Annotated in this window: 47 protein-coding genes and 4 tRNA genes (2 of these 51 cut by a window edge); 28 read left to right on the top strand and 23 right to left on the bottom strand. The window is 71.2% G+C overall.

Annotation, left to right across the window (positions count from 1 at the left end; translation table 11 throughout):
- The 3 genes from JR064_RS00490 to JR064_RS00500 form a co-directional block, all read left to right on the top strand.
- Positions 1-61: the 3' end of an FKBP-type peptidyl-prolyl cis-trans isomerase gene (locus tag JR064_RS00490; protein ID WP_179564123.1), read on the top strand. Its footprint begins 383 nt before the window's first position; the window shows 61 of its 444 coding nt (coding positions 384-444); its start codon lies off the left edge, out of view; it ends in the stop codon at positions 59-61.
- A 13-nt stretch (positions 62-74) separates the two neighbouring features.
- On the top strand, positions 75-1,334 hold the full coding sequence (locus JR064_RS00495; RefSeq protein WP_206228458.1) for a TIGR03862 family flavoprotein: 1,260 nt from the start codon (positions 75-77) through the stop codon (positions 1,332-1,334).
- 119 nt (positions 1,335-1,453) lie between these two features.
- A complete protein-coding gene (locus JR064_RS00500) occupies positions 1,454-2,905 on the top strand; it encodes a serine hydrolase domain-containing protein (protein ID WP_206228459.1) in 1,452 nt (483 codons plus the stop codon).
- 147 nt (positions 2,906-3,052) lie between these two features.
- Here the strand turns inward: JR064_RS00500 and JR064_RS00505 are convergent, their stop codons facing one another.
- The 4 genes from JR064_RS00505 to JR064_RS00520 form a co-directional block, all read right to left on the bottom strand.
- Positions 3,053-5,239: a sensor domain-containing diguanylate cyclase gene (locus tag JR064_RS00505; RefSeq protein ID WP_206228460.1), complete on the bottom strand. Its 2,187-nt coding sequence runs from the start codon at positions 5,237-5,239 to the stop codon at positions 3,053-3,055.
- Between the two features lie 223 nt (positions 5,240-5,462).
- On the bottom strand, positions 5,463-5,990 hold the full coding sequence (locus tag JR064_RS00510) for a GNAT family N-acetyltransferase (RefSeq protein WP_206228461.1): 528 nt from the start codon (positions 5,988-5,990) through the stop codon (positions 5,463-5,465).
- A complete protein-coding gene (locus tag JR064_RS00515; RefSeq protein WP_206228462.1) occupies positions 5,987-7,612 on the bottom strand; it encodes an FMN-binding glutamate synthase family protein in 1,626 nt (541 codons plus the stop codon). Before JR064_RS00515 ends, JR064_RS00510 begins: the two co-directional genes overlap by 4 nt.
- A gap of 126 nt (positions 7,613-7,738) precedes the next feature.
- Positions 7,739-9,031, bottom strand: coding sequence for a nucleotide sugar dehydrogenase (locus JR064_RS00520; protein ID WP_206228463.1), 1,293 nt, complete (start codon positions 9,029-9,031; stop codon positions 7,739-7,741).
- 315 nt (positions 9,032-9,346) lie between these two features.
- Between JR064_RS00520 and JR064_RS00525 the strand changes: the two genes are divergently transcribed.
- Positions 9,347-9,670, top strand: a complete 324-nt coding sequence (locus JR064_RS00525; protein ID WP_179564115.1) for a transposase — start codon at positions 9,347-9,349, stop codon at positions 9,668-9,670.
- Positions 9,671-9,686: 16 nt separating this feature from the next.
- Positions 9,687-9,863, top strand: coding sequence for a hypothetical protein (locus JR064_RS00530; RefSeq protein ID WP_206228464.1), 177 nt, complete (start codon positions 9,687-9,689; stop codon positions 9,861-9,863).
- A 134-nt stretch (positions 9,864-9,997) separates the two neighbouring features.
- Here JR064_RS00530 and JR064_RS00535 read toward each other — a convergent pair whose 3' ends face one another.
- Entirely contained in the window at positions 9,998-10,978 is a 981-nt protein-coding gene (locus tag JR064_RS00535; RefSeq protein WP_179564111.1) for a LacI family DNA-binding transcriptional regulator, read from the bottom strand.
- Positions 10,979-11,136: 158 nt separating this feature from the next.
- On the opposite strand from JR064_RS00535, the gene ptsP reads away from it, so the two are divergent.
- The 4 genes from ptsP to JR064_RS00555 all read left to right on the top strand — a co-directional run bounded on the left by ptsP (position 11,137) and on the right by JR064_RS00555 (position 17,789).
- Complete coding sequence (gene ptsP / locus JR064_RS00540) at positions 11,137-13,656, top strand: phosphoenolpyruvate--protein phosphotransferase (protein ID WP_206228465.1); 2,520 nt, start codon at positions 11,137-11,139, stop codon at positions 13,654-13,656.
- A complete protein-coding gene (locus JR064_RS00545; RefSeq protein WP_206228466.1) occupies positions 13,653-14,606 on the top strand; it encodes a 1-phosphofructokinase family hexose kinase in 954 nt (317 codons plus the stop codon). The genes ptsP and JR064_RS00545 overlap by 4 nt, the downstream gene beginning before the upstream one ends.
- Positions 14,607-14,703: 97 nt before the next feature.
- Complete coding sequence (locus JR064_RS00550) at positions 14,704-16,431, top strand: PTS fructose transporter subunit IIC (protein WP_206228467.1); 1,728 nt, start codon at positions 14,704-14,706, stop codon at positions 16,429-16,431.
- A 92-nt stretch (positions 16,432-16,523) separates the two neighbouring features.
- The gene (locus JR064_RS00555; RefSeq protein WP_206228468.1) at positions 16,524-17,789 is read left to right on the top strand and encodes a carbohydrate porin; all 1,266 of its coding nucleotides are present in this window, start codon (positions 16,524-16,526) and stop codon (positions 17,787-17,789) included.
- Positions 17,790-18,386: 597 nt separating this feature from the next.
- On the opposite strand, the gene JR064_RS00560 is transcribed toward JR064_RS00555, so the two are convergent.
- Entirely contained in the window at positions 18,387-19,052 is a 666-nt protein-coding gene (locus JR064_RS00560) for a hypothetical protein (RefSeq protein ID WP_206228469.1), read from the bottom strand.
- A gap of 285 nt (positions 19,053-19,337) precedes the next feature.
- On the opposite strand from JR064_RS00560, the gene JR064_RS00565 reads away from it, so the two are divergent.
- The 10 genes from JR064_RS00565 (at position 19,338) to JR064_RS00610 (ending at position 28,581) form a co-directional block, all read left to right on the top strand.
- Positions 19,338-20,051 (top strand): response regulator, encoded by a 714-nt coding sequence (locus tag JR064_RS00565; RefSeq protein WP_179564099.1) that lies wholly within the window; start codon positions 19,338-19,340, stop codon positions 20,049-20,051.
- An 8-nt stretch (positions 20,052-20,059) separates the two neighbouring features.
- On the top strand, positions 20,060-21,478 hold the full coding sequence (locus JR064_RS00570; protein ID WP_179564097.1) for a sensor histidine kinase N-terminal domain-containing protein: 1,419 nt from the start codon (positions 20,060-20,062) through the stop codon (positions 21,476-21,478).
- Entirely contained in the window at positions 21,475-22,929 is a 1,455-nt protein-coding gene (locus JR064_RS00575) for an efflux transporter outer membrane subunit (RefSeq protein ID WP_206228470.1), read from the top strand. Before JR064_RS00570 ends, JR064_RS00575 begins: the two co-directional genes overlap by 4 nt.
- Positions 22,929-24,062 carry an ABC transporter permease gene (locus JR064_RS00580; protein ID WP_206228471.1) on the top strand — a complete coding sequence of 378 codons (1,134 nt, stop codon included), beginning with the start codon at positions 22,929-22,931 and terminating at the stop codon, positions 24,060-24,062. The genes JR064_RS00575 and JR064_RS00580 overlap by 1 nt, the downstream gene beginning before the upstream one ends.
- Positions 24,059-24,832 (top strand): ABC transporter ATP-binding protein, encoded by a 774-nt coding sequence (locus tag JR064_RS00585; protein ID WP_206228472.1) that lies wholly within the window; start codon positions 24,059-24,061, stop codon positions 24,830-24,832. Before JR064_RS00580 ends, JR064_RS00585 begins: the two co-directional genes overlap by 4 nt.
- Entirely contained in the window at positions 24,829-25,734 is a 906-nt protein-coding gene (locus tag JR064_RS00590; protein ID WP_206228473.1) for an efflux RND transporter periplasmic adaptor subunit, read from the top strand. Before JR064_RS00585 ends, JR064_RS00590 begins: the two co-directional genes overlap by 4 nt.
- Positions 25,735-25,801: 67 nt before the next feature.
- Positions 25,802-26,629: an alpha/beta hydrolase gene (locus tag JR064_RS00595; protein WP_191826468.1), complete on the top strand. Its 828-nt coding sequence runs from the start codon at positions 25,802-25,804 to the stop codon at positions 26,627-26,629.
- The gene (locus tag JR064_RS00600) at positions 26,629-26,991 is read left to right on the top strand and encodes an EamA family transporter (protein ID WP_009593961.1); all 363 of its coding nucleotides are present in this window, start codon (positions 26,629-26,631) and stop codon (positions 26,989-26,991) included. The genes JR064_RS00595 and JR064_RS00600 overlap by 1 nt, the downstream gene beginning before the upstream one ends.
- Positions 26,988-27,386: a DMT family transporter gene (locus JR064_RS00605; RefSeq protein ID WP_179564085.1), complete on the top strand. Its 399-nt coding sequence runs from the start codon at positions 26,988-26,990 to the stop codon at positions 27,384-27,386. Before JR064_RS00600 ends, JR064_RS00605 begins: the two co-directional genes overlap by 4 nt.
- Positions 27,376-28,581: a DegT/DnrJ/EryC1/StrS family aminotransferase gene (locus JR064_RS00610; protein ID WP_191826467.1), complete on the top strand. Its 1,206-nt coding sequence runs from the start codon at positions 27,376-27,378 to the stop codon at positions 28,579-28,581. Before JR064_RS00605 ends, JR064_RS00610 begins: the two co-directional genes overlap by 11 nt.
- A 109-nt stretch (positions 28,582-28,690) precedes the next feature.
- Here JR064_RS00610 and JR064_RS00615 read toward each other — a convergent pair whose 3' ends face one another.
- Complete coding sequence (locus tag JR064_RS00615) at positions 28,691-29,572, bottom strand: arginase family protein (RefSeq protein WP_206228474.1); 882 nt, start codon at positions 29,570-29,572, stop codon at positions 28,691-28,693.
- Position 29,573: 1 nt separating this feature from the next.
- Entirely contained in the window at positions 29,574-30,644 is a 1,071-nt protein-coding gene (locus tag JR064_RS00620; RefSeq protein ID WP_206228475.1) for a GNAT family N-acetyltransferase, read from the bottom strand.
- 113 nt (positions 30,645-30,757) lie between these two features.
- On the opposite strand from JR064_RS00620, the gene JR064_RS00625 reads away from it, so the two are divergent.
- Together JR064_RS00625 and JR064_RS00630 are read left to right on the top strand one after the other, a co-directional pair.
- Entirely contained in the window at positions 30,758-31,030 is a 273-nt protein-coding gene (locus JR064_RS00625) for an acyl carrier protein (protein ID WP_191826464.1), read from the top strand.
- 6 nt (positions 31,031-31,036) lie between these two features.
- Positions 31,037-32,272, top strand: a complete 1,236-nt coding sequence (locus JR064_RS00630; RefSeq protein WP_206228476.1) for a beta-ketoacyl-[acyl-carrier-protein] synthase family protein — start codon at positions 31,037-31,039, stop codon at positions 32,270-32,272.
- Positions 32,273-32,333: 61 nt separating this feature from the next.
- Here the strand turns inward: JR064_RS00630 and JR064_RS00635 are convergent, their stop codons facing one another.
- Both JR064_RS00635 and JR064_RS00640 read right to left on the bottom strand, forming a co-directional pair.
- A complete protein-coding gene (locus JR064_RS00635) occupies positions 32,334-33,689 on the bottom strand; it encodes an aspartate aminotransferase family protein (protein WP_206228713.1) in 1,356 nt (451 codons plus the stop codon).
- A gap of 167 nt (positions 33,690-33,856) precedes the next feature.
- On the bottom strand, positions 33,857-34,549 hold the full coding sequence (locus tag JR064_RS00640) for an MtnX-like HAD-IB family phosphatase (protein WP_179564071.1): 693 nt from the start codon (positions 34,547-34,549) through the stop codon (positions 33,857-33,859).
- A 286-nt stretch (positions 34,550-34,835) separates the two neighbouring features.
- Between JR064_RS00640 and JR064_RS00645 the strand changes: the two genes are divergently transcribed.
- The 3 genes from JR064_RS00645 (at position 34,836) to JR064_RS00655 (ending at position 40,487) form a co-directional block, all read left to right on the top strand.
- On the top strand, positions 34,836-35,825 hold the full coding sequence (locus tag JR064_RS00645; protein ID WP_191826462.1) for a LysR family transcriptional regulator: 990 nt from the start codon (positions 34,836-34,838) through the stop codon (positions 35,823-35,825).
- A gap of 305 nt (positions 35,826-36,130) precedes the next feature.
- Positions 36,131-38,299 carry a TonB-dependent siderophore receptor gene (locus tag JR064_RS00650; protein WP_206228477.1) on the top strand — a complete coding sequence of 723 codons (2,169 nt, stop codon included), beginning with the start codon at positions 36,131-36,133 and terminating at the stop codon, positions 38,297-38,299.
- Positions 38,300-38,402: 103 nt separating this feature from the next.
- On the top strand, positions 38,403-40,487 hold the full coding sequence (locus JR064_RS00655; protein WP_206228478.1) for a S9 family peptidase: 2,085 nt from the start codon (positions 38,403-38,405) through the stop codon (positions 40,485-40,487).
- 164 nt (positions 40,488-40,651) lie between these two features.
- Here JR064_RS00655 and JR064_RS00660 read toward each other — a convergent pair.
- From JR064_RS00660 to JR064_RS00670, 3 genes are all read right to left on the bottom strand, one after another.
- Positions 40,652-40,738, bottom strand: a tRNA-Leu gene (locus tag JR064_RS00660).
- Positions 40,739-40,894: 156 nt separating this feature from the next.
- On the bottom strand, positions 40,895-42,301 hold the full coding sequence (gene hemN / locus JR064_RS00665; protein ID WP_206228479.1) for an oxygen-independent coproporphyrinogen III oxidase: 1,407 nt from the start codon (positions 42,299-42,301) through the stop codon (positions 40,895-40,897).
- Positions 42,302-42,372: 71 nt separating this feature from the next.
- Positions 42,373-42,807 carry a group III truncated hemoglobin gene (locus tag JR064_RS00670; RefSeq protein WP_191826458.1) on the bottom strand — a complete coding sequence of 145 codons (435 nt, stop codon included), beginning with the start codon at positions 42,805-42,807 and terminating at the stop codon, positions 42,373-42,375.
- 227 nt (positions 42,808-43,034) lie between these two features.
- Between JR064_RS00670 and JR064_RS00675 the strand changes: the two genes are divergently transcribed.
- Both JR064_RS00675 and JR064_RS00680 read left to right on the top strand, forming a co-directional pair.
- On the top strand, positions 43,035-43,349 hold the full coding sequence (locus JR064_RS00675) for a hypothetical protein (protein ID WP_206228480.1): 315 nt from the start codon (positions 43,035-43,037) through the stop codon (positions 43,347-43,349).
- A complete protein-coding gene (locus JR064_RS00680; RefSeq protein ID WP_338123848.1) occupies positions 43,346-44,491 on the top strand; it encodes a 4Fe-4S dicluster domain-containing protein in 1,146 nt (381 codons plus the stop codon). Before JR064_RS00675 ends, JR064_RS00680 begins: the two co-directional genes overlap by 4 nt.
- Before the next feature lie 161 nt (positions 44,492-44,652).
- Here JR064_RS00680 and JR064_RS00685 read toward each other — a convergent pair.
- A tRNA-Cys gene (locus JR064_RS00685) sits at positions 44,653-44,726 on the bottom strand.
- 80 nt (positions 44,727-44,806) lie between these two features.
- A tRNA-Gly gene (locus JR064_RS00690) sits at positions 44,807-44,882 on the bottom strand.
- 314 nt (positions 44,883-45,196) lie between these two features.
- On the opposite strand from JR064_RS00690, the gene JR064_RS00695 reads away from it, so the two are divergent.
- A complete protein-coding gene (locus JR064_RS00695; RefSeq protein WP_206228481.1) occupies positions 45,197-46,450 on the top strand; it encodes a hypothetical protein in 1,254 nt (417 codons plus the stop codon).
- 136 nt (positions 46,451-46,586) lie between these two features.
- On the opposite strand, the gene JR064_RS00700 is transcribed toward JR064_RS00695, so the two are convergent.
- From JR064_RS00700 to kdsB, 8 genes are all read right to left on the bottom strand, one after another.
- Entirely contained in the window at positions 46,587-48,119 is a 1,533-nt protein-coding gene (locus JR064_RS00700) for a hypothetical protein (RefSeq protein WP_206228482.1), read from the bottom strand.
- Between the two features lie 42 nt (positions 48,120-48,161).
- A complete protein-coding gene (locus JR064_RS00705) occupies positions 48,162-48,986 on the bottom strand; it encodes a glycoside hydrolase family 18 protein (protein WP_206228483.1) in 825 nt (274 codons plus the stop codon).
- 598 nt (positions 48,987-49,584) lie between these two features.
- A tRNA-Gly gene (locus JR064_RS00710) sits at positions 49,585-49,660 on the bottom strand.
- Positions 49,661-49,696: 36 nt separating this feature from the next.
- Positions 49,697-50,332: a CDP-diacylglycerol--glycerol-3-phosphate 3-phosphatidyltransferase gene (gene pgsA / locus JR064_RS00715; RefSeq protein WP_003472804.1), complete on the bottom strand. Its 636-nt coding sequence runs from the start codon at positions 50,330-50,332 to the stop codon at positions 49,697-49,699.
- 9 nt (positions 50,333-50,341) lie between these two features.
- The gene (gene uvrC / locus JR064_RS00720) at positions 50,342-52,201 is read right to left on the bottom strand and encodes an excinuclease ABC subunit UvrC (protein WP_206228484.1); all 1,860 of its coding nucleotides are present in this window, start codon (positions 52,199-52,201) and stop codon (positions 50,342-50,344) included.
- Positions 52,198-53,619, bottom strand: a complete 1,422-nt coding sequence (locus JR064_RS00725; protein ID WP_206228485.1) for a hypothetical protein — start codon at positions 53,617-53,619, stop codon at positions 52,198-52,200. Before JR064_RS00725 ends, uvrC begins: the two co-directional genes overlap by 4 nt.
- Entirely contained in the window at positions 53,616-54,104 is a 489-nt protein-coding gene (locus JR064_RS00730) for a low molecular weight protein-tyrosine-phosphatase (protein WP_206228486.1), read from the bottom strand. The genes JR064_RS00725 and JR064_RS00730 overlap by 4 nt, the downstream gene beginning before the upstream one ends.
- Positions 54,101-54,886, bottom strand: coding sequence for a 3-deoxy-manno-octulosonate cytidylyltransferase (kdsB, locus tag JR064_RS00735; RefSeq protein ID WP_206228487.1), 786 nt, complete (start codon positions 54,884-54,886; stop codon positions 54,101-54,103). Before kdsB ends, JR064_RS00730 begins: the two co-directional genes overlap by 4 nt.
- 213 nt (positions 54,887-55,099) lie before the next feature.
- Here kdsB and JR064_RS00740 point away from each other — a divergent pair, with 213 nt between their 5' ends.
- On the top strand, positions 55,100-56,822 hold the 5' portion of the coding sequence (locus JR064_RS00740) for a TonB-dependent siderophore receptor (RefSeq protein WP_241092783.1). Its footprint extends 482 nt past the window's final position; only the first 1,723 of its 2,205 coding nucleotides appear in the window; the start codon lies at positions 55,100-55,102; its stop codon lies off the right edge, out of view.

A 56,822-nucleotide genomic window follows, 5' to 3' on the forward strand; every position in this document is an offset into this window, starting at 1 on the left:
GATTCCGCCGAACGCCTCGCTGGTGTTCGAGGTGGAACTGCTCGACGTCAAGCCGCGTTGAGCCGCTGCCACCGATGTCCGCCAGCAAGCTCGCCGCCGCCGTGCGCGGCCGCATCGCCATCGTCGGCGGCGGCCCCGCCGGGCTGATCGCCGCCGAGACCGCACGCGCGGCCGGTGCCGAGGTCGACGTGTACGAGGGCAAGGGCTCGGTCGGGCGCAAGTTCCTGATCGCCGGCAAGGGCGGGCTCAACCTGACCCACTCCGATCCGTTCGCGCTGTTCGTGTCGCGCTACCGGGAGCGTGCCGCGCAGGTCGGCGAATGGCTGGCCGACTTCGACGCAGACGCGCTGCGCGCCTGGGCGCAGGCGCAGGGCGTGGAAACCTACGTCGGCAGTTCCGGCCGCGTGTTCCCGCTGGACCGCAAGGCCGCGCCGCTGCTGCGCGGCTGGGTGCGGCGGCTGAAGGACGCCGGAGTGCGCTTCCACGTGCAGCATCGCTGGCTGGGCTGGGACAGCGCCGGCGCGCTGCGCTTCGCCGGCGCCGACGGCGAGCGTCTGGTGCATGCCGATGCCTGCGTGCTGGCACTGGGCGGCGGCAGCTGGCCGCAGCTCGGCTCCGACGGCGCCTGGCAGGACACGCTGCGCGCGCGCGGCGTCGACCTCGCGCCGCTGCGGCCGGCCAACTGCGGCTTCGATATCGACTGGAGCGCGCATTTCCGCGAACGCCACGCCGGCGCGCCGCTGAAACCGGTGATCGCGCACTGGCGCGATGCGCAGGGATGCGAACACGCGCTGCAGGGCGAATGCGTGGTCGGCGAGCACGGCATCGAAGGCAGCCTGGTCTATGCGCTGTCGGCGGAGCTGCGCGAGGCCATCGCCGCGCACGGCGCGACCACGCTGTGGCTGGACCTGGCGCCGGGGCGCGAGCTGGCGCGGCTGCAGGCCGAACTGGGCAAGCCGCGCGGCGGGCGCAGCTTCGGCGAGCACCTGCGGCGCCAGGCCGGCATCGACGGGGTCAAGGCGGCGCTGCTGTTCGAGATCCTGGGCAAGCAGGCCGGCGACGATCCGGCGCGTGCGGCGGCCACGCTGAAACGGCTGCCGCTGACCCTGCTGCGCCCGCGTCCGTTGGCCGAGGCGATCAGCAGCGCCGGCGGCGTGCGCCTGGAAGCGCTGGACCCGGCACTGATGCTGCATGCCCTGCCCGGCACCTTCTGCGCCGGCGAAATGCTCGACTGGGAAGCGCCGACCGGCGGCTACTTGCTCAGCGCCTGCTTCGCCAGCGGCCTGCGCGCCGGGCGTGGCGCGGTGGCCTGGCTGCAACGGACGACGGGCTGAGCGGCATCGGCCGCAAGGGGCGCCGGAACGGCCAATGACCTTCGGGCCTGTCGGCCATGCCGCGGCGTGGCATATCCATGCGCTGGCCGCCGCAACGGCGCCATCGACCCGGAGCACGCATGCGCCTGTTGACCCTTCTCGCACTCGGTGTGGTGAGCTGCAACATCGCCGGCGCCGCGCCGCCGGCGTCCTCCGCGCAGATGCGGCGGGTGGAAACCGGCCTGTTGCCGGCCGTCGTGGTGCAGGACCAGGCCACCACGACACTGTCGCTGCGCGAGCAGATGGACGCCTTGCACGTGCCGGGCGTGTCGATCGCGGTGATCCACGGCGGCCGCGTCGACTGGGCCAAGGGGTACGGCGTCACCGCCGCCGACGGCGCCCCGGTCGACGCCAGGACCCTGTTCCAGGCCGGCTCGGTGAGCAAGCCGGTCGCGGCGATGGCGGCCCTGAAGCTGGTCCAGGACAAGCGCCTGGCGCTGGATGCGCCGGTCAATGCGCTGCTGAAGACCTGGAAGCTGCCCGACTCCGTCTACACCCGCGATCACCCGGTCACGCTGCGGCAACTGCTGTCGCACAGCGCCGGCACCAGCGTGCACGGCTTCGACGGCTATGCCCAGGGCGCGGCGGTCCCGACCCTGCAGCAGGTGCTCGACGGCCAGGCGCCGGCCAACTCGGCGCCGGTGGTGGTGGATGCGCCGGTCGGCGAACGCTACCGCTATTCGGGAGGCGGCTATACGGTCATGCAGCAGTTGCTGATCGACGTCGGCGGCAAGCCGTTCCCCGACCTGCTCCGCGACAGCGTGCTGGCGCCGCTGCGCATGGAGGCCAGCGGCTATACGCAACCCTTGCCGGCGGCCGTGCTGGCCAAGGCGGCGCAACCGCACGACGCCATGGGCCAGCCCATCGCAGGCGGCGCGCATGTCTATCCGGAACTGGCCGCCGCAGGGCTGTGGAGCAATGCCGAGGACCTGGCGCGCTATGCGCTGGAGCTGTGCGCGGCCAGCGCCGGACATGGCCGCGTGCTGTCCGCGGCCAGCGTGCGCGGCATGCTGACCCCGGTGCGCGGCGACTACGGGCTGGGACTGCAGATCGGCGGGCATGGCGCGCGCCGCTACGCCTATCACGATGGTTCCAATGCCGGCTACAAGGCCACCCTGGTCGTCTATCCCGACCGCTGCGACGGCGCGGTGGTGCTGAGCAACGGCGACCAGGGCTACCAGTTGGGCCTGGAAATCGTCCGCGCCGTCGCCGCAGCCTACGACTGGCCCGACTTCCGGCCGATCCAGCGCCAGGCCGCCAGCGTGGACATCGCCGTGCTGCGCCGCTTCGTCGGCAGCTTCGCCATTCCCGAGCTGGGCACGTTCGACATCCGCGAAGGGGCTGGCGGCCTGCAGGTCGAACTGCGCAAGGATCAGGCCTACCCGCTGATTCCCTCGTCGGAGCATGCGTTCTTCCTCAGCGCGCAGGACATCGTGATCCGCTTCGACGCCGGCCAGGCCGACCTGGGCACGATCGACGCCGGAAGCTTTCATGCGCCGTTCCGCCGGGTGCCGGCCGACAGCGCACGCTGAGGCGCGCGAATGCGACGGGAAGTCCCGCGCCGTGCTCGGGCGCGTCCGCGGCAGGCAGGCACGAAGACCGACAAGCGCGCGAACAATGGCGGCCCCCCCGCGCGCCGATCGGGTCGCCGTGCCCCGCCCCCATCGTGCCGCCGCGGATCAGAGGTCGGCGATCTGCACGCGCCGCTGCGGATCGCGCTTGGCGCTGTACATGGCCTCGTCGGCACGCTGGATCAGCAGGACCGGGTCGAATTCCGGGCCGGTCTGCAGCGCGATGCCGATGCTGGGCTGCAACGGCAGGCGCTGCCCGTCGACCACGCAACCGTCGCGCGCGGCGGCCAGCACCCGCGCCGCCGCCGCGTGCGCTTCGCTGCGGGCGTCGGCCAACTGGTCCAGCAGCACCACGAACTCGTCGCCGCCCAGGCGCGCGATGAAGTCCTCCTCGCGCAGGCAGGTCTTGAGCAGTCGCGCGAAATGCACCAGCACCGCGTCGCCGGCGTGATGGCCGAACCGGTCGTTGACCGTCTTGAAATCGTTGAGGTCCAGGAACATCACCGCCACCTGGTCGGCACCGCGGCGGCCGGGCTGGGCCAGGGTCCGGCGCAGGGTCTCGTTCCACGCCATGCGGTTCGGCAGCCCGGTCAGTTCGTCGCGCAGCGCGCGCGCTTCCATCAGCCGCGCCAGTCGCGTCTGCCCGGTGATGTCGCTGATCATGATGTGGAAGCCGGGGCGCGGCGGCGCCATGGAGTCGTCGGGCACGTAGCTGGAGTGCATGACCCGCAGTTCGCCGGCCGCGTCGCGCAATTCCGTATCGAAGTGCTGCGCCTCGCCGTCCAGCACCCGCTGCAGATGCGGCCGGATCCTGTCCATGTGCTCGGCATCCAGCAGCTCCGGCATGCGCCGGCCGACGATCGCCGCCGGCGCCAGCGCGAACCAGTCCGCATAGGGCTTGTTGACGAACTGATAGCACAATTGGCTGTCGACGTAGGCGATCAGGGTCGGCGCGTTGTCGGCGATGGTGCGCAGCTGCGATTCGCTCTGGCGCAGGCGCGCCTCGGCCAGGTGCTGCTCGGTGACGTCCTGGATCTGCGCCACGAAATGCAGCGGCCGCTCGTGTTCGTCGCGCACCAGCGATACCGCCTGGCGCGTCCACAGCGTGGCGCCGTCGCGGCGCAGGTAGCGCTTGTCGAGGTGGTAGCCGCTGCGTTGCCCGGCCACCAGTTCGGCCGCCAGCGCCAGGTCCGGGGCGACATCCTGCGGATGGCTGAGCTGGCGGAAATCCAGCGCCAGCAGCGCGTCGCGATCGTAGCCGAGCATCGCGCACAGGGCGTCGTTGACCTCGAGCCAGCCGCCTTGCAGCGACACCAGCGCCATGCCGTGCGCCGCCGCCGAGAACGCGCCGGAGAAGCGCTGTCCGGCCAGCAGCGCGGCACGCGTGGCCTGGCGCTCGACGGTGACGTCGCGCATCACGCAGACCGCACCCAGCGCGTGGCCGTCGGCGTCGTGCAGCCGCTCGGCGCTGCACAGCACGCTGCGCGGCGGCTGTCCGGCGGCGGCGACGACGATTTCCGCATCGCGCACCGATTCGCCGCGCCAGGCGCGGAACAGCGGGATCCGTTCGCGCTCGAGCAGGCGCTGGCCGTCCGCGTCGAACAGATCGAAATACTGCGCCCACTGCGCCGGCGGCAACGCACGCGGATCGGTGCCGTGCCAGGCGCGCGCGACCCGGTTGAACTGGGAGAGCGTGCCGTCGGCGGAACACGACACGACCGCGTCGGGCACCGTTTCCAGCAGCAGGCTCAGCATCTGCGCCTGGGTCTGGGCGATGCGCGCGTCACGGCGCGCCTCCAGCTGCATCGTCACCTGCGCGGCCAGGCGCCGCAGCCCCTCGCGCTGTGCCGTGCCCAGCTGCCGCGGCATGGTGTCGATCACGCCCAGGCTGCCGTAGAGATGGCCGCCGCTGCCGCGCAGCGGCATGCCCGCATAAAAACGGATATGCGGCGCCCCCTGCACCAGCGGGTTGCCGGCGAAGCGCGGATCCTGCAGCGCATCCGGCACCTCCAGCAGTTGCGGCGACAGCAGCGCATGCGCGCAGAACGCCAACTCGCGCGGCGTCTCTGAAACGTTCAGGCCGCGGCTGGCCTTGAACCACTGGCGGTGTTCGTCGATCAGCGTGACCAAGGCGATCGGCACATCGCACAGTTGGCTGGCCAGCCAGATCAGGTCGTCGAACACCGGCTCCGGTGGCGTGTCCAGCATGCCCAGTTCGGCCACCGCGCGCAGCCGCTCCAGTTCGTCGGCGGGCAACGGCGCGGGAATGAAGCCGAGGGGCGGTCGCTGGGGCATGCGCGGCAAGCGGGATGGGGAGCCGGTCACGATAACTGGCCGCGGGCGACGATGGCAGTCGCACGATCGCGGTTGGCGACGTGCACCACGCATTCGGCGCGCAGCGCGGGTGTCGCGGCAGGTGGCGTGCTGCGGCGCAAGTAGTGCCTGCGCAGCGGGGTCGCCGGGGCGTCACGCCCCCGGCCGGCCGCCGCGCAGCTCCAGGCAGCCGCCGCAGGCGCTGCTAGACGGCGGCTTGCGGCGTGCCTGCCTGCGCCTGTGCGGGGTGCTTTTCCATGTACACGCAGGCCAGCGCGATGCCGCTGGGATGCGCATAGCTGCCCTGCTGCAGCGCCGCGTAGCCCTGGGCCCGATAGAACGCGACCGCGTTGAGTGCGGCGGCCAGGTGGATGCGCGCGCCGGGCACCAGTTTGGCTTCGAGCGCCTGCAGCAGGCGTCGCCCCAGTCCGCCGCCGCGCACGTCGGGATCGACGAACAGACCGTCGATCTCGCTGTCGGCCAGATCGGCCACGCCGAAGCCGAGCAGGCGACCGCCGGCGTCCTCGGCGAGCACCGCGCCGCCGCTGGCGATCAGCTGCGGATACGTCGCCGGTGCCGGTGCCGACGCCCAGGCCGCGATGACCTCGGGCGGATAGTGCGTGCTGCACACCTGGCGCACGCAGCGGGTGCGCAGCGCCCACATCGCGGCGATGTCGGCGTGCCGCGCCGCGCGCAAGGCGACGGCGTCCGACGGAGGCGCGGCGGCACTCATCGCGACTTGCTGTCGCGCAGGCTGCGGATCCGCGCCGGCGGCTGGAACGAATCGCTGCGCGCATCGGCCCAGTACTCCTGGAACACCGCGTGGTCGGGCACGCCGTCGCGCAGCAGTTCGCCCGGGTCCAGATAGCGGTACAGCGAGGCCAGCGAACGGATCTCGACCTGCGAGATGCGCCGCAGGATGTGCTCCGGCCCCAGTTGCGACGGATCCGCCAGGCCGGCGGCGCTGAGCAGTTCGCGCAGCGCGCGCAGGGTGTTGGCGTGGTAGTGCTCCACCCGCACCGCCTTGTCGGTGGGATCCAGGTGCTTCCAGCGGCGCTGGTCCTGGGTGGCGATGCCGGTCGGGCAGCGGTCGCTGTGGCAGCTCAGCGACTGGATGCAGCCCAGCGCGAACATGAAGCCGCGCCCGGCGTTGCACCAGTCCGCGCCCAGCGCCAGGGTGCGCGCGATGTCGAACGCGCTGGTGATCTTGCCGGCCGCGCCGAGCTTGATCCGGTCGCGGATGTCCAGCCCGACCAGGGTGTTGTGCACCAGCAGCAGCGCCTCGTGCATCGGCACGCCGACATGGTCGATGAACTCGGCCGGCGCCGCGCCGGTGCCGCCCTCGGCGCCGTCGATGACGATGAAATCCGGGTACAGCCCGCTTTCCTGCATCGCCTTGGCGATCGCGAACCACTCCCACGGATGCCCGATCGCCAGCTTGAAGCCGCTCGGCTTGCCGCCGGACAACTCACGCAGCCGGGCCACGAATTGCAGCAGCTGCAGCGGCGTGGAGAACGCCGAATGCCGCGACGGCGACACGCAGTCCTGGCCCATCGCCACGCCGCGGGTAGCGGCGATCTCGGCGCTGACCTTGGCCGCCGGCAGCACCCCGCCGTGGCCGGGCTTGGCGCCCTGCGACAGCTTGACCTCGATCATCTTCACCTGCGCCAGCGTGGCATTGGCGACGAAGCGCTCCTCGCTGAAGCGCCCGTCCGCATCGCGACAGCCGAAGTAGCCCGAGCCGATCTCCCACACCAGGTCGCCGCCGCATTCGCGGTGATATGGCGAGATCGAGCCTTCGCCGGTGTCGTGGTAGAAGCCGCCGCGGCGCGCGCCCTCGTTGAGCGCGCGGATGGCGTTGGCCGACAGCGCGCCGAAGCTCATCGCCGAGATGTTGAACACGCTGGCCGAGTACGGCTGCGCGCAGCCGGCGCCGATGGTGACGCGGAAATCGTGATGGGCGATCTCGCTGGTCGCCAGCGAGTGGTTGATCCACTCGTAGTCGGTGGCGTAGGCGCTGCGCAGGGTGCCGAACGGCACCACGTCCATGACGTTCTTGGCGCGCTGGTAGACCAGGGCGCGCTGCTGGCGCGAGAACGGCGCCTCCTCGATGTCGCTCTGCAGGAAATACTGGCGCATCTCCGGGCCGACCGATTCCAGCCCATAGCGGAAATGCGCCAGGATCGGATAGTTGCGGCGCAGCGTGCTGCGCGTCTGCAGCAGGTCCCAGGTGCCCAGCAGGGCCAGGACCGCGAAGGCGGCCACGCCCCAGCCCCACAGCGGCCAGATCGCACACAGGGCGATGGACAGCGCCAGCAGCACGCAGCTGGCGACATAGGCTAGGTAGCGGTGCATCGCGTTCCTCGCGAGATTCGGAAGGCAGCGAGTGTAGGCGGTGCAGGCCGGCAATGGCGCTGGCGCAGCCTACCGCCCGCTTGGGCGGCGTACAGCTTGGCGGTGTACAGCGTGCGGCGCTTTCGGCTACAGCCGGTCGTCCACCGCCTCGCGCGGCCACACCGACTTGACGTCGTAGACCACCAGGTTCGGCGTGCCCAGCGCGCGGATCCGCGCGGCATCGAAGCCGCGGTATTCGTCGTGCGCCACCGCCAGCACCACCGCGTCGTAGCGGCCGGCGACCGGCGCCGGCAGCAGTTCCACCCCGCCATGTTCGCGCGCCAGCTGCGGCTCGGCCCACGGGTCGCAGGCATCGACCCGCGCGCCGCTGGCGGCCAGCGCCTGCACCAGCTCCAGCGCGCGGCTGTTGCGCAGGTCCGGGCAGTTCTCCTTGAAGGTGACGCCGAGCACCAGGATCGTGGCCGCGGCCATGGCCACGCCCTTGTCCGCCAGCAGCGCCTGCACCCGCGCGGCGACGTGCGCGCCGACCCGGTTGTTGACCTGTCGCGCGGTGTGGATCAGGTCCGGGTGGTAGCCCATGCTCTCGGACTTGTGCAGCAGGTAGTACGGATCCACGCCGATGCAGTGGCCGCCGACCAGCCCGGGGCGGAACGGCAGGAAGTTCCATTTGGTGCCGGCCGCTTCCAGCACGTCCTGGGTATCGATGCCGAGGCGGTCGAAGATCAGCGCCAGCTCGTTGACCAGGGCGATGTTGACGTCGCGCTGGATGTTCTCCACCACCTTCGCCGCCTCGGCCACGCGGATCGACGGCGCGCGCCAGGTGCCGGCGCCGATGATGCTCGCGTACAGCGCATCGACCGCCTCGGCGGCCGCGGCGCTGGAGCCGGAGGTGATCTTGCGGATGTCGGCCAGGCGCCGCTGGCGGTCGCCCGGGTTGACCCGCTCCGGGCTGTAGCCGCAGTGGAAGTCCTCGTTGAAACGCAGGCCCGAGCCTTGTTCCAGCAACGGCACGCACACCTCTTCGGTGGTGCCCGGATACACCGTGGACTCGTAGATCACCAGGTCGCCGCGCTTGAGCACGCCGGCGAGCAGTTCGCTGGCCTGGCGCAACGGCTGCAGGTCGGGCTGCTCGTAGGCGTCGATCGGGGTCGGCACGGTGACGATGTAGACGTTGCGGTCGCGCAGCGCGGCGGCATCGTCGCTGTAGCGCAGGTGCACGCCGGCACGCAGTTCGTCCGGTTCCATTTCCAGGGTCTGGTCGTGGCCATCGCGCAGCTGCGCCACGCGCTGCGCGTCGATGTCGTAGCCGAGCGTGTCGTAGCGCGCGCCGAACGCCACCGCCAGCGGCAGGCCGACATAACCCAGGCCGATGACGGCGATGCGCAGTTGCGCGGGATCGAACACGATATCGACGGGCATGCCGTTCCTTTCAGGGGCGCCGCGGCGGCGGCGTGCGCCGTCGATGCGGGTGATCGCGGAAATGCGGATGTCCGCGGCGCGGACCCACGGCCATGGTAAGCGGCACGGCGGCACGCTCCAAGCGGGCACTGCCTTCACGCACGACGTGCCTATCATTGGCCCATCGCACACACCGTCTCGCCAGCCTGTCGCGGTTCTTGCCACGGCCGCGACGCCGATGTGACCTGGCGTTTACGCCTTACGCCCTAGTCTGGCCAAGCGCCTCCGCGCAGTTCCCAGAACAACCCCCTCATTACTACTACAGGAGATCCTGCCGTGAGCCACGCTCCGTGCCTGCTCGTGGATGTCGAAGCCGAACTGGCGCATTGGAAGGTGCTGCACGGGGAAGGCAAGCTGGGGCCGCAGTCCTTCAGCGAGCATGCGCGTCTGATCAAGATGGCCTGCGATGTGTTTCTGCAGCTGCCGCGCGAGTCCAACGAGGTGCGCATGCAGCGCCTGCGCCAGCGCTACGACGCCGAACATCCGTGGCCGCGCATCGCCTGGAACGATGCCGAAGCCTTCGTGCTGGCCTGCTGGGCCAGGCTCGACGGTTCCGAGCGGCGCGATACCCAGCCAGATCCTGCCCCTGTCCCCGCCTGACCCTGGAGGCACGCCCATGTCCAACCCACCCAATCGCGAGAACGCGGACAGTCCGCAGCAGCGCGGCCACACGCCCGACAAGCTGCGCAACGACGCGGCGCAGTGGAAGGACCGCGACCAGCCGGACAGCGACCCCAAACGCGACCACGCCGATCCGGAGCGCGACTACCCGAGGCCGGACGGCAGCGAGTAGGCAGATACACAGCCGGCGTTACAGCGCCGGCGATTCCAGACTCACGCACCGGGCATCGCGCTGCGGCGCGCTCACCGACGCTCGCGCCACCGCGCCAGCGTCCGTCCCTCGGCGCGCCCTGCGACGCCACGCCCTCAGCGCAGGCTGGACCCGCGCACGATGCAGCGCCCGCTCAGCACCACCTTGCGCATCGGCAGGGTCGGCGCATTCAGCCGCTCCAGCAGCAATGACATCGCGGTGCGGCCCATGTCCTCCACCGGCTGTTCGATCACGGTGATGCCCGGCTCGACCAGGTCGGTCCAGCTCTCGTTGTCGAAGCCGGCCAGCGCCAGGTCCTGCGGAATGCGCAGGCCGGCGCCGCGCGCCGCCTTCAGCGCGCCCATCAGCAACAGGCTGTTGCTGGCCACCAGCGCCTCCGGGCGCTCGGGTTGCGCCAGCCACGCCTGCACCTCGGCGGTCGCCGCCTCCGCGCTAGGCGCCACCTCGCGGTAGCTCGGCGCCAGGCCGTGCGCCTGCATCGCCGCCAGATAGCCGTCGCGGCGCTCGGCGGCGGTGCTGCTGGTCTTGCCGAACAGCCCGCCGATGCGCCGCAAGCCGCGCTCGGCCAGGTGCTCGATCAAGCTCGCCATCGCCGCGGCATTGTCCAGCACCACGCTGTCGTGCACGCCGGCCTTGCCGGCACGGTCGAGCAGCACCACCGGATAGTCGAAGTTCAACTTCGGCAACTGGCTCTGGGTGGTGCGGGTCGGCGCGAAGATCAGGCCACTGACCCGTTCTTCCTGCATCAGCTGCAGGTACAGCGCCTCGCGCTGCGGATCCTCGTCGGTGTTGCACAGGATCACCCGCATCCCGGCGCGGTAGGCCACCTCCTCGACCGCGCCGATCGCCGCGGTGAAGAACGGGTTGCGGATGTCGGCCACGATCAGCCCGACGATCCCCGAATGCTGCGAACGCAGCCGCCGCGCCATCAGGTTCGGCCGGTAGCCGGTCTCGCGCACCGCCGCCTCGACCCGCGCCCGCACATCCTCGCTGACCGGGCCCTGGCCCAGCGCCCGCGATACGGTCGAAGTCGAGACCCCGGCCACCCGCGCCACGTCATGGATGCTGACTGTCACTGGCAACGTTCCCGCAAAATTCCCACTGCAACCCCCTTCCAAGTGGCCAAATTCGATAGTAGCACCGGGTTTTCCCGAATAAATTGTGCAGTGCACATTGACGCGACAGTGGGAACGTTCCCACACTGCACCCACTCGCCGCCCCAGACCCTCGAAGGATGCCCCGCGTGACCCAGACGAATCCCCCCGTATTGGTCGCCAGCGAACTGGTCCGCGTCAACGTCCAGGTCCGCGACAAGGCCGACGCCATCGCCCAGGCTGCGCAGCTGCTGGTCGCCGCCGGTTGCGTGCCGCCCGCCTACGCGGCCAGCATGCTGCGCCGCGAAGCCCTGGCCAACACCTTCCTCGGCCACGGCGTGGCGATCCCGCACTGCACCGGCGAGGACCGCCACCTGGTCCAGCGCGACGGTATCGCGGTGCTGCAGATCCGCGACGGCGTGGAGTGGAATCCGGGCCAGACCACCCATCTTGTGGTCGCCATCGCCGCACAGTCCGATACCCACATCACCTTGCTGCGGCGCCTGACCCGGCTGATCCAGGACCAGCCGCGGCTGGACGCGCTGTTCGCGAGCGACGACCCGCAGGCGATCGTCGACGCGCTGAGCCAGGACCCGGCCGTCGCGGCGAGCGACGCCCCGGTCGCCGACCTCGGCGAGCGCTTCGAATGGACCGTCGCCTACCCCACCGGCCTGCATGCGCGCCCCGCGACGCGCTGGGTGGAGACCGCGCGCGGTTTCGCCGCCAGGATCCAGGTGCGCGCCGGCGAGCAGACCGGCGATGCCAAGAACCTGGTGTCGCTGCTGCAGCTGGGCCTGCATGCCGGCGACACGGTGACCATCTCGGCCGAAGGCCAGGACGCCGCCGCCGCGCTGGCGCGGCTGCGCAGCGTCATCGACGGCCTCACCGCACAGGAGAAAGCCGACGCGCAGGCCGCGGCGCAGCGCCGTGCCGCCCCGGTCAGCGGCTGGACCCCGCCGCAGGCGCAACCGGCCATCGTCGGCATCGGCGCCAGCCCCGGCCTGGCGATCGGCGTGGTGCACAAGCTGGCCGGCAACGACGGCCCGGTGCCGGACGCGCCGGTGCCGCTCAGCGACGGCGGCGCGCTGCTGCACGACGCCTTGCTGCGCACCCGCCAGCAACTGCAGGCGATCGAGGACGACACCCGGCGCCGGCTCGGCGCCGGCGATGCGGCGATCTTCCGCGCCCAGGCCGAACTGCTCAACGACACCGACCTGATCACCCTGGCCTGCCAGCTGATGGTCGAAGGCCACGGCGTGGCCTGGTCCTGGCAGCAGGCGGTCGAGCGCATGGCCAACAAGCTGTCGGCGCTGGGCAATGCGGTGCTGGCCGGACGCGCCAGCGACCTGCGCGACGTCGGCCGCCGGGTGCTGACCCAGATCGACCCGAGCCTGGCCAGCGGCAGTCTGGAGCACCTGCCCGACAGTCCGTGCATCCTGCTCGCCAGCGACCTGTCGCCGTCGGACACCGCGCACCTGGACACCAGCCGCGTGCTCGGCCTGGCCACCGCGCTGGGCGGGCCGACCTCGCATACCGCGATCCTGTCGCGCACCCTGGGCCTGCCGGCGCTGGTCGCCGGCGGCGCCGACCTGCTCGACCTGGACGACGGCGCCACCGTCATCGTCGACGGCAGCAGCGGCCGCCTGTACCTGGCGCCGTCGGAGGCCGACCTGGCCTCGGCCCGCGCCTACATCGAGGAACAGCGCCAGCTGCGCGAGCGCGAGGCCGAGCAGCGCAACCAGCCGGCGCAGACCCAGGACGGCCACCGCGTGGAGATCGGCGCCAACGTCAACCTGCCCGAGCAGGTGCCGATGGCGCTGGCGCAGGGCGCCGAGAGCGTCGGCCTGATGCGCACCGAATTCCTGTTCCTGGAGCGCGGCAGCACGCCGAGCGAGGACGAGCAGTACGACACCTACATGGCGATGGCCAAGGCGCTGGACGGGCGTTCGCTGATCGTGCGCGCGCTGGACATCGGCGGCGACAAGCAGGTCGCGCACCTGAACCTGCCGCGCGAGGACAACCCGTTCCTCGGCGTGCGCGGCGCGCGCCTGCTGCTGCGCCGCGCCGACCTGCTGCAACCGCAGCTGCGCGCGCTGTACCGCGCGGCCAGGGACGGCGCCAAGCTGGCGATCATGTTCCCGATGATCACCTCGGCGGCGGAGATCGTCGCGCTGCGCGCCGCGTGCGAACGCCTGCGCGCCGAGCTGGACGCGCCGGAAGTGCCGCTGGGGATCATGATCGAAGTGCCGGCGGCGGCGATCCAGGCCGACGCGCTGGCGCGGCATGCCGACTTCTTCTCGATCGGCACCAACGACCTGACCCAATACACGCTGGCGATCGACCGGCAGAACCCGGACCTGGCCGCCGAGGCCGACAGCCTGCACCCGGCGGTGCTGCGCCTGATCCGCACCACCGTCGAAGGCGCCGCGCGCCACGGGCGCTGGGTCGGCGTGTGCGGCGGCCTGGCCGGCGATGCGTTCGGCGCGGCGCTGCTGACCGGGCTGGGCGTGCACGAACTGTCGATGACCCCGAACGACGTGCCGGCGGTGAAGGCGCGCCTGCGCGGCAGCCGCCTGGATGCGCTGCAGGCGCTGGCGCAGCGGGCGCTGGACTGCGAAAGCGCGGCCGACGTGCGCGCGCTGGACGGAGCCGGCGCATGAGCGTGCAGGCCGTCAGCGTCAGCCTGAACCCGGCGATCGACCTGACCGTGGCGATCGAGCGGCTGCAGCCCGGCCAGGTGCATCGCGCCAGCAGCGCGCACGCCATCGCCGGCGGCAAGGGCATCAATGTCGCCGCCTGCCTGGCCGACGCCGGCGTCGCCACGGCCGCGCTCGGCGTGCTCGGTGCCGGCAACGCGCACCTGTTCGAGACCCTGTTCGCCGCGCGCGGCATCGACGACCGCTGCCTGCGCGTGCCCGGCGACACCCGCACCAACCTCAAGCTGGTCGCCGCCGACAGCGGCGACACCACCGACATCAACCTGCCCGGACTGCCGCTGGGCGCGGCCGAGCTGCACGCGGTCGGCGCGCGCCTGGCCCCGCTGCTGCGTCCAGGCCTGCCGGTGGTGCTGACCGGCAGCCTGCCGGCCGGCCTGGCCGACGACAGCTGGCGCGTGCTGCAGGCGCAGGCCGCCGCCGCCGGCGCGCGGGTGCTGCTGGACACCAGCGGCGCGCCGCTGCGCGAAGCGCTGGCCGCACCGCGCGCGCAGCTGCCGTTCGCGATCAAGCCAAACCGCCACGAACTGGAGGACTGGGCCGGCACGCCGTTGCGCGCGACCGCCGAATTGCTGGCGGCCACCCGCGCACTGCTGGCCAGCGGCATCGAACTGGTGGTGGTGTCGCTGGGCACCGACGGCGCGCTGTTCGTGCGCGGCGAGCAGGCGCTGCTGGCACGCCCGCCGCAGCTGGCCGGCGGCAGCAGCGTCGGCGCCGGCGATGCGATGGTCGCCGGCCTGGTCGCGGCGCTGCTCGCCGACGCCGACCTGGCGACCTGCGCGCGCCAGGCCACCGCCTTCGCCGTGGCCACGCTCGGCAGCGGCGCCGCGCGCCGGCTGCCGCGCGACCAGGTCGACGGCATCGCCGCCGCGGTCCGCATCGAGTCGCTGCAATGAACCCCACGTCGAACCCCAAGTGTTCGAACCGCATGTCATCGAACCGCACGCCGCCGCCATCGCGCGCGGCGTCCCCCTGCGTCCATCGGGAGCAAGCATGAATCCTATCTTCGTGGTGATCGTCGCCGGCGAACGCAGCACCGAAGCCGTCCTCGCCGCCGAAGCCTTGCGCCATGCGGCCAGCGCACGCGGTGCGGTGGTGCACGCCGAGGTGCGCACGCCGCAGGGCGTGATCGCGCCGCTGGACCTGGCCGCGGCCGGCAGCGGCTATCCGCTGCTGCTGGTCGGCGACGGCGATGCCGATGCGGCGCGCTTCGCCGGCGCCGCGCCGCTGCGCGCCAGCCTGGATGCGGTGCTCGACGATGCCGGCGGCGTGCTCGCGCCGCTGCTGGCCGCGGCCGCGGCCGCGCCGGCGACGACCGCCAGCGCGGCCACGCAGACGGATGGCCCCAAGCGCATCGTCGCCGTGACCTCCTGCCCCACCGGCATCGCCCACACCTTCATGGCCGCCGAGGGCCTGCAGCAGGCGGCCAAGACCCTGGGCCACCAGATCCGGGTCGAGACGCAAGGCTCGGTCGGCGCCCAGGACACGCTCAGCGACGCCGAAATCGCCGACGCCGACCTGGTGCTGATCGCCGCCGACCGCGAAGTGGACCTGTCCCGCTTCGGCGGCAAGCGCCTGTTCAAGAGCGGCACCAAGCCGGCGATCAACGACGGCCCCGGGCTGATCCGCAAGGCGCTGGCCGAGGCCGGCGTGCATGCGGCCAGCGGCAACGGCGCCGCAACCGCGAGCAGCGAACGCGGCAAATCGGCCGGTCCGTACAAGCACCTGATGACCGGCGTGTCGTTCATGCTGCCGTTCGTCACCGCCGGCGGCCTGCTGATCGCGCTGGCGTTCGCGCTGGGCGGCATCTACGTTTTCGACGATGCACACAAAGGCACGCTGGGCTGGTCACTGTTCCAGATCGGCAAAAATGCAGGTTTCCTGCTTATCGTGCCAGCCCTGGCTGGCTACATCGCCTATTCCATCGCCGACCGCCCCGGCATCGCCCCCGGCATGATCGGCGGCATGGTCGCGGCCAACCTCGGCGCGGGCTTCCTCGGCGGCATCTTCGCCGGCTTCATCGCCGGCTACGGCGTGGCCGCGCTGAACCGCGTGATCAAGCTGCCGCGCACGCTGGAAGGGCTGAAGCCGATGCTACTGCTCCCGGTGTTGGGCACCTTGCTAGTGGGACTGGCAATGATGTACGTGGTCGGCCAGCCGGTCGCCGAGGCGCTGGCCTGGCTCACCGACTGGTTGCGCGGCATGCAGGGCAGCAGCGCGGTGTTGCTGGGCCTGCTGCTGGGCGCGATGATGGCCTTCGACATGGGCGGGCCGGTCAACAAGGCCGCCTATGCGTTCTCCACCGGCCTATTGGCCAGCCAGGTATACACGCCGATGGCCGCGGCGATGGTCGCCGGCATGACCCCGCCGCTGGGCATCGCACTGGCCACCTGGGTGTTCCGCAACCGCTTCACCCGTGAGGAGCGCGACACCAGCGCCGCCACCAGCGTGCTCGGCCTGGCCTTCGTCACCGAGGGTGCGATTCCGTATGCGGCGCGCGACCCGCTGCGCACCATCCCGGCGCTGATGCTGGGTTCGGCGCTGGCCGGCGCGATCTCGATGGCTGCCGGCGCCGAACTCCAGGCGCCGCACGGCGGCATCTTCGTGCTGCCGATCCCGCACGTGGTGACCCATCTGGGCATGTACCTGATCGCGTTGCTCGCCGGCACCGTGCTGACCGCGCTGGCGCTGCGCGTGCTGAAGAAGCCGGTCGCCGAATAAGTCCTGCGCCGACGCGCTGCCGGGGGCGATGTCCCCTCCCCCGTCGCCCACGGCGGCGCGCCGGCCTCCATCACACCCCAGGAGTCTCTGCCATGTCCCTCCCCCTCACCCGGCGCCTGTCGCTCACCGCCCTGGCGCTCGCGCTCGCCCCGCTGGCCCACGCCCAGGACGCCAGCGACGCGTTCAAGCTCAAGCTCGCCTACACCGGCGAGGCCGCGGTCTCGCTGGACGGCGGCAAGGAACAGGGCAGCGCCTACGCCGGCCAGCTGATGCTCGGCACCGACGTCGACCTGCAGCGGCTGATGGGCTGGAACGGCGCCACGCTGAAGGTCTACGCGATCAACCGCCACGGCACCAACCTGGCCAACAGCGACATCGGCAACAGCACCTCGGTGCAGGAAATCTACGGCGGCCAGGGTACGCGCCTGGCCAACTTCACCATCGCGCAGAAGCTGTTCGACGACCGCCTGGAACTGGAGGCCGGACGCAGCGTGGCCAACATCCATTTCCTCGGCTCGGACCTGTGCGGCTACTTCCAGGGCAACTCGGCCTGCGGCAATCCGACCTTCGTGTTCCGCACCAGCAACTTCACCTACTGGCCGGTGTCCAGCTGGGCCGCGCACGCCAAGGCCTGGGTGACCCCGACCGTGTACGTGCACGTCGGCGCCTACGAGGTCAATCCGACCCAGGCCGAGGACGGCGAGCACGGCCTGAACTGGAGCACACGCGACCGCACCGGGGTGATCGTGCCCTACGCGATCGGCTACAAGACCGAGGCGGCCAGCGTGCGCTTCCCGGCGATGTACGAACTGGGCGGCTGGCAGGACAACTCCGACTACACCGACCCGCTGACCGACCGCAACGGCAACCCGGCGCGGCTCAGCGGGCTGGACTACGCCACCCGCAACGGCCACTCCGGCGCGTTCTTCCGCTTCGAACAGCAGGTCACCCGCCCCGACGCCGACAGCGCGCGCGGGCTGGTGCTGTTCGGCTCGGTGCTCAAGGGCACCTCCGGGCAGCTGATCGAAGACCACTTCCTGGAGCTGGGCCTGGTCCAGCGCGGCACCTTCGCCAGCCGCGAGCAGGACAACATCGCCTTCGTCGTCACCCAGCAGCGCTACAGCGACGACGCGCTGGAAGACCTGCGCCTGGCGCGCGCCGCGGCCGGCGGCAGCGGCACCCCGCACAGCTCGCAGTACATGATGGAACTGAGCTACGGCATCCAGGTCACCCCGCAGCTGCGCATCGCGCCGAACCTGCACTACATCGTGCATCCGGACCAGTTCAACGACCCGTCGCGGACCCGCGACCTGCCGAATGCGCTGGTCGCCGGCATGCGCGTGGATTGGGCGTTGTAGAGCCGGGATTGGGGATTGGGGATTCGTCGCGCCTGCGGATGCTGATGGCGGCATTTGCAGGCGGCAGCGTTTCCGCAGGGCTCGGCAGCGGATCGCCGCGATGCCGAGCGGCAGGATCGAAGCGACCGCGCTAGCGGCGATCCTGCCTGGTTGACGAAGCAGCGGTCCGGCGGATCTCGCGAGGTCGAGGACGGTCCGGGAACGGATGCACCGACAGTCCGCAGCAGCGTTCAGGCGACGCCGATTTCTGCATCGGCGCCACGGGAACGTCACCGCTCGGCCGGTATTCCGCGCAGGCGCGCGGCCAAGCAACATGCACCCAAACGCACGACGCCCCGGCATGCCGGGGCGTCGTGCGTTCCGTCCGTGTCACTCCGCTCGCATGCACGCGCGCCGGTCCGTCGGCGCATGCGGGAACGAAATCAGGTGGCCGGCGAATCGAGATCCGTTCGATTCCGTGCAAGCGCGCATCCCTGGCGCGGGAGCGATGACGTTGCCGACAGACACAGCATGCCTGTGGCCACGTGCCGGCGCGATCGGTCGATGCCGTGTCGTGCCGTCAGAATTTCCCGACACGGGCCGACAATCGAGGGCGGGCTAAGGACTCCGATCCGCCGCAAGCTGCCGCGCGCACAGTCCTTGCGGCTGCCAGGCCTGGGTCAAGGTCGTCGCTGGCCGGTCGGCGTCGTGGAGGATGAGCGCAAAGCCTTGCCGTGGCACCGTGCCGATCGCCATCAGCAGCATCGGCGGTCCGGCCTCGATCGTCAGGCTGTTGCCGGGTCCGCGCCCGACCTGGACGCCGGCCGGCGTCTCCAGGCAGGTGTCGCCGCTGACCGCGAAGAAGGCCTCCGGCCCGGAATGGACGTGCAACGGCGCCGTCGTCCCCGGAAGGAAGATCGAGCGCAGATAGTCGGCCGCATAGGTCGACGCCGGCGCCACCGCGAGCGGACCGACCGTGGACACGTGCTCGCCGCCCTCTGAATGCCATGCGGCCTGCGCAAGGGTGAATAGCCAGACCGATCCGAACGCCTCCACCACCACGCTGGTCGGGGCGGCGGCAGCGTCTGCGGACGCCTTCGACGCAAAGCGATCGAGATGCCAGAACACCGCCCCGGCAGGCAACGCCGGCAGCGGCTTGCGCGCCAGCAGGCACGCCGGCCCCGCCTCCTCCACTGCCCCGCATTGCCGTGTGGTCGCCTGCGCGACCGCCGCGGGGGGACACGCCGCCGCAACTGCAAACAGACAGAAAAGCATCCCGCGCATTGCCAATCCCCTGGCCGCGAAACAGATCGGAAGCTTGCGCGCTTGTGGGCCCGGTTTCAACGCGTGCGCGCATCGACGCGCGGCGGCTTGCGCAACGGCAGGCGCCGCCGCAGGAGGACCACGGCCGTGGCCGGGCCGCCCGCTGGCCGCACCGGCTCGGCGCCGGCCGCGCCGCAGTTGCCGCGCAACGGTCACCGTCGCTACATAAACGGATCCCATCGTAATCGCCTCGCCACCGCCGATTACGACGGTTTTCCAACATCCGCGTTGCAAGCATCTCGCGCCATGCGCATCCTGGTTGCCGAAGACGATACGTCCATTGCCGTTGCGTTGCGCGACTCGCTCGCCGAGTGCGGGCACGTGGTGGACCACGTCAACGACGGCGCCGCCGCCGAGCGCGCGCTCAGCGCCGAGTCCTACCACCTGCTGGTGCTGGACCTGGGCCTGCCGCGGCGCGACGGCCTGCAGGTGCTGCAGCGCGTGCGCGAACGCCGCGACGAGGTCGCGGTGCTGGTGGTGACCGCGCGCGACGGCGTGGAAGACCGCATCCGCGCCCTCGACCAGGGCGCCGACGACTACCTGATCAAGCCGTTCGAACTGTCCGAGTTCCTGGCCCGCACCCGCGCCCTGCTGCGCCGGCGCAGCAGCGGCGGCATCCCCGAGCTGGCCCTGGGCCAGCTGCGGATCAACCTGGCCGGGCGCCGGGTATGGCTGCAGGACGAGCCGCTGGAACTGACCGCGCGCGAGTTCGCGCTGCTGGAAACGCTGCTGATGCGCAGCGGGCGCGTGGTCAGCCGCGGCCAGCTCACCGACGCGCTGTGCGACTGGCAGCACGAGATCACCGACAACGGTCTGGACATCTCCATGCACCGCCTGCGCCGCAAGCTGCACGGCTCCGGTGTCGGCATCCGCACCATCCGCGGCCTGGGCTATCTGCTGGAAGAATCCCGCACCGCGGACGCCGACGCCGACACCGCCCACGACCCGCACGCGTCGTGAGCGCGGCCGTGGCAGCCGCGACGGCGGGCGCAGTCCCCGCCCATCCCAGCCTGCGCCGGCGCCTGCTGGCGTTCCTGCTGATCCCGACCCTGCTGCTGATGCTGGTGGTCTCGGCGCTGTTCTACCTGCTGATGCTCAAGTACTCCAACCACGTCCACGACATGGACCTGAAGGAGGACACGCTGGGCCTGGCCAAGGCGGTCAACGACGCCGGCGCGCGCCTGCCGCTGCCGCTGCAGGCGCGGCGCCTGCTCGAATACAGCAGCGACGGCCGGGTGTTCTTCGAGGTGCGCAGCCGCGACCACGGCGTAATCAGCAACAGCGCGCAACCGATCCCGGCGCACGCCGCGCCGGCCGCGCTCGGCCGGGTGGTGCTGCGCGACGAACGCATGGCCGACGGCACCCCGGTGCGCGTGGCCAGCCTGATCGTGCCGTCGGCCTGGGAGGCCAACGACCGGCTGACGATCTCGGTGGCCGAGACCCTGGACGACCGCCACCGCCGCGCGCGCGAGATCCTGATGCTGATGCTGCCGACCGAACTGCTGCTGACCTGCTCGCTGCTGGCGCTGGTCTGGCATGGGGTGCGCGTGGGCCTGCGCCTGCTGCAACCGGCGGTGCGCCGGCTCGACGACAGCCAGCGCGACCTGAGCCCGGTGTCCGGCCCCGACATCCCGATCGAGGTGCTGCCGCTGACCCAGGCCATCGACGGCCTGCTGGGCCGGCTCAAGCAGCTGATGGCCTTGCAGGAGCGCTTCGTCGCCGACGCCGCGCACCAGTTGCGCACGCCGCTGGCCGGACTGAGCATGCACGTGCAGCGCGCCCAGGCCAGCACCCGCCCGCAGGACACCGCGCAGGCGCTGCAGCACATCCGCCAGCTGACCGACCGCGCGATCCGCAGCTCCACCCAATTGCTGGCGCTGACCCGCGCCCAGGCGCCGCGCGAGAGCATCCGCCCGCTGCTGCCGCTGGACCTGGCCGCGTGGCTGCCGCAGGCGCTGGCCGAGCGCATTCCCGACGCGCTGCAGGCCGGAGTCGATCTGGGCTACGACGACGACGATGCCGACAACGGGCCGGCCTGGGTCGCCGCCGACGCCTGGTCGCTGCGCGAACTGCTCGACAACCTGCTCGACAACGCCTTCAGGCATGCCGCCGGCGGCATGGTCACGGTGAGCCTGCGCCGGCAGTCGCGACACCTGCAGCTGGCGGTCGACGATGCCGGCCCGGGCGTGGACGAGGCCTTGCTGCCGCGCCTGGGCGAACGCTTCTTCCGTGCCCCGGATGCGCCCGAAGGCGGCACCGGCCTGGGCCTGGCGATCGTCGCCAGCATCGCCGCACGCCACCACGCCGCCCTGCGCTACCAGCGCTCGGCGCTGGGCGGCCTGCGCGTGGAGCTGGACCTGCCGGCCAGCGCGGCGACGCCCGCATGAGCCGGCGCCGCGCATCCCGGCTGACCGGCCTTGCCGTGCTGAGCGCCGCGGCGCTGGCCGGCTGCGTCAGCACCCCGCTGCCGGAGCTGACGCAGCCGCTGCCGTCGCAGTGGACATCGCTGCCGGCCACGGCCACTCCACGACCGCCCGGCAGCGCGTGGTGGCAGGACTTCCACGACCCGCAACTCGATGCGCTGGTCGCGCAGGCGCTGCGCGACGATCTCGACGTGGCCCAGGCCCTGGCCAGGCTGCGTGCGGCGCGGCGCATGGATGGCGTGGCAACGGCAAGTCTGAAGCCGCAGTTGCATGCGCGCACCGAAGAACCGATCGACCCCGACGCCAGCGCCTCGTTCCTGGTCGCCGGCTTCGACGCGGAATGGGAACTGCCGCTGTTCGGGCGCGGCGAAGCCGCCCGCCGCATGAGCCGCGGCGACCTGCAGGCCGCGCAGGCCAGCCTGGAGCAGGTCCGCACCGCCACCGTCGCCGACGTGGCGCGCAACTGGATCGAACTGCGCCACGCGCAACAGGCCGAACAGCTGCTGCAACGCATCGCCGACGCCCGCCAGCGGCAGGCGACGTTGAGCGCCTCCCTGGTCCAGCTGCGCCTGGCGCCGCCGGCCGCCGCCGCCCAGGCGCAGGCCGCGCAACTGCAGGCGCAAGCCGCGCTGGGCGAACCGCGCACCGCCAGCGCCGCCGCCGCGCAACGGCTGGCGGTGCTGCTGGCGCGCAGCGCACCGGACCCGGCGTGGAGCGCCGCCGACGCGGCAGCCGCCGCCCCGGACGCGACGGCGTCGGGCCTGCAGATCGGCGCGATCGACGCGGTGCCCGCGGACCTGCTGCGGCGGCGCCCGGACATCGCCGCGCGCGAGGCCGAGGTGCTGCGCGCGGCCGGCGAACTGGGCATCGCCCGTGCCGACCGCTACCCCAGCATCGGCCTGGGCGGCGCCATCCACTGGTCCACCAACCTGCTCTCGCACCGCCGCACCGCCACCCCGCACGAGATCGCCTCGCTGGGTCCGCTGATCGACATCCCGCTGTTCGACTGGGGCCTGCGCCAGGCCACGGCGCAGGCCCGCGGCGAGCTGCTGCAGGCGGCGACGCTGGCCTACCGCCAATGCGTGCTGGATGCGGTGGCCGAAGTGCAGAACGCGCTGACCGCGCTGGAACAGCAGCGCCAGCGCGTGCTGGCGCAGCAGCAGGCGCTGCAGGCGCTGCAGCAGGCCGCCGACGCGGCGCAGGCGCGGCGCAGGCTGGGCCTGGGCAGCGATCTGGACGTGGCCACCCAGCAGGCCGCGCGCGACCAGACCGCGCTGGAGCTGCTCGAGGCGCAGCGCCAGCGCGACCTCGACTACATCGCGCTGCAGACCGCGCTGGGCAGCGCGCAAACGCAGGCCAGCGCCACTGCCACCGCTACCGTCAGCGACGCGGGCAGCGCAGGCGCAACGCCCTGATGGTCGCGCTGGCCCGCCAGACCCTGCGCCACGAATGGCGCCGCTTCCTGCCGGTGGTGGTCTCGGTCGGTTTCGCCAGCCTGTTGCTGCTGCTGCAGACCGCGCTGGTGCTGGGCATCTTCGGCAGCGCCAGCGTCTACGTGTCCGGCTCCGACGCCGACCTGTGGCTGGGCTATCCGGGCACGCAGAGCGTGGACCAGGGCCGCCCGATCGATCCGGATGCGGCTACAGCGCTGTACCTGGACCCGCGCGTGGTCCAGGTCGAGCCGTTCGTCTGGTTCGACGGCGACTGGCGCGGCCCCGACGACACCGGCGCGGTGTCGATCTACGTCTCCGGCATCGACACCCGCACCGACGGGCTGATGTTCGCGCGGCTGCTGAGCCCCGCCCTGCGCGCGGCGCTGCGCGAACCGGACACGGTGGTGGTGGACCGCGCCGAACTGGACAAGCTCGGCGTCGGCATCGGCCGCAGCGCGCGCATCAACGGCCACCGGGTGCGGGTGATCGGGGTCGGCCGCGGCCTGCGCGCGCTGGGCGGGGTCAACGTGCTGGCCTCGCTGGAAACCGCACGCGCCCTGAACACCGATGCCGTGCACCCGGACTGGCCGACCTACATGGTCGCGCGGCTGCGGCCCGGCAGCGACGCCGCGGCGGTGGCGCGCAGCCTCGCCGGCAACGCCGCGCCGGCGCGCATCGAGGCCTGGAGCGCGGTGCAGTTCGCCCGGCGCAGCATCCTGTTCTGGATGTTCGATACCGGCGCCGGCTCCGGCGTGCTGTTCCTCGGCGGCATCGTGCTGCTGGTCGGCGTGGCGATCACCAGCCAGACCCTGCTGGCCACGGTGCTCGGCGCGGCGCGCGAGTACGCCACGCTCAACGCGCTGGGCGTGAGCATGCGCGCGCTGCGCTGGGTGGTGCTGGAGCAGGCGGCCTGGGTCGGCGCGCTCGGCCTGCTCGGCGCCAGCGCGCTCGGCGCCGCGCTGGTGGCGCTGGCGCGTGCGCACGACGTGCCGGTGGCGTTCGATGGCAACGGCTGGGCCGCGTGCGTGGTCGCGGTGATGTTGCTGACCGTGCTCTCGGCGCTGGCCGCGCTGCGCGGACTGCGCCGCGCCGACCCGGCGCTGCTGCTGCGATGAACCAGGCCGCCGCCCCCGCCGACGCCGCGCTGCTGCCGCACGCCGCCACGCTGCACGGCAGCGCCCTGTGCAAGAGCTTCGTCTCCGGCAAGCTGCGCACCGAGGTGCTGCGCGACGTGAGCCTGCAGGTGTGGCCCGGCGAACTGACCCTGATCTCCGGACCGTCGGGCTGCGGCAAGAGCACCCTGCTGTCGATCCTCAGCGGCCTGCAGCGCGCCGACAGCGGCCGGGTGCAGGCGCTGGGCGAGAACCTCGGCGCGCTCGACGCGACCGCGCTGGAGCGCTTCCGCCTGCGCCATACCGGCTTCATCTTCCAGGGCTTCAACCTGTTCCCGGCGCTGAGCGCGCTGGACCAGGTGCGGCTGCCGCTGCAGTACATGGGCCTGGCCGCCGCCGAGGTGCGCGCACGCGCCGAAGCGGCGCTGGCCGAGGTCGGCATCGCCCATCGCCAGCACCTGCGCCCGGCCGAGCTGTCCGGCGGCGAGAAGCAGCGCGTGGCGATCGCGCGCGCACTGGCCAAGCACCCGGCGCTGCTGTTCGCCGACGAACCGACCAGCGCGCTGGACGCCGGCAACGGCCAGATCGTGATCGACCTGCTGCACCGCATCGCCCGCAGCCACAACACCATGGTGCTGTGCGTCAGCCACGATCCGCGGCTGATCCGCCATGCCGACCGCGTGCTGTCGATGGAAGACGGCCGCATCCTCGACGACCGCCGCCTGGCGCCGCCGCCCCCGCCCCTCTCTTCGTCCCGGATGTCCGCACCATGAAAGCGTTCCTCGCCGCTCCCCTGCTGGGCCTGCTGCTGGCCGCCTGCGCGCGGCCGCCACAGGCGGCGCCCGTGCCCAGCGCGGCGCCGGCCTACCTGGCGGTGGCGCGCGGGCGCATCGACGTGGAAGGCGGCCTGCTGCGACTGAGCCTGCCGGTCGCCGCGACCCTGCAGCGGGTGGCGGTGCACGAAGGCGACGCGGTGCGCCGTGGCACGCTGCTGATCCAGGCCGACGACCGCGCCGCGGCGCTGGACCTGGACATCGCGCAGACCCGCGCGCAGGCGGCCAGCGCGCACGTGAGCCAGCTGCAGCAGCGGCTGGCGCACGCGCAGCAGCGCCAGCGACGGCTGGCCGAAGCGGCGCGGATCGGCGCCGGCGACGGCCAGAGCGCGGACGATGCCGGCGACGCCAGCCAGACCCTGGCCGACGCGCTGCAGGCCGCGCGCAGCGACGCCGCGCTGGCTGCCGAACAGGTGCATCAGGCGCAACTGCAGCGCGACCAGTACCGCCTGTCCGCGCCGGCCGACGGCCGCGTGCTGCAACTGGCCGCCGCGGTCGGCGCGCGCAGCGACGGCGGCGCCACGCCGCTGCTGACCCTGCTGCCGGACGCGCCGCGCCTGGTCCGCGCCGAATTGAACGAAAGCTACGCCGCCGCGGTGAGCCCCGGCATGCAGGCCGAGGTGATCAGCGACGACGGCCGCCAGACCGCATTGGGTACCGCGGTGGTGCGCTGGCTGGCGCCGGCGTTCGGCCCGGCGCAACTGCACGACGACGCCGATGGCGCCAGCGCCGGCAACGACCGCAGCGTGGCCTGCGTGCTGGCGTTCCGGCAGCCGTCGGCGCTACGCCTGGGCCAGCGCGTGCTGGTGCGCTTCCGCAACCCGGCCGCCGCGCAACGCTGACGAAAGGCTGCTGAAACGCCTGTCCGCCACGCTGCGCGCGTTCCTTCGCTGCCGACGCTGTGCCGCCATGATCCAATCCGCCGAATTCCACTTCCAGGGCGGCCGCCACGGCGTGCTGCTGCTCCACGGCCTGACCGGCACGCCCAGCGAGATGCGCCTGCTCGGCAAGAGCCTGCACCGCGAAGGCTTCAGCGTGCATGGCGTGCAGCTGGCCGGACATTGCGGCAACGAGGACGACCTGATCGCCACCGGCTGGCGCGACTGGAGCGCCAGCGTCGAGCAGGCCGCGGCGCAGATGCGCCCGCAGGTGGACAAGCTGTTCGTGGCCGGCCTGTCGATGGGCGCGCTGCTGGCGTTGCAACTGGCCGAAGAACGGCCGGAGTGGGTCGACGGCGTCGGCGTGCTCGGCGCCACCTTCCGCTACGACGGCTGGAACATCCCGCGGCGCGCGCGGCTGGCGTTCCTGCTGCCGTGGTTCAAGCGCCTGGGCATCGGCCGCCGCCGCATGTTCCTGGAAGAACCGCCGTACGGCCTGCGCGACGAGCGCATCCGCGCGCAGATCAGCGGCGCGATGCTCGGCGGCGACAGCAGCGCCGCCGGTCTGCCCGGCAATCCGTGGCACGCGCTGGCCGAGATGCACCTGCTGTCGCGGCGGGTGCGCCGCAACCTGGCCAAGGTGACCGCGCCGTGCCTGGTCGCGCATGCGGCCGAGGACGACATCGCGCATCTGCGCAACGCGCAGCTGGTGGTCGCCGGTGTGTCCGGACCGGTGGAACTGCTGTTGCTGCACGACAGCTACCACATGATCACCCTGGACCGCGAACGCCGCGTGCTCGGCGCGCGGCTGGCGCAGTTCTTCGCCGCCCAGGCCGGCGCGCCGCGCCAGGCCGCCTGATGGCGCTGCAGGCGCCCGTGGTCGGCGTGTGGCTGGCGACGGTGGCGCTGGACACGGTCGGCCAGCTGGCCTTCAAGCACGTCGCCAGCGATCCGCTGGCGAGCGGCGCGGCACGCTGGCGGCGCATGGCGCGGCAACCGTGGCTGTGGCTGGGCATGGCCTGCTACGCGTTCGAATTCCTGGCCTGGACCGCGTTCCTGTCGCTGGTGCCGCTGGGCCGCGGCGTGCTGCTCGGCTCGATCAACATCGTGGCGATCATGCTCGCCGGGCGCTGGCTGTTCGGCGAGCGGCTGGGACGCATGCAGGTGGCCGGAATCTGCCTGGTCAGCGCCGGCGTGGCCGTCGTCGGGCTGGGCACATGAGCCGCCCGCCGCTGCACCGCTACGCCGTGGGCTTCGCCCTGCTGCTGGGCTTCGACACCCTGGCCCAGTTCGGTTTCAAGCTGGGCGGCGCGCATGCGTTCCCGCCACAGGCCGAGTGGGCCTGGGTGCTGCGCCTGCTCGCCAGTCCCTGGCTGTACGCCGCACTGCTGGGCTATGTCGGCGCGTTCTTCACCTGGATGAAACTGCTCGAACACGCGCCGATCGGCCCGGCGTTCGCCGCCTCGCACCTGGAGGTGGTCAGCGTGCTGCTGCTGTCGGCGTGGTGGTTCGGCGAACCGATCGGCGCATTGCAGGCGCTCGGCGCGGCGCTGATCGTGGCCGGCATCGTCTGCCTCGCGCTCGGCGAGCGCGCCGCGCCGGCCGATGCGCACTGAGGTTCCGCCCACCGCCGGCCTGCCGCTGCGCTGGCGCGACCTGTGGCCGGCGCGCACGCCGCAGCGGCTGGCCGCGCAGCTCGGCTTCCCCGATGCCGTGCTCACCTGCTCGGGCACCGCCGCGCTGGTCGTCGCGCTGCGCACCCTGGCCGCCGGCAGCCGCCGCCGGCAGGTGCTGGTGGCCGCCTACACCTGTCCGCTGGTGGCGCTGGCGGTGGCCCACTGCGGCCTGCAGCTGGTGCTGTGCGATCTGCTGCCCGATGCGATCGAACCCGACCCGGCGCAGCTCGCGCAGCGCTGCGGCAGCGACACCCTGGCGATCGTCGCCACCCACCTGGGCGGGCGCCTGACCGACCTGGAACCGCTGCGCCAGGCCGCCGCGGCCTGCGGCGCGATGCTGATCGAAGACGCCGCGCAGGCGCTGGGCGGCGTGCACGCCGACGGCCGGCCGGCCGGCCTGGGCGGCGACATCGGCTTCTGCAGCCTGGCGGTGGGCAAGGGCCCGACCCTGTACGAAGGCGGCCTGCTGATGTCGCCGCACGCGTCATTGCGGCGCAGCCTGGCCGCGATGGCGGCGCGCCTGGGCCAGCGCGACTGGCGCTGGGAACTGCAGCGCAGCCTGCAGTTGCTCGGCTACGCCGCGCTGTACCGGCCGCACGCCTTGCGCTGGGCCTACGGCGCGCCGCTGCGTCGCGCCTTGCGTCGCGGCGACCGCGTGGCCGCGGCCGGCGACCATTTCGATGCGGCGATCCCACAACACGCGGTCGGCGCCTGGCGCGAAGCGGTCGGCGTGCGCGCCAGCGCGCGCTGGCCGGCGTTCCTGGCGCAGGCGCGCGACCAGGGCCGGCGCCGCAGCGCCCGCCTGGCCTCTCTGCCCGGGCTGCGCGTCGTCGCCGACAGCGCCGGCGCGCAAGGCAGCTGGCCGGCGCTGCTGGTGCTGCTGCCGGACGCGGCCGCGCGCGAACGCGCGCTGGCGCAGCTGTGGCCGCGCGGACTCGGCGTCGGCCTGCTGTTCGTGCACGCCCTGCCCGACTACGCCTATCTGCGCGACATCGTCGATCCCGCACCGATGCCCAACGCGCGCGACTTCGCCGCGCGCTGCCTGAGCATCAGCAACAGCCCGTGGCTGGACGAAGAGGGTTTCGAGGCGATCGTCACGGTGCTGCGGCAGGTGTGTGCCGAGCGGCTGGGCTGATCCCGCAACACCATCGCACCCTGCACAATCCTGTAGGAGCGGCTTCAGCCGCGACAGGATCCATCGGTAACGCGGGTCGCGGCTGAAGCCGCTCCTGCACGGGCATGCGCTATCGACGCAGCCCGGCCTCGGCCAGCGCGTCCAGCAGCCGCAAGTTCACCTCGTGCTGCTGCGCCTGCCATGCCGGCAGCGCCTGCGGCGACGGCGGCGGCTGCGCATCCAGTGCCGCCAGGCGCCGCTTCCACCACTGCGGATACCGCGCCACCGACACCTCGCCGGTGATGTCGCTGCCGAGCAGTTGCCCATGCAGATAGGCGATGGCGGTGAGCAGGTGCGGCACCCGCAGTTCGCCCTGGTCCCAGTTGGTGCGCGCGTCCTGCGGATCCAGCACGTCCTTGTCCAGCGACAGGTAGGTCGGCATCGGCGTGCTGCGCAGCTGCTGCAGGAAGGCGTCGATCATCTCCATGCTCGAGCCGAAGCCGCGCACCGCGGCGCCCAGGCCCAGGCGCCGCGCCCAGCCCACATCCACGCCGCTGCACCAGTAGCGCAGCTTGCCGCGGTACAGCGGCCGCAGGTGGTTTTCCCAGGCGTGCGCGGCGCCGACATCGCCCGAGGTGATGCCGACCACTTCCACCCGCGCCACCTGCGGCAACGCCGCGACCCGCCATACCCACGAGCCGCAATGCACCGCGAACGGGAAGCGCATGTTGTCCGGATGATTGTCGAACACCACCACCCGCAGCGGCGCCTGCGCGCGCTGCGCCTGTCGCACGATCAGCGGCAGGCTCAGGTGGTGGAAATCGCCGCTGCCCAGCAGCACGGTGCCGTGCTGCGCCGGCAGCACGCCGTCGAGTGCGGCGCCGAAGCGCCGCAGCCGGCGCAGCGAACAGGCGAAGCGCAGTCCGTCGCACCACTCGTGCAGCGGCAGGCGCAACGCGCCCGGCACCGTGCCGAGCGAGTCGTCCAGGTCCAGCAGTACCGGTGCGCTCATGTCATTCCGCCGCGTCGGCGTCAGGGTCTGGAGTGCCGACGTCGTCGGCTTCGAACAGCGGCCGCAGCCGCCGCAGCGCGATGCGCAGCAGCGGATTGCGCAGGTACACCGCATGCCAGGTGTAGGTGAAGCTGGCGCCGAGTTGCGCCTTCACTTCCGGATCGGTCCAGCCGGCGACATAGGCGCGCAGGCCATGGCGGCAGGCGTAGTCCAGGTTGTGCATCCAGCTCAGCGCGTACAGGTTGTGTTCGCGCGCGTCCGGATAGTGCAGGCCGATGTACTTGTCCAGCAGCCGCCCGTCGTGCACGTAGCACAGGTTCCAGCCGATCAGCCGGCCCTGGTGGCGGTAGGTGAACACCAGGCCGCCGGAATCGGCATCGGTCAGCAGCGCGTCGAAGAACGCTTCGGTCAGCAGGTCGAAATGCACTTCGCTCTGCGCATAGACCTGCAGGTACAGCGCGTAGCAGTGCGCGCGCAGCGCCGGGTCGGCGAAGGCGGCGCCGGTCGGCAGTACCTCGATCTCCAGGTCGGCGCGCGAGCGCAGCTTGCGGCGGATGTTGCGGCGGCGGCCGCGCGACAGCCGCGCCAGGTACTCGTCGGTGGAGGCGAAATCGATCGGCACCCAGGCCAGCGCCTGCCCGCGCAGCAGCACGTAGCCGCTGCGTTCGCAGGCCTCCAGGAACACGTGCGCCCAGGCATTGTCGGTGGCATCGAGCAGCGGCGAGTGCTGCGGGATGTCCTTGACGATCAGCAGCGGGCGCTTGCGCCCCAGCTGCGTTCGCCACTGGCCGGGCAACTGCGCCGGGTCGGCCGCACGCGGCAGCCAGGCGTATTCGCTGACGGTACTGCCGACGAAGCTGGTGCGCGGCCGCAGCCAGCGCCGCCACAGCCGCTGCAGCGGCCAGCCGGCCACGCGCGCGCGCAACGCCGGATCGGCGGTGGTGAGCAGGTCGAACACGGCGTCGAACGCAGGCACGCCATGCTCCAGGGTCCGCGCCTGGAAATCCTGCGGGGGATGCGCGAGGAACTGCTGCTGCAGCGCCCGCGGTTCGAGTTGGCTTACGAAAGGCATCTGCAAGATTGACCGGCTAGCGTGGAGGATGGATGCCGCCGCCGTGGGCTGTGGCATGCCTTCCACCGGCGGCACGCGCCGCGCGGTGGCCATTCATTTCGCGGAGGACTGCCATGACCCCGTCTATCGAGACACAGATCCACAGCATCGTCGCCAAGCATGGCGAGATCGATCCCGCCGGCCTGACCGCCGACACCAAACTGCAGGACCTGGGCGTGGATTCGCTCGAGGCGATCGAAATCCTGTTCGACATCGAGGAGCACTTCGACATCACCTTCCCGCAGCGCGATCCGAACCTGGACGACGGCTCGCTGGGCAAGCTGGCCGAAGCGGTGCACCAGGCGCTGGCCGCCAAGGCCGCCGCTGCGCTGGCACCGGCGCACTGAGCCGGCATGGACCGCTCGGCGCAGGGACACCGCGTCGTCGTCACCGGGATGGGCGCGGTCAGCGCGCTCGGCCTGGGTGCCGATGCCCTGTGGCGCGGCATGTGCGAGGGCCGTAGCGGCATCGCCGCGCTGGCCTCGCCCGATCCGCAGGCCACCCTGAAGATGCGCCTGGCCGCCGCCCTGCCCGGCTTCGCGCCGCAGGCGGCGCAACTGGGCGGCATCGCGCCCGGCCAGTTGGACCGGATGACGCAGATGGCGCTGGTCGCGGCCTACGAGGCCGTGGCCCAGTCCGGCCTGGACGTGGACGGCACCGGCGCCGCACGCGGCGCGGTGGTGATCGGCACCGGCGTCGGCGCCGAATTGAGCCGCGACGAACAGTCGCGGCGGCTGTACCGCGAGCAGGCCGAGCGCCTGCACCCGCTGACCATCGTGCGCAGCATGAACAACGCCCCGGTCAGCCAGATCAGCATCGCCTTCGGCCTGCGCGGCCCGGCCTTCGCCGTGTCCAGCGCCTGCGCCTCGGCCAACCACGCGCTGGCGCAGGCGGCGTTGCTGATCCACCACGGCCTGGCCGACGTGGCCATCGCCGGCGGCAGCGAAGCCTGCCTGAGCCTGCCGCTGATCCGCGCCTGGGAAGCGATGCGCGTGGTCAGCGACGACACCTGTCGGCCGTTCTGCGCGCAGCGCAGCGGCCTGGTGCTGGGCGAAGGCGCCGGCATCTTCGTGCTGGAAAGCGCCGCGCACGCGGCCGCGCGCGGCGCCATGGCGCTGGCCGAACTGGCCGGTTTCGGCATGAGCGCCGATGCGCACGATATCGTCGCGCCCAGCGCCGACGGCGCCGCCACGGCGATGCGCCTGGCCTTGCAGGATGCCGGCCTGCAGCCGCAGCAGATCGACTACATCAACGCCCACGGCACCGGCACCCTGGCCAACGACCGCTGCGAGACGCAGGCGATCCGCCAGGTGTTCGGCCGCCACGCCGATGCGCTGGCGGTGAGTTCGACCAAGGCGGTGCACGGGCATGCGCTGGGCGCCGCCGGCGCGCTGGAACTGATCGCGGCGATCGGTGCGCTGCGCGAGCAGACGGTGCCGCCGACCGCGAACTTCCTGGATCCGGATCCGGACTGCGACCTGGACTACGTCCCCAACCAGGCCCGCGCGCAACCGGTGCGCACGGTGCTCAGCAATTCCTTCGCCTTCGGCGGCCTCAACGCGGTGCTCGCGTTGCGCGAGGCGCGCTGAGGCCGATGCCGCAGCGGACGACGGGAGGCAACGCGGCGCCAACGCGCTGTCTCCCGCCATCTCATGCCACCCGCTTGGCGCGGGTCAGCAACTGGTCCAGCAGCGACAGGCCCAGATCGATCTCGTCGTGGCTGATGTGCAGCGACGGCGCCAGAGTGATCACGTTCTTGTAGTAGCCGCCCACGTCCAGCACCAGGCCGATGCGCTTGCCGTTGTGGCGCAGCTCGCCTTCCAGGCCCATGTCCACCATCGTGTCGAGCAGCTTGCGGTTCGGAGTGAAGCCGTCCGCCTGGCAGATCTCCGCGCGCAGCGCCAGGCCCAGGCCGTCGACGTCGCCGATTTCCGGATGGCGCTTCTGCAGGTCGCGCAGGCCGTCGAGGAAGTGCGCGCCCTTGGCCATGACCATCGACTCGTAGTCGGTCTCGGCCAGCATGCGCATCGTCTCCAGGCCCACCGCGGTGCCGAGCGGGTTGGAGGCGAAGGTGGAATGGGTCGAACCCGGCGGGAACACGGTCGGGTTGATCAATTCCTCGCGCGCCCAGATGCCGGCCAGCGGATTGAGGCCGTTGGTCAGCGCCTTGCCGAACACCAGCACGTCCGGGGTCACCCCGAAATGCTCGATCGCCCACAGCTTGCCGGTGCGGAAGAAGCCCATCTGGATCTCGTCCACCACCAGCAGGATGCCGTACTTGTCCAGCACCCGCTTCAGGCCGGTGAAGAAGTTCGGCGGCGGGATCACGTAGCCGCCGGTGCCCTGGATCGGCTCGACGTAGAACGCGGCGTACTCGCACTGCCCGGCCTTGGGATCCCACACGCCGTTGTACTCGGTCTCGAACAGGCGCTCGAACTTGGCCACGCACTGCTCGCCGTACTCTTCCTTGGAAATGCCCTTGGGGCCGCGGAAGTGGTACGGGAATTCGATGAACTGGGCGCGGTCGAAATGGCCGAAGCGGCGCCGGTAGCGGTACGAGGAGGTGATCGCCGAGGCGCCCAGGGTGCGGCCGTGGTAGCCGCCCTCGAAGGCGAACATCAGGCTCTTGCCGCCCGTGGCATTGCGCACCAGCTTCAGCGAATCCTCCACCGACTGCGCGCCGCCGACGTTGAAGTGCACGCGGCCCTTGCGGCCCCACTTGCGCTCGGCATCCACCGCGATGGTCTTGGCCAGTTCGATCTTGGTCGGGTGCAGGTACTGGCTGGCCACCTGCGGCAGCGTGTCGATCTGCCGCTTCAGCGCGCCGTTCAGGCGCGGATTGGCGTAGCCGAAATTCACCGCCGAATACCACATCTGCAGGTCCAGGTACGGCACCTCCTCGGTGTCGTACAGATAGCTGCCGTCGCAGTGCGCGAAGATCCGCGGCGGCTCGCTGTAGTGCACGGTGTCGCCGAACGAGCAGTACTCGGCCTCGTCGGCCAGCATCTGCGCATCGCCGAGCGCGGCGTGGTAGGCCGGGCCGGTGCGCAGCAGCGCGTCCGGATCGGGCGAGGCCGGCTGCAGGCCGTCGTGCGCGGCCGGATCGAGCGTCTCGAGATCGCCGTGGAGCGGCGCAAGCGCGGTGGGGAGCGGAACATTCCGATTCATGGGGATCAGGCTCGTTGGGGAACGGGGAGTGGGAAGCGGGCGCTGGCGGCGGCAGGCGCGGCGAGCTCGTGCAGCAGGGCGATGGCGTCGTCGAAACCGCCGATCGCGCGGTGGGCGATGCCGCTGGCGCGGCAATGGCGCAAAAGGCCGTCCTTGGCGAAGACCAGATCGGCCTTGCCGGCCACGCAGAAATCGGAGCGGCCGTCGCCGATCAGCAAGGTGGCGCGCGCCGGCTCCTGCTGGGCCATGACCGCGCACTTGCAGGTGCCGCTGGCGCAGCCAGGCTGCGCGTGCGGCGAGGCCATGCGCCATTGCCCGGCGTCGGTGCGCAGCAGGCGGTTGGCGATGATCGGCAGCTGATGCAGGCCGTGCCGCGCCAGGATCCGCGCGATCGGGTAGTCCAGGCCGTCGCTGACGATGCTCAGCGGCATGCCCAGGTCGCGCGCCAGATCGACGAAGCGCACGAACGCCGGATCGATGCGGACCTCGTCGAGCACGCGGTGCAGCGCGTCGACGTCGCCGTCGAGCAGCGCCACCTGGCCGCTCATGCACTCGCGCGCACCGATGCGCCCGGCCACCCAATCGTCTTCCAACGCGCGCCAGCCGGGCTGGCCGAGACGCTCGAGCAAGGTATCGGTCACATCCTGCAGCGACACGGTACCGTCGAAATCACAAAGAATTTTCCACTGGACGCGCAAGGCGGCTCTCCGGCTAATTCGGGCAGAGCCTAGGCGGGCTGTCTTTCGTGCTCCTTTCCGCGCGCGGACAGCGCCGCCCGGCAACGCGGGCCTGGCCGGCGGGCTCGACCGGCATGCGGCAGCGGCGACAGAGCGAACCGCTTCGCGCACCCGGGCACGCATCGCGTCTGCGCCCGATCGGGCGGCGGCCGTCGCCGTATTGCGCGCCTTGACACACATCCGGCCAGGCGCAAGGCTAGATTCGCATCAAGGGGGGGCTCATCGGCGGTAGCGGGGGCCTGTTTCAATGAAAGACGCCGTGCTGTCGTCCTGCGCCGAGCAGGACGCCTTTCGCCTGGACGCGCAACTGCTGTCGGACCTGTGGGTGTTCCGCGCCGCCGCCCGCCATGGCAGCATCACCGGCGCGGCGGCGGCGCTGAACGTCACCCAGGGCGCGGTCAGCCAGCGCGTGTTGCGGCTGGAAGCGCGCCTGGGCACCGAACTGTTCCGCCGCAGCCAGCGCAGGATCGCGCTGACCCCGGCCGGCATGACCCTGCTCGGCGCGGTCAACGGCGCGTCGGCCGGCCTCAACGACGCGCTGTCGCGCATCGCCCGTTCGCAGGGCGGCGCGCTGGTCGTGGTATGCCCGCCATCGCTGGCGATCGAATGGCTGATGCCGCACCTGCCGGACTTCTACCGCGAATGCCAGGGCATCGAGCTGCATGTGCGCGCGGAGATGGTGGCGCCGCATGCGTACTGGATGGAAGAGCAGCGCGTGGACGTGGTGATCGGCTATTCGCATGCGCCGATCGCCGGCCTGTGCCAGCTGGCCGAGTTCGCCGAGACGATCTTTCCGGTGTGCTCGCCGGCAACGCGGCAACGCCTGGACGCGCAGCCGGCGCAGGTGCGCGACGTGCTGCTGATGCACGACGACGCGGTCTGGCTGGAAGGCGAGTTGGCCGGCGCGGAGTGGCGCGAGTGGCTGGACCACGTGGCCGAGAAACCGCGCTGGCGGATCACCGCCGAACGCCATTTCAACCTGGCCTATCTGGCCTACCAGGCGGCGATCTACGGCGACGGCCTGGCGATGGCGCGCTCGGTCGGGATCCAGCGGCTGATCGATTCCGGCCTGCTGGTGCCGGCGCTGGATCGGCCGCCGGTGCCCAGCGCGCATTACCGGCTGATGTCGCTGCTGCCGGCCCGGGAAGGCAGCTCGGCCGCACGCTTCACCGAGTGGCTGATCGGCAGCATGCGCCGCACCCAGCAGCGCGCGTTGGCGGCCCTGGAGCATCGGTGAACACGATCTATCAGCCTGGCTATTGGATTCGCTAGAAATGCTGCATTGCCGCAAGCGCGGCGCCGCGCTACATAGGATCACAGCAAGGCAGAGAAAGTGGGGATGCGCTTTCCGGCCGGGGACAGGCCCGCCTTGCACTGCTGGAGCGGGATCCATCCTGCCCGGCCTCCGCTTCTGCCTTCCGCTCGCCGGATCGTCGTCATCGCCCGTACCGGCGCAGTCAGTGCGTGGGCGCCGGTATGCCGACGCTCGCCGGACCCGGCGTGGAGGCATACGCCTAGCCACTTTCGCGAGGTTCGACCGCCATGATCGCCATACCCGTCCGTGCCGTTTCCCACGCCCTGCCCCGCCGCGCCGCGGTGTCCAGCCGCATCTCCGTCGCCCTGGCGCTGGCATTGCTGACGCAGCATGCGTTCGCCGCGGAGGATGACGGCACCCAGGTGACCGATCTCAACAGCGTCGAGGTCACCGCCAAGAAACAGAAACAGCAGGTGCAGAACGGCGCGCTCGGCGACACATCCGACCTGGACACGCCGTTCTCGGTCAGCACGGTGGACGCGGAGCAACTGGAAACGCGCCAGGCCAAATCGCTGATGGACGTGTTTTCGCGCGACGCCAGCGTCAGCCGCAGCGCCGGCAGCGACTACAACGGCTGGGCCTCGCGGCTGATCGTGCGCGGCCTGCCGTTGAGCTTCGAGGACAGCATGAAGGTCAACGGCCAGCCGACCGCGCTGTTCGGCGTCAACCTGCCGCTGGAGGCGATGGAACAGGTGCAGTTGCTCAAGGGCGCCAGCGGCTTCATGTACGGGTTCGGCCAGCCCGGCGGCATCGTCAACTACATCGCCAAGAAGCCGCCTGCCGACGGCGGCGACATCGCCAGCCTCGACGTCGGCTACCGCTCCGACAGCGTCGTCAGCGAACACGTCGATGTGGGCGGCTGGCTCGGGCAGGACAAGGATTTCGGCTATCGCATGAATGCCGTGCACGAAGCCGGCAACTTCTATTCCGGCGGCCACGTCGACCGCAACGCGTTCGCGCTGTCGCTGGTCGGCAAGCTGACCCCGGCGGTGACCTGGACCGCGGACCTGCTGTACCAGGACAAGCAGATCGATGCGCCCACGCCCTACTTCTATCCCTGGAGCTACCCGCTCAAGTACCTGCCCGACGGCATCAGCGGCAACACCAACTATTCCTCGCCGGCCACGCTCAACCACGACAAGTTCAGCATGCTCTCCACCGGCCTGGCCTGGGAGATTTCGCCCGACTGGAAGGCGACGCTGTCGCTGGGCTACCTGAAGAACGATTACCGGCTGCGCCAGGAATACTTCGAACTGGACGGCGCCGACGGCTACTACGACGACTGGGTGTTCAACGGCCTGGACCTGTGGACCTTCAAGTACGCGCAGGCGATGCTGCAAGGCGGCTTCGCCACCGGCGCGATCGGCCACAAGGTCGTGGTCGGCGCGTCCTGGCAGGAAATGGCGCAGGACCTGGGCAACGGCAACCTGAGTTCCTGGGACGTGATCGGCTCGGGCTACCTGTCGGTGCCGGTGCGCTTCTCATGGAATCCCAGTTCCGACAACCTGGCGCTGTTCCGCTATTCGGACGTCAAGCAGCTGGCCGGCTTCGCCAGCGACACCCTGACCTTCTCGCCGCACTGGTCGCTGCTGCTCGGCGCGCGCTTCACCGACTACACCCAGACCAACCACGCCTGGGGCACCGGCGAGGTCACCGACATCTACAAGAAGCCGGTGTGGACGCCGACCGTGGCGCTGCTGTTCAAGCCCGCCGCCGACTCCACGATCTACGCCAGCTACGTGAAGTCGCTGGAACAGGGCAGCAGCGTCGGCAACAGCTTCGCCAATGCCGGCGCGCAGCTGGATCCGCTGCAGAGCAAGCAGTACGAGCTCGGCTACAAGATCGAAAAGCCGGGCTGGCAGGCCGCGGCGGCGCTGTTCCGGATCGACCGCGGCGCCGAATACGCCAATGCCGACAACGTCTACGTGCAGAACGGCAACCTGCGCTACGACGGGCTGGAGCTGGAGGGCCGCGTGCAAGCGACCGCACGGCTGGGCCTCGGCGCATCGCTGCTGCTGCTCGACGCCTACTACCAGCAGACCAGCACCGCCTGGCTGGTGGACAAGCAACTGGAAGGCACCGCCAAACTGACCGCGACCCTGGACGCCGACTACCAGGTGCCCGGCATCGACGGCCTGGCGCTGCATTCGGACCTGAAGTGGTACGGGCGCACCGCGATCTACAACAATACCGCGCAGCAGACGACCGTCTATGCCAAGGGCTATGCCGTGGTCAACGCCGGTGCCGGCTACCAGACCCGGATCGGCGGGCGCCCCGTCACCTTGCGCGCCGAGGTGCAGAATCTGTTCGACCGCGACTACTGGCAAGGGGGCTATTACGAGTTCGCGATCGGCGCGCCGCGCACCTACGCCGCCAACGTCAAGATCGATTTCTGAGCCGGCATCCGCAGCCTGCGTTTGCCATCCTGCGCGGCCGCCACCGGCTGCGCACCTGCCGCCGTGCGTCCCACGGCGGCATTCTTCGAAGAGATGCCCCGCTATGACCCGAACGTTGTTGCCATGGCGGTTGTGCGCCGCATTGCTGGTGTCGGCATGGAGCGTCGCCACGCCGGCGGCGGGCTTGCGTCCGATCAGCGCCGACGACATCGTCGACCTGCGCCATCTGGACGATCCGCAGATTTCCGCCGATGGCCGCCAGGTCGCCTACGTACTGAAGACCCCGCGCGACAACGGCAAGCCGCCGCTGTCGCGGCTGTGGCTGGTGGACACCGCCGCCGGCGCGGCATCGGCGCATGCCTTGACCGATGCGGGAAGCTCCGCGGCCGGCGAAACGTCTCCGCGCTGGTCGCCGGACGGTGCCTGGATCGGCTTCCTGTCAGATCGCGGCAAGGTCCCGGACCCGCGCCCCGCCTGCGCTCCCGGCGACGCGGCGGCGGACGCCGACGCGCCGAGTATGCAGGTCTGGCGCATCGCCCGCGCTGGCGGCGCGCCACAACAGCTGACCGCGGCGGCCGGTCCGGTCAGCGCCTTCGCCTGGTCGCCGGACGGCAGGCGCCTGGCCTGGATCGCCACCGATCCGCCGTCCGCCGAGCGCAAGGCACGCCTGCAGCGCAAGGACGATGCGCAGCAGGTGGACCACGACGTCGCATTCGACCGGGTCTGGGTCCGCGACCTGCCCGACGGTGCGCCGCGCGCGCTGACCGCGCCCGGCCTGCAGGTCTCGCAACTGGCCTGGTCGCCGGACGGCACCAAGCTGGCCTTGCGCGTGGCCGACGCCCCCGGTTTCAACGGCTACTGGAACCGCTCGCGGCTGCTGCTGGTGGATGCCGCCGACGGCCGCCTGCTGCGCGTGGTCGCCACCGACGTGGGCGCGCAGCCGCCGCGCTGGTCGCCCGACGGCAGCCAGCTGCTGTACGCGGCGCTGAGCCGGGGCAAGATGACCTCGACCCTGCTCGCGCACCGCCTGGCCGACGATCGCCAGGTGCGCCTGGCGCCGGACTGGGACGGCACGCTGTGGCATGCGCAATGGCGCGACGATGCGCACATCGTGGTCGAAGGCCAGCGCGGGCTGCGCGCCGAATTCCTGCAGGTCGACGCCGATAGCGGCAAGGCGCGCACGCTGGCCGCCACGCATGCGGCCTGGGCCGCGTTCACCCTCGCCCGCGACGGCCGTGTCGCCTTCCTCGGCGAAACGCCGACGGCCCCGGCGGAAATCTGGCTGCTGCGCGACGGCCGCACGCACGCGCTCACCGACAGCAATCCGCAGGTACGGCAATGGGCGCTGGGCACATTGCGCGAACTGAGCTGGCGCAGCTCGCGCGACGGACGCCGCATCGACGGCGTGCTGGTGCTGCCGCCGGGCTGGAAACCGGGCACGCCATTGCCGACGCTGCTGCAGATCCACGGCGGGCCGGCCTGGGCCTGGTGGTCCGGCTGGCTCGGCTCCTGGCACGACTGGGCGCAGTTGCTGGCCTCGCGCGGCTACGCCGTGCTGCTGCCGAATCCGCGCGGCTCCGAAGGCCAGGGCGCGGCCTTCACCGAAGCGGCCAACAACGACTGGGGCGGCGGCGACTACCAGGACGTGCTCGACGGCCTGGACGCGATCGTGGCCCAGCGCATCGCCGATCCCGCGCGCGTGGCCATCGGCGGCTGGAGCTACGGCGGCTACCTGGCGGCATGGGCCGCGACCCACGACCCGCAGCGGCGCTTCCGCACCGCCATCGTCGGCGCCGGCGTCACCGACCTGTACAGCATGGCGCTGACCACCGACGTGCACGATTTCCTGCCCGGCTATTTCGGACGCGACGCCCTGGCCGCACGCGCCATGCTGGACGAGCGCTCGCCGCTGCGCTACGCCGAACGCGTGCGCATGCCGGTGCTGATCCTGCACGGCGAACAGGACCAGCGCGTGCCGCTGGCGCAAGGGCAGATGCTGTACCAGGCGCTGAAAACCAACGGCACGCCGGTGCAGATGGTGACCTACCCGCGCAGCACGCACTGGCCGGAAGAACGCGATCTGCAACGCGATCTGCTGCAGCAGGTGGCGCGCTGGCTGGATAAGGAGCTTGCCGTCGGCGCAACGAGCGAAGGCGCCGGCGATGCCAAGCCGGCGCCGGTCCAATGACGTTGTGCTTCATGCAGATCGGCCCAGCCCGCGAAGATGCGCCATGTCGGCGCACGCTACAGCTGCGGCATCACGAGCGTGCAGTCTGGGAAATGCGCGGAAGCCGACCCGCCTTTCCCCATTCCCTACTCTCCATTCCCCATTCCCGGCGTCAACGACGCCACTGGTGCCCGGAGCCGGAATCGAACCGGCATGGGGTCGCCCCCGGCGGATTTTAAGTCCGATGCGTCTACCAGTTTCGCCATCCGGGCCTGGTGCCGCTAGCGTGCCTGATTGCAGCCCGCTTGTGAACCGCGGCGCTGGCGGCAGGCTCCTGCGCGGCCCCCGAAAAGAACCCCGGCGTCGCCGCCACGACGGCGCCGGGGATGCCATTCGGCAACGGTGAACCTGGTGACTCCGCGCGGCGCTCAGATCGCCCGCGAATAGCGCGCCGGTTGCGCCGGCTGGCGCAGATAGCGGTCGAAGCACATCGCGATCAGGCGCAGCAGCGGGCGCCCGCGCGCAGTGGCCTGGATCGTGCCGTCGCGATAGTCGGCCAGGCCATCGGCGCACAGCGGCGCCAGCGCCTGCAGCTCCTCGTCGAAATAGCTGGCGAAGTCGATGCCATGGCGCTGCGCCAGCGCCGCCACATCGGCGCGGCCCTGGCACATCAGCTGCTGGATCAGCTCCGCGCGCAGCGCGTCGTCGGCGCTGAGCCGCAGGCCGCGCAGCACCGGACTGTCGCCGGCATCCACCGCCGCTTCCCAGGCCGGCAGCTCGCGCTGGTTCTGGCTGTAGCTGTCGCCGATGCGGCTGATCGCGCTGACGCCCAGGCCGAGCAGGTCGGTGTCGGCATGCGTGGTGTAGCCCATGAAATTGCGGTGCAGCCCGCCCTGGCGCTGCGCGCGCGCCAGGTCTTCGTGCGGCAACGCGAAATGGTCCATGCCGATGTACTGGTAGCCGGCCGCCGACAGCTTGCGCACCGCCAATCCGAGCAGCGCGAGCTTGTGCTCGGCATCGGGCAGCTCCGCATCGGCGATGCGCCGCTGCGCCTTGAACAACTGCGGCATGTGCGCATAGCCGTAGACCGCCAGGCGGTCCGGGCGCGCCGCGATCACCGTGCCCAGGGTGCGCTCGAAGCCGGCCAGGGTCTGCCGCGGCAGGCCGTAGATCAGGTCCACGTTGACCGAGCGCATGCCCTGCACGCGGCAGGCGCGCAGGATGTCCAGCGTCTCGGCCACGCCCTGGCGGCGATTGATCGCCTGCTGCACCAGCGGGTCGAAATCCTGGATGCCCAGACTGGCGCGGTTGAAGCCGAGCGCCGCCAGCGCGGCGATGTCCTGCGGCGTCACCGTGCGCGGATCCAGTTCGATCGAGATGTCCCGATCCGGCGCCTCGCTGAAGCGGAACAGCCCGCGCAGGCCCCGCAGCAGTTCGCCGAGCAGTTCCGTCGCCAGGAAATTCGGCGTGCCGCCGCCCAGGTGCAACTGCACCACCTCGCGCTCGGTATCCAGGCATGCGGCCATCATCGCCGCCTCGCGCAACACGCGCTGCACGTAGGCGCGGCCCTTGCCGACATCGCGGGTGATGACCCGGTTGCAGCCGCAGTAGAAGCACGGGTTGCGACAGAACGGCACGTGCACGTACAGCGACAGCGGTCGCGCCGGATCGCTGGCCTGCACCGCCGCGAACAGCTGCGCCGGGCCGAAGCCGGACTGGAAATGCGGCGCGGTCGGATACGAGGTGTAGCGCGGGCCGGGACGGTCGTAGCGGCGCAGCAGCTCGGCGTCGAAGGTCCAGGTGGCGGCGGGATCGGAGGCGGTCAGGATGTCCATGGCGGCCAGCATGCGCGGCCCGGCGGCAGGCCGCTTTGACCTGGATCAATCCGCCGGATCGATCCGCTGCGTCACTCGACAGGCGACAACGGCGTCGCCGGCTCGAACGGCCGCCAGCTCATCTGGTGGCGGCGCCAGAAGGTGTCGGCGATGCGCGCGGCGATGTCGTCGGCCAACAGGCGCATCGGCGCATTGTCCAGTTCGGCGGTGGTGGCGCGGAACAGGCCCAGCCAGCGCTGGAACAGGACGTCGCTGAGTTCGCGCATGGCCATGTGCTTGGGCATCGGCGCGCCACGGAAGCGGCGGGTGCCGCGCAGCATCGCCGACCAGAAATCGGTCAGCTGCAGCAGGTGCGCGTCCCAGTCCTCGATATGCGCGGCGAACACCGCGGCCAGGTCGGCGTCGGCGCGCACGCGGCGGTAGAACGCGTCCACCAGCGCGCTCACTTCCTCTTCGCTGCACAGGTCCGGCCCGGGCAACGGCAACGCGGCGATGTGGTCATGCATGTCGGTGCTCCTGCTCGATGGCGCCAGTATCCGCAGCCGCTGCGGCCCGGCCTTGATCAGGATCAATGTCGCCACGCGCCGCACTGCCTAGTCTGCATGGGCGGCATGCGCCTGCGCCGACGCCGACGGGGAGCGGCGGCGCGACCGCGTGCGGGCGGCGCCAGCCCATGCGTGGCACCACCCAGGCGCATGCCGCACCTCCCCTTCCGCGATGGAGCCCGCCCGCCATGACGCCCAGCGACGACCCCCTGCTCGATCCGCTCGATGCCGCCGCGCCGCGCCCGCTGGTGCAGCGGCTGGGCGTGATCCTGTGGCCCAGCTTCCTGGTCGCCGGCGCGATGAGCGTGCTGTTCTTCGCCCTGGTCGATCCGCTGGCGCTGCGCGACATCACCTTCCCCGGCCGCCCGCTGAGCCGCGAACTCGGCTACACGCTGGGCTTCTTCATGTTCTGGTTGGCCACGCTGAGCTCGAGCGTGCTGACCGGGTTCCTGCTGCGGCCGGCGCCGCATGCCGCTGCAGACGACGACGAGCCGCTGCCGTGAGCGAAACGCCGATACCCCGCGGCATTCCCTTGCGCATGCACGACGCCAGTGCCGCACACGGCGCCGCCGATGCCGCGGCACCGCCGCGCGGCCGCTACGCGCGCCTGCGCCGCTGCAGCCTGTGGCTGCTGTTCGCCGCGTTCTACCTGCTGCCGTGGCTGCGCTGGGACGGCCGCCAGGCGCTGCGCTTCGACCTTCCCGCGCGGCGCCTGGACCTGTTCGGCCTGACCCTGTGGCCGCACGATGTCGGCTGGCTGCTGCTAGCGCTGTTCGCCGCGGCCGCCGCATTGATGGTGACGACCACCCTGGCCGGACGCGTGTGGTGCGGCTTCGCCTGCCCGCAATCGGTCTGGAGCCATGCCTTCGCCTGGCTGGAACGGCGCTTCGCCGCGTGGCCGGCGGCCGCGCGGCATGTGGTCTGGGCGGCGCTGGCGCTGTGGACCGGGATCAGTTTCGTGGGCTACTTCGCGCCGATCGCCGACCTGGTCGCGCGGCTGCGGCCATTCGCCTGGAGCGGCTGGGAAAGCTTCTGGGTGCTGTTCTACGCCCTGGCCACCTGGGGCAATGCCGGCTTCCTGCGCAGCCAGGTGTGCCGCTACCTGTGCCCCTACGCGCGGCTGCAGCCGCTGCTGTGCGATCGCGACACGCCCCTGATCGGCTACGACGCGATGCGCGGCGAGCCGCGCGGCGCGCGCGCCTGCGGCCAGGGCAGCGTCGCCCAGCGCGGGCGGCGCCTGCTCGACGCCGGCACCGCGCGCGACTATGCGCTGCGCGCCAGCATCGCCCGGCTCGCCGGCCAGGGCGGCCACCGCGGCGACGCGCTGGCCACCTACGCCGGCACCCTGCCCAAGTTCACCGACGCGCAACTCGGCGACTGCGTGGACTGCAGCGCCTGCGTGGACGCCTGCCCCGCGCGCATCGACCTGCGCAACGGCCCGCACTACGCGTGCACTGCCTGCGGCGCCTGCGTGGACGCCTGCGACCGCAGCATGGACCGCCACGGCTTCGCCCACGGCCTGTTGCGCTGGGCCAGCGCCAACGCGATCGAGCGCCAGCCGCCACGCAGGCTGCGGCCGCGGCTGCTGACCGGCGCCGCCCTGCTGCTGGCCGCGTTGCTGGCGGCGTTGTTCGCGGCTGCCTGACCGGCACGCCGTCGGCGACGGGAACGACAGGCATTCCAGGCGCGCAGCAAAAGGGCCCGGCAAGCGCGGCGGCGATCCACCGCGGCGAGCGCCGCCAGATCGGGCAGCCACGAACGCAAACGCCCGGTAGATCGTGGATCTACCGGGCGTCGAAGTGCAGATGGAGGCCTGGGTCGGAATTGAACCGGCGTACGCGGATTTGCAGTCCGCTGCATAACCACTCTGCCACCAGGCCGGTGGACTGAATTCTAGCCGAAACCGCCAACAGCGGTGTCCGACAAAACAAAGCCCCGCTGACGGGGCTCTGTCTGAATCTGGAGCGGGAAACGAGACTCGAACTCGCGACCTCAACCTTGGCAAGGTTGCGCTCTACCAACTGAGCTATTCCCGCTTGGGAGCCAGCCATTCTACAGCCCTCCTGCGCATTGCGCCAGCCTTCCGACAAAAAAATCCGACGGTGGCGTTCGCGTGGCATGGCGCACGGCGCGACGGGCCATCCGCACCGGATCCGCGGCGCGCGGCGGCGCCTGTCCGGGCGAAGACCGCTGCCGCATCGGCGGCGCCGCCGGCGCGAGCGCGGACTGGAATCTCCACCACAGCGCCTCGCCCATCGAGGTAGACAAGTGCCTGGACGTGCATGCGTCGCTGCGCACCTGCGCCGGCCATGCCCCTAGCATCGCAGCGACATCCATACGAGGGATCGCCATGAACCGATGGACACGCTGCAGCGCCGCGGTGGTTTGCCTGGCCGCGGCCGGCGCCGCGCAGGCGCAATCCTGCCGGCTGCAGACGCAGACCCTGCGCTTGCCGCTGGTCTCGCAGAACATGCCGAAATACGCCTACCAGGTGCGGGTGCAGGTCGGCACGCCGCCGGCCTCGGCGACCTCCGCCGCTGCCGCCAGCCAGGTCCTGGAAGTGGACACCGGCTCCACCGGCGTGGTGGTGCCGCTCAGCGCGGCGATCCAGCAGGCTTGGGACGCCTCGACCAAGCTCGGCTACATCTTCTATTCCAGCAACAGCCAGTACCACCCCGGCAAATACGTGCAGGTGCCGATGCTGCTCGGCGTATCGGCCGACGGCAACAGCGCCGCGGCGCGCATCGACGCGATCGAGGTTCTGGCGGCGCAATGCACCTGCGACGTCGCCACGATTCCGAAGGGAACGCCGCCCGGATCGGCGAAGACGCTGAGCCAGGCGCCGGACAACTGCGCGGCCTACAACAACACCCTCGCCCTGAGCAGCGGCGGCACTCAGACGTTGAAGGACTGCAAAACGATCTCTCCCGACTTCGGCATGATGGGCGTGGGCTACGACCGCGGCGTCGCGGCAGCACGCAATCCGTTTCTCAACCTCGTGCAGATGCGTACCGGCAACATGAGCCCGGGCTACATCGTCAGCGCGTCGGGCATCACCCTGGGCGTCAGCGAGCAGGCGCTGCGCGGCTTCTCGCTGATTCCGCTGCAGCGCGCCGCGGCGAGTGCCGCCGGTGGCGCCGACTGGCAGGCGCCGAACGCATGCGCCGGTTTTCCGGCCAGCGGCAGCGATTACCAGGTCTGCGGCAAGCTGCTGCCGGATACCGGCATCGCTTACATGATGCTGACCCCAACCAAACAACCGCCTGCCCCGGCGAAATTGCAGCAGAAGCTGACCACACCCGCAAAGCCTGCAAGCGCAACGTCCGGCCGCGCCTCCGACGCCACTGCGGCCACCTCGCTGGTGGTACCGGAAGGAACGCAGATGACGCTCGCCATCGGTCCGGCCGGGCATCCGGTCTTCAGCTACGGCTTCAAGGTCGGGGGCACCGCACCGGCGACACCGGACAGTGTGCAGTGGCGCGGACCGCTCGACGCACCGCCCGCGCACATCAACAGTGGCCGCCACGTACTCGCTGCGACGGACTACGCCTACGATGCCGCCTGCGGACGGGCGGGCTTCCGCGAGGCTGCGACGCTGCCCTGACGCAGCGGTCGGGTACTGCGATTGCGACGGGCGTACCGGTAACGCCCGTCGCGGCTGAAGCCGCTCCTACAGGGTCACGTGCATCGACAGGCCGCATCCGCAGCGAACGCTCCGTATCTCCGCCGCCGGCGCGCGTTCAACGGCGCCGGAGCAGGAACACACCGACGCGGACGGCCGCCAGCGCCTTCTTCCATTTGCCGGGCAGCGCGACCTTGCCGAAGGATTCCCGATCGATGCTGCCGGCCAAGTGCTGCTGCAGCCGGCGGAAGCTGTCGACCTGCCGCGCGAGCGCGTCGATGTCGACCAGGTCGCCTTCGCACTCCGCAAGCAGATACTCGGGACCGGTGACCAGCGCGACCGCAGGAATCCTGCGCTCGAACAGCGGTTCCCCTTCGCCGAAATGCAGCAACGCGCCGGGCTTGACCGGGGTCGCTGCATCGGCGATTGCGCCACGCCACAGCGTGCGGGTGAGCCGGGCGAGTTCGGGTGTCGTGGCGTACAACAGTTCGGGTTCGAGCGTGCCGTCGGACGCGTAGCGCCCGGTGGCGGCATCGATGCGCAAGTGCTTTGCGCCCAGATGTTCGATGACCAGACCGGCGGCCGCGGTATAGCCGCCAGGTGTTCCGGCCCACAGGTCGCGGTGGGTCTCGAGCCAGGCGGTGGTGGCTTGGCCGTGCGCGGTGACGGCCGGCATGCGCAGGTGGCCGGCGGTGTAGACGAAGACGATGCTGCGTTCGTGCGGCGCGGCGACCGCGTCGCGCGCCAGCGCGAGCAAGCCGATGTGGCCGTTCTCTTCGACCGCGTTGCCGCCATCGCTGTGGGTGACGACCAGCACCGACTCGCTGGCCCGCGGACCGGTTCCCGGCGACACGGCCCAGAGCGTGTCCATGCGCGCGTTCGCGGTCTTGCTCGCGCTCACGGTCAGCGTGGCCACAGCGCCGCGTTCGGCGGCGGCGAGCAGCTGCGCGCGCTGGCTTTCGGCAACCCAGACGGCCGGCAGTCCCTGATAGTCGCGGGTGAAAGGCAGATACTGACCCGCAGCGGCCGCATCGGGCAGGCCGCGCCAGACCGCGATCACGCCGAGCACCCCCGCGCGCTTCGCCTTGGCCAGATCGGTGCCGGCGAGTTCGGAACTGATGATCGGGTTGGAGACCCGGTCGAACGGCAGCGGCCCGTCCCAGGCCTCGACCAACAGCGTCGTCGGCACCGCGATGTGCGGCACTTCGATCACCGCGATCTTGCCGGCGGCCGCTCGCCAGTGCTTGCGTCGCCCGCGCAGCAGGACCAGCGGCGCGGTCGTGCCGTCGCGCGGAGTTTCGCCGGAATAAGGCCACGCCGAGGCGATCGCGATGCGGCGTTCCCCCACCTGCAGCGCCAGCGCGTCCCGGTCGACCTCCCAGCGTTCGAATGTGTGCGGATCGCGCTGCACGTCGAGGCCGAGCTCGGCCAACGCGGTCGCCACATGGCCGATCAGCGCATTGTGGGCCGGCGTACCGGACGCACGCGGCCCCAGCTCGGTCAGGTAGCGAATCTGATCCGCGTAGGCGTCATGGCTGGCACTCACGTCCTCGGTCTTCTCTCTCGTCTGCGCCGCTGGAGTATATCCAGCGACGCATGACGCCCCGATCGTGCGCGCGACGATGCAAGCGGCGTGCAGCGTGCCGCGCATGCACCCAGGCCTGGCGGCGCACTGCCGCCGTGCCGAATCGCGCTAGCGCACCGGGTCCGCGGCGCCGCGCTGCGCATGGACGGTGTCGTAGATCGTCTTGGCGCCGGTGAAGGTCGGATCCACGTCCTCTTCCTGGCCATCCTGGCCATGGTCGTTGTCCAGCCTCCAGCTGAACATGCCGCGCAAGCCGTTCTGCAGCGCGTAGCTGGTCCAGGCCGCGGTGTCTTCGAGCGAGGTCTGCACGTTGCCGTTCTCGGTGGCCACCCCGCCCATCAGGATGTCGGCGCGCACCCCGGCCTGGATCCACACCTGCGCATCCTGCGGCGTGCCGGAGGACGAATAGTCCTGCAATTCGGCGGCATCCACGTACTGGTTGAACGCCGCCACCGCGCCGTCGCCGTACAGCGCGACCGGCCCACCGGCAGGCCACGGCACCGACACCGCGATGCCGAGCCCGGCCGCCTTGAAACTCGGGCTGAGCTGCGTCACCAGCTCCACCACCGAGGACATGCCGTCGCCTTCGGAATCGATGCTGATGCCGTTGAGGCCCTGCTGCTGCAGATAGGCCACGATGTTGGCGGTGGAACGGTTGGCGTTGTCGCGATTGTCCGCCACGGTCGCCACCAGCCCGGTGTCGCCGACGCCGGCATAGATCAGCGCGCCGGGCGCCTGCGTCTTGATCTGGCCGAGATTCTGCGCGGCGAATTGCGCGTTGAGGTCCAGGGTATAGCCGTTGCTGGTCTCGACGAATATGCCGAAAGCCAGGTTGTAGCGGCTGGCATAGCCGAGCGGCACCTTGCCCTGCGCAAGATTGTCGGCACCGGTGCCGTTCCAGGTGTCGTACCAGGTCGCGATCTCGAAGTTCATGGTGGCTCCTGCTGTGGCCAGACGCGTGGAGGATGGAGTGCGTGGAGGGCGTTCGGCATCCGCACATGCGATCGGCGCCGCGACCGCTTCGGTCCGACGCACACATCTCTATTCGCTCGCGCTGGAACGCTGCGGCCGCTGCAACGCCACGTGTTCCGCAGGCCGTCTGGATGCACGCGATGCGACGCCCCAGGCCGAACCTAGCGCAGGATCGCGGTGCACGCGGTCGACACTGTGCGGCTTCGGAACAGGCATCCCAATCGTCGCGCCGGCGCCGCTGGCATCAGTGGCCCACGCTCACCAGGTCCTGCAGGCAGACGCGCTCGCCGGCGCGGCCCTGCAGCAACGCCGCCAGCACGCGTCTGAACGCGGCGGCCACCAAGGTTCCGGATTCAAGCGCACTCGATGGCGGCGTACGCACGCCGCGAAACGCCGCGCCGGGCCGGCCAGGCGCGGCATCCTCGACGCGGCGCGGTGCCGATGCTGGGTGTCGCGGCGAACGCGTCGCCCCGGACGCGATCGCCCAAAACGAAAAAAGGACCCGAAGGTCCTGATTTCATCGTTTCGCCGGTATCCGCTGGATGCCTGCAAAACCGTCTGGAGCGGGAAACGAGACTCGAACTCGCGACCTCAACCTTGGCAAGGTTGCGCTCTACCAACTGAGCTATTCCCGCTTGAGGCCGCGAATTTTACCGGGAACCGGCAGGCTGTCAACCGTTGCCTTCGATTTTTTTCGCATTCTTGTCCGCGACCGCGGCGCGCTCGTCGGCGCGCAGGCTCGGCCAGGCCGCATGCAGGTACTGGATGCCGGACAGCAGGGTCAGGATCGAGGCGATGGCCAGGGTCCAGTCGCCGATGTGGAAGATGAACAGGCCCATCCACACGCTCTCCGGCGGCGAGCCGTCCGGCATCACCGAATACAGCAGGCACAGCAGCGCGACCATCTGCGCGGTGGTCTTGACCTTGCCGATCATCGCCACCCGCACCTTGGCGCGCTGGCCGATCTCGGCCATCCACTCGCGCAGCGCCGACACCGCGATTTCGCGGCCGACGATCACCGCCGCCCAGAACGCCATCCACGGCGTCGGGTGGCCCTGCACGATCAGGAACAGCGCCACCGCGACCATCAGCTTGTCGGCCACCGGGTCCAGGAACGCGCCGAACGCGGAATACTGGTGGTAGCGCCGCGCCACCCAGCCGTCCAGCCAATCGGTGAATGCGGCCAGGCCGAAGATCGCCGCCGAGGCGAAGTTCGTCCACGTGTAGGGAAGATAGAACACCAGCACCAGCACCGGAATCATCACGATCCGCAGCAGCGTCAGCCAGGTGGGGATGGTCAACTTCATTGCGCTGCTCTACTCGCCTGCCGGATCGGGCACCGGCAGCCCGTGCAGGTTAGCGTAGATTCGTGCAGCGAGCGCGTCGTTGATGCCTTCCACGCGCGCGATCTCCGCTTCGCCGGCGGCCTTGAGTCCGGCCAGTCCGCCGAAATGCTTCAACAGGCTGGCGCGGCGGCGCGGACCGATGCCGGGGATGTCCTCCAGCTTGCTGGTCATGCGCGCTTTCTGGCGCCGCCCGCGGTGGCCGGTGATCGCGAAACGGTGCGCCTCGTCACGCACCTGCTGAATGAACTGCAATGCCGGCGAGGCCGCACCGGGGCGCAGTTCGCGCCCGTCCGGCATCACCAGCGTCTCGTGGCCGGCGCGGCGCTCGGCGCCCTTGGCCACGCCGATCACCAGGATGCCGTCCACGCCCAGGTCGGCGAGCGCGGCGTTGGCCTGCGCCAGCTGGCCGGCGCCGCCGTCGATCAGCAGCACGTCGGGCAGCACCGCATCGCCCTTGCCCTCGCCTTCCGCGGCGCGGCGGAAGCGGCGCTCGATCGCCTGGCGCATCGCCGCGTAGTCGTCGCCCGGCTCGATGCCGCTGATGTTGTAGCGCCGGTACTGGCTGCGCACCGGGCCGCTGGCGTCGAACACCACGCACGAGGCCACGGTGGCCTCGCCCATGGTGTGGCTGATGTCGAAGCACTCCGCGCGCCGGACCGGCTCGGCCAGCCCCAGCATCTCGCGCAAGGCCTCGCTGCGCGCATGCTGCGCGTTGCGGCTGGTCAGTTCGGTGGCCAACGTGGCCTGCGCGTTGCGGCTGGCCAGTTCCAGGTAGCCGGCGCGCTCGCCGCGTACGTTCCAGCGCAGCTGCACCTTGCGTTCGGCGGCCGAACTCAAGGCCGCCTCGATCATCTCCGCATCGTCGATCTCGCGGTCCAGCAGCACCTCGCGCGGCGGCGGCTGTTCGGCGTAGTACTGCGACACGAACGCGCCCAGCACCTCGGCGGCGCTGTCCTCGCCATTGGTCTTGGGGAAGAACGCGCGGGTGCCGAGATTGCGGCCGTCGCGGAACGCCAGCAGCAGCACGCAGGCGTTGGCGCCCTGCATCGCGCAGGCGAGCACGTCCAGGTCGGCGGCGCGGCCGTCCACGTACTGCCGGCTCTGCATGCTGCGCAGCGAGCCGAGCAGGTCGCGCAGGCGCGCGGCGCGCTCGAATTCCAGTTGCTCGCTGGCGGCCTGCATCGCCTGCACCAGTTCCTCGCCGAGCTGGTCGCTGCGGCCGTCCAGGAACATCGTCGCGCGGCGCACCGATTCGGCGTACTCGTCGGCCGGCACCAGCGCCACGCACGGCGCGCTGCAGCGGCCGATCTGGTACTGCAGGCATGGCCGCGAGCGGTTGCGGAACACGCTGTCCTCGCAGCTGCGCAGCTTGAACAGCTTGTGCATCAGGTTCAGCGTCTCGCGCACCGCGGTGACGCCGGGATACGGGCCGAAGTAACGTCCGGGTAGCGCGCGCGGGCCGCGGTGCAGCGCGATCCGCGGCCATTCCTCGCGGGTCAGCAGCACGTAGGGATAGCTCTTGTCGTCGCGCAACGACACGTTGTAGCGCGGCGCCAGCGACTTGATCAGCTGGTTTTCCAGCAGCAGCGCCTCGCCTTCGCTGCGGGTCACGGTGACGTCCATGCGCGCGACCTGGGCCAGCATCGCCATGGTCCGCGCGTTCTTCGGCGAGGCGCTGAAATAGCTGGACACGCGCTTGCGCAGCGCGCCGGCCTTGCCGACGTAGAGCAAGGTGTCGTCGGCCGCGTACATGCGGTAGACGCCGGGCGCGGTACTGAGGTTGGCGGCGAAGGCCTTGCCGTCGAACGTGGGCAGTGCGGATGCGGTCATTCGCTGATCGGCACGTCGCTCAGTTCGCCGCTGGCGATGTCGTAGCGCAACACGGCGTGGGCGTCGGTCTCGGCGATCCACACCGTGCCGGCGCTCACCGCCAGCCCGGCCGGGCCGTGCAGGCGCCGCGGCAGGGCCGCGGTCGACAGCTCGCCGCCACCCAGGCGCAGGCTGCGCAGGCTGCCGTTGCCGCTGTCGGCGATCCACAGCAGCGGCGATTCCGGACTCAGCGCGATCGCCTGCGGGAACTGCAGCCGCGCGCGGCTGCGCGGGCCGTCCTCGTTGCCGAAATCCCACGGCCCCTGGCCGCCGAGCAGGGTCTGCACCAGGTCGCCGCGCAGCTGCAGCGAACGCACCGCCGAGCCCAGCGCATCGCACACGTACAGCGCCTGCTGGACCGCGGCCAGGCTGCACGGCTGCGCGAACGCGGCCAGGTGGCCGCTGCCGTCGCGCAGTTCCAGCGCGCCGGCGCCGGCACGCCAGCGCAGGGTGCGGTTGCCGAGTTCGTAGCTCCAGATGCGGTTGTCGCCGGCCATCGCGATGTGCACCTGGTTGTCGGCCACCACCACGTCCTGCGGGTGGTTCAGCGGCGCCTGCTGCGCGTGCTGCACCGGCCCTTCGACCGGTTCGCCGGCGCGGCCGTTGCCGCACAGGGTATCGACGTGGCCGCTGAGCAGATTGATCCGGCGCAACGCGTGGTTGCCGGTATCGGCGACGTACAGCACGCCGCGTTCCAGCGCCAGTCCGCGCGGCCGGTGGAACGCCGCCTCGCCGATGCCGCCGTCGATGAAATCGGCGGTGCCCAGCCCGAACTGGCGCAGCACGCGGCCGCCGGTGGTGCATTCGAGAATGCGGTGGTGGCCGCTGTCGGCGATGTACAGGCGATCCTCGGCGACCGCCAGGCCGACCGGGAAACGCAGCGGCAGGCGCGGCTCGGGCTGGGTCTCGCGCGCATCGCGCAGCTCCTCGTCCAGCGGCAGCGACTGCCCGGCGCACAGCGCGTTGAGCGCCTTTTCCAGATCGGCGCCGCCGATCCCGACCAGGCGCTCGCGCTCGTAACCGCCGGCGTCGAGCAGCACCAGGGTCGGCCAGGCCTGCACGTCGAAACGCTGCCAGGCGGCCCAGTCGGCGTCGAGCAGGATCGGCGCCGACACGCCCTGGCTGCGCAGCAGCTTCAACGCCCGCTGCGGTTCGCGCTCGCTGTCGAAGCGCGGCACCTGCACCACGATCAGCTGCAGGCGCCCTGGATTGCGCGCCTGCCACTGGCTGAGTTCGGCCAGGCGCTGCGCGCACCACACCGAGGCGGCGTTGACGAAGGCCAGCACCAGCGCGCGGCCCTGCTGCTCGCGCAGCGTGGTCGGCGCGGCATTGAGCCAGGTGCCGGGCTGCGGCAGTTCCAGGGCGGCGATCGAGTTCATCGGCCGATTATGCCGGAGCCGCCGTCGGCGGACAGTCGCGCCACGCTGCGCGCCGCCGCTTCGTCCACCAGGCGCCAGACGTCCTCGAAGTGGTCGCTGCCGCCGGTGTACGGGTCGGGGATCTCGCTGCGACCGTCCATCCCGGCCCACGGCAGCCACAGCGCCACCCGTTCCAACGCGGCGGCCGGCGCGCGCTGGCGCACGTCGCGCAGGTTGGCCGCGTCGGCGCACAGGATCCAGTCGAAGGCGGCGAAGTCGGCCGCCCGCAGCTGCCGCGCGCGCAGCCCGGCGATGTCCACGCCATGGCCGCGGGCGCAGGCGACCGCGCGCCGGTCCGGCGGCTCGCCGCTGTGCCAGTCGCCGGTCCCGGCCGAATCCACCTGCACCTGGCCGGCCAGCGGCGAGCGCTCGAGATGGTGGCGCAGCGCGCCTTCGGCCATCGGCGAGCGGCAGATATTGCCAAGGCACACCAGCAGCAGCTTCATGCCAGTGCCTGCAGGTGCGCCTCGGCGCGGGCCAGGTCCTCGGGCGTGTCCACCCCGGACGGGAACGGCTCAGGCGACAGCGCCACCGCGATGCGGAAGCCGGCCTCCAGCACCCGCAGTTGCTCCAGCGCCTCCACTTGCTCCAGCCCGCCCGGCGGCATCGCCGCGAAACGGCGCAGGAACCCGGCGCGGTAGGCATAGATGCCGATGTGGCGCAGCCACGGACCCGGCGGCAACCGTTCGCGCGAGGCGGCGAACGCGTCGCGGTGCCACGGGATCGGCGCGCGGCTGAAATACAGCGCATCGCCGTGCGCATTGCGCACCAGCTTGACCACGTTCGGATCGAACAGGCTCTCGGCGGATTCGACCGGCGTGCCCAGGGTCGCCATCTCCGCGCCGCTGTCGGCCAGCGCCTGCGCCACCGCGACGATGCCGGCGGCAGGCGCGAACGGTTCGTCGCCCTGCAGGTTGACCACCAGGGTGGCGTCGTCCCAGCCGGCGATGTCGGCGCATTCGGCCAGGCGGTCGGTGCCGGAGGCATGCGCCGCGGACGTCAGCGCGACGTGCACCCCTTCCAGATCGGCCACCGCCGCGGCGATGCGCGGGTCGTCCGCGGCCACCCAGACCTGCTGCGCGCCGGCGCCAAGCGCACGCCGCGCCACATGCCGCACCAGCGGCTCGCCGCCGAGCGCGCGCAGCGGCTTGCCGGGCAGGCGCGAGGCGGCATAGCGCGCCGGAATGGCGACGACGAAGGACGGCGGCGCCGCGTGCGGTGCGCTCATGGGGCGCTCGCGCCGGAGGCGATAGCTGAACGCTGGAATTCACCAAACCGAAACATGCGTTGCTCTTTCCCTGTCGTTTATTGAGAATAGTTCGTATTCGCCAGAACGGCGACGACCTGCGGCTACCAGATGGCGTCCACTGCACGCCGTTTCCAGTCCGCTGCCGGCCGCGTGACATTTCGCCCTCCCCCACCATTCTATAGATCCCGCCCGATGAACCTTCCTGCCCGTTCCGCCTGGTCTGCCGCCGCGCCGGCCCGCCTCCCCGTCCGCCGCCAGGCCCTGTGCCTGGCGCTTGCCGCCCTGCTCGCGCCGCTGGCCGCCAGCGCGGCCGATACGGAAGCGGCCACGGCCGATGCGGCCACGGCCGGCGACACGGCACCGAAGCTGCTGGACAAGCTGCAGGTGGTGGCGCAGCGCAGCGACGGCTATACCCCGCCGGCCAGCGCCACCGGCACCGGCCTGGTGTTGAGTCCGCTGCAGACGCCGCAGTCGGTGAGCACGATCAGCCGCGAGCAGATGGACGATTTCGGCCTGGACAGCGCCAATGCGGTGCTGGCGCTGGCCACCGGCGTCAACGTCGAGAAGATCGAGACCGACCGCACCTACTACACCGCGCGCGGCTTCGACATCCTCAATTTCCAGGTCGACGGGCTGGGCCTGCCGTTCACCAACGGCGGCGCCGAGGGCGACCTGGACACCGCGATGTACGAGCGCGTGGAGGTGCTGCGCGGCGCCAACGGCCTGCTGTCCTCGACCGGCAACCCGTCGGCGACGGTCAACTTCGTGCGCAAGCGCCCGACCGAGGAACTGCAGGGCAGCGTCGGCGTCACCGCCGGCAGCTGGGACACGCGGCGCGTGGACGCCGACCTGTCCGGCAAGCTCGACCGCAGCGGCCGCGTGCGCGGGCGCATCGTCGCCGCCGGCCAGGACGGCGACAGCTATCTGGACCGCTACTCGCTGAAGAAGCGCAGCGTCTACGGCATCGTCGAGGCCGATCTCAGCGACAGTACCTTGCTCAGCGTCGGCGCCAGTTACCAGAAGAACGAGCCGCACGGCGGCATGTGGGGCGCCTTGCCGCTGTACTACAGCGACGGCAGCGCCACCCACTACGCGCGCTCGACCAGCACCTCGGCCGACTGGTCGTACTGGAACAGCACTGACAAGCGCGCGTTCGTGGAACTGCAGCAGGCGCTGGGCGGCGGCTGGCAGCTCAAGGCCGCACTGAACTACCGCAAGCTGGAGTCGGACGGCAACCTGTTCTATGTCTACGGCACGCCCGACCGCGACACCGGGCTGGGGCTGTACTCCTATCCCTCGCGCTACGTCAGCCACGAGACCCAGAAGTACGCCGACCTCTACGCCAGCGGTCCGTTCGCCCTGGGCGGACGCGAACACGAACTGGTGGTGGGCGTGAAATGGGCCGGCATCGACGTCTCGCAGATCTCGACCTATCCCGATTCCAGCGACAGCAGCGCCTGGTTCGCGCTGCCCAGCCTGGAGGACTGGACCGGCGCCATCGCGCTGCCGGCGTTCACCACCGCGCCGACCGGCGCCGAATTCGACATGATCCGCCGCAGCGCCTACGCCACCGCGCGCTGGAACCTGAGCGACGCGCTGAAGCTGATCACCGGCGTCAACCACACGCAGATCGAGAGCCGCGGCCAGAACTACGGCGTGCAGCACGTCTACGACGACAGCAAGACCACCCCCTTCGTCGGTGCGGTGTACAACTTCGATCCGAACTACGCGCTGTACGCGAGCTATGCGGAGATCTTCAATCCGCAGACCGAACTGGACCGCAACCTGCAGGTGCTGGATCCGATCACCGGCAGCAATGCCGAACTGGGCATCAAGGGCCAGTGGCTGCAGCAGCGGGTCAACGCCTCGTTCGCGCTGTTCCGCGCCAAGCAGGACAACACCGCCGAAACCGACC

It is taken from the genome of Xanthomonas bonasiae (assembly GCF_017163705.1).
GTDB lineage: Bacteria > Pseudomonadota > Gammaproteobacteria > Xanthomonadales > Xanthomonadaceae > Xanthomonas_A > Xanthomonas_A bonasiae.

What these genes read in the sequence shown, in the direction of transcription:
- JR064_RS00495 (WP_206228458.1), top strand. Translation starts at nt 75, where the DNA reads ATGTCCGCCAGCAAGCTCGCCGCCGCCGTGCGCGGCCGCATCGCCATC.
- JR064_RS00500 (WP_206228459.1), top strand. Translation starts at nt 1,454, where the DNA reads ATGCGCCTGTTGACCCTTCTCGCACTCGGTGTGGTGAGCTGCAACATC.
- JR064_RS00505 (WP_206228460.1), bottom strand. Translation starts at nt 5,239, where the DNA reads ATGCCCCAGCGACCGCCCCTCGGCTTCATTCCCGCGCCGTTGCCCGCC.
- JR064_RS00510 (WP_206228461.1), bottom strand. Translation starts at nt 5,990, where the DNA reads ATGAGTGCCGCCGCGCCTCCGTCGGACGCCGTCGCCTTGCGCGCGGCG.
- JR064_RS00515 (WP_206228462.1), bottom strand. Translation starts at nt 7,612, where the DNA reads ATGCACCGCTACCTAGCCTATGTCGCCAGCTGCGTGCTGCTGGCGCTG.
- JR064_RS00520 (WP_206228463.1), bottom strand. Translation starts at nt 9,031, where the DNA reads ATGCCCGTCGATATCGTGTTCGATCCCGCGCAACTGCGCATCGCCGTC.
- JR064_RS00530 (WP_206228464.1), top strand. Translation starts at nt 9,687, where the DNA reads ATGTCCAACCCACCCAATCGCGAGAACGCGGACAGTCCGCAGCAGCGC.
- ptsP (WP_206228465.1), top strand. Translation starts at nt 11,137, where the DNA reads ATGCCCCGCGTGACCCAGACGAATCCCCCCGTATTGGTCGCCAGCGAA.
- JR064_RS00545 (WP_206228466.1), top strand. Translation starts at nt 13,653, where the DNA reads ATGAGCGTGCAGGCCGTCAGCGTCAGCCTGAACCCGGCGATCGACCTG.
- JR064_RS00550 (WP_206228467.1), top strand. Translation starts at nt 14,704, where the DNA reads ATGAATCCTATCTTCGTGGTGATCGTCGCCGGCGAACGCAGCACCGAA.
- JR064_RS00555 (WP_206228468.1), top strand. Translation starts at nt 16,524, where the DNA reads ATGTCCCTCCCCCTCACCCGGCGCCTGTCGCTCACCGCCCTGGCGCTC.
- JR064_RS00560 (WP_206228469.1), bottom strand. Translation starts at nt 19,052, where the DNA reads ATGCGCGGGATGCTTTTCTGTCTGTTTGCAGTTGCGGCGGCGTGTCCC.
- JR064_RS00565 (WP_179564099.1), top strand. Translation starts at nt 19,338, where the DNA reads ATGCGCATCCTGGTTGCCGAAGACGATACGTCCATTGCCGTTGCGTTG.
- JR064_RS00575 (WP_206228470.1), top strand. Translation starts at nt 21,475, where the DNA reads ATGAGCCGGCGCCGCGCATCCCGGCTGACCGGCCTTGCCGTGCTGAGC.
- JR064_RS00580 (WP_206228471.1), top strand. Translation starts at nt 22,929, where the DNA reads ATGGTCGCGCTGGCCCGCCAGACCCTGCGCCACGAATGGCGCCGCTTC.
- JR064_RS00585 (WP_206228472.1), top strand. Translation starts at nt 24,059, where the DNA reads ATGAACCAGGCCGCCGCCCCCGCCGACGCCGCGCTGCTGCCGCACGCC.
- JR064_RS00590 (WP_206228473.1), top strand. Translation starts at nt 24,829, where the DNA reads ATGAAAGCGTTCCTCGCCGCTCCCCTGCTGGGCCTGCTGCTGGCCGCC.
- JR064_RS00595 (WP_191826468.1), top strand. Translation starts at nt 25,802, where the DNA reads ATGATCCAATCCGCCGAATTCCACTTCCAGGGCGGCCGCCACGGCGTG.
- JR064_RS00600 (WP_009593961.1), top strand. Translation starts at nt 26,629, where the DNA reads ATGGCGCTGCAGGCGCCCGTGGTCGGCGTGTGGCTGGCGACGGTGGCG.
- JR064_RS00605 (WP_179564085.1), top strand. Translation starts at nt 26,988, where the DNA reads ATGAGCCGCCCGCCGCTGCACCGCTACGCCGTGGGCTTCGCCCTGCTG.
- JR064_RS00610 (WP_191826467.1), top strand. Translation starts at nt 27,376, where the DNA reads ATGCGCACTGAGGTTCCGCCCACCGCCGGCCTGCCGCTGCGCTGGCGC.
- JR064_RS00615 (WP_206228474.1), bottom strand. Translation starts at nt 29,572, where the DNA reads ATGAGCGCACCGGTACTGCTGGACCTGGACGACTCGCTCGGCACGGTG.
- JR064_RS00620 (WP_206228475.1), bottom strand. Translation starts at nt 30,644, where the DNA reads ATGCCTTTCGTAAGCCAACTCGAACCGCGGGCGCTGCAGCAGCAGTTC.
- JR064_RS00625 (WP_191826464.1), top strand. Translation starts at nt 30,758, where the DNA reads ATGACCCCGTCTATCGAGACACAGATCCACAGCATCGTCGCCAAGCAT.
- JR064_RS00630 (WP_206228476.1), top strand. Translation starts at nt 31,037, where the DNA reads ATGGACCGCTCGGCGCAGGGACACCGCGTCGTCGTCACCGGGATGGGC.
- JR064_RS00635 (WP_206228713.1), bottom strand. Translation starts at nt 33,689, where the DNA reads ATGCTGGCCGACGAGGCCGAGTACTGCTCGTTCGGCGACACCGTGCAC.
- JR064_RS00645 (WP_191826462.1), top strand. Translation starts at nt 34,836, where the DNA reads ATGAAAGACGCCGTGCTGTCGTCCTGCGCCGAGCAGGACGCCTTTCGC.
- JR064_RS00650 (WP_206228477.1), top strand. Translation starts at nt 36,131, where the DNA reads ATGATCGCCATACCCGTCCGTGCCGTTTCCCACGCCCTGCCCCGCCGC.
- JR064_RS00655 (WP_206228478.1), top strand. Translation starts at nt 38,403, where the DNA reads ATGACCCGAACGTTGTTGCCATGGCGGTTGTGCGCCGCATTGCTGGTG.
- hemN (WP_206228479.1), bottom strand. Translation starts at nt 42,301, where the DNA reads ATGGACATCCTGACCGCCTCCGATCCCGCCGCCACCTGGACCTTCGAC.
- JR064_RS00670 (WP_191826458.1), bottom strand. Translation starts at nt 42,807, where the DNA reads ATGCATGACCACATCGCCGCGTTGCCGTTGCCCGGGCCGGACCTGTGC.
- JR064_RS00675 (WP_206228480.1), top strand. Translation starts at nt 43,035, where the DNA reads ATGACGCCCAGCGACGACCCCCTGCTCGATCCGCTCGATGCCGCCGCG.
- JR064_RS00695 (WP_206228481.1), top strand. Translation starts at nt 45,197, where the DNA reads ATGAACCGATGGACACGCTGCAGCGCCGCGGTGGTTTGCCTGGCCGCG.
- JR064_RS00700 (WP_206228482.1), bottom strand. Translation starts at nt 48,119, where the DNA reads ATGCGCGGCACGCTGCACGCCGCTTGCATCGTCGCGCGCACGATCGGG.
- JR064_RS00705 (WP_206228483.1), bottom strand. Translation starts at nt 48,986, where the DNA reads ATGAACTTCGAGATCGCGACCTGGTACGACACCTGGAACGGCACCGGT.
- pgsA (WP_003472804.1), bottom strand. Translation starts at nt 50,332, where the DNA reads ATGAAGTTGACCATCCCCACCTGGCTGACGCTGCTGCGGATCGTGATG.
- uvrC (WP_206228484.1), bottom strand. Translation starts at nt 52,201, where the DNA reads ATGACCGCATCCGCACTGCCCACGTTCGACGGCAAGGCCTTCGCCGCC.
- JR064_RS00725 (WP_206228485.1), bottom strand. Translation starts at nt 53,619, where the DNA reads ATGAACTCGATCGCCGCCCTGGAACTGCCGCAGCCCGGCACCTGGCTC.
- JR064_RS00730 (WP_206228486.1), bottom strand. Translation starts at nt 54,104, where the DNA reads ATGAAGCTGCTGCTGGTGTGCCTTGGCAATATCTGCCGCTCGCCGATG.
- kdsB (WP_206228487.1), bottom strand. Translation starts at nt 54,886, where the DNA reads ATGAGCGCACCGCACGCGGCGCCGCCGTCCTTCGTCGTCGCCATTCCG.